Below are 46,575 nucleotides of genomic sequence, written 5' to 3' on the forward strand. Positions count from 1 at the left end.
CCGCTATGTCGACAGCCACTTCCAGATGGACCTGAGCGCCCGCTATCGCATCACGCCAAAGCTCCGCGTGTTTGCCGAATGGATCAACGTCACCAACGAACCCTATTTCGCCTATCAAAATTATGCGGGCGGCAAGCGGGTTCTCCAGTTTGAGGAATATAATTGGACCGCCAAATTCGGCGTGACGGCGAACTTCTGATGAAGCGCGTTACTCTCACCCTCCCGCTGATTTCTCTGGCCGCCTGCGCCGCTGGTGAAGTCGAAGTGCCGATCGCCGTGCGCATCGCCAACGCCACCCCGGCGGTGTCGGTGACCGCGCGGGGCGAAACGACGCCGGTCGGCACGACCAATGCCGATGCGGCCGATGATCCGGCGATCTGGCGCAATGCCGCCGACCCCGCCGCCAGCCTGATCGTGGGCACCGACAAGAAGGCGGGCGTCTATGTCTATGGTTTGGACGGCAGGGTGCGAGACTTCCTCGACGCCGGCCGGGTCAATAATGTCGATCTGAAGGATGGCGTAACGATTAATGGCGGCACGGGCATTCTGGTTGTTGCGTCAGATCGCAATGACATTGCACGAGCGAAGCTGGCATTGTTTCAACTGGACCCGGTCACAGCAAAGTTAAAAGCGCTGGGCATTGTCGATGGCGGTTCTGGCGAAGCTTATGGCGTATGTATGGGATCGGACACCGCCGGTCTCTATGCCTTCATCGTGCTCAAGGACGGGACGATCAATCAGGTCGCACTCGATGCGTCGGGTACGACACCGACTGGCCGCATTGTGCGAACGATGAAACTCGACACCCAGTCAGAGGGCTGCGCGGTCGATGACCGCACCGGCACGCTTTATGTGGCGGAAGAGGATGTCGGCCTGTGGCGCTTCGACGCGCGGGCCAGCGGCAGCACGACACCCACCAAGATCGCAGCCGCAGACGGCAAGAATATCGTCGCCGATGCCGAAGGCGTCGCCATCGCCCCGATCGGAGAGAAAGACGGTTATGTCATTGTCTCAAGCCAGGGGGACAATGCCTATACGCTCTATCGCATCAGCGACGACAGCTATGTCGGTCGTTTTCGTATTGTCGATGGAGCGATTGGCGGGACGGAGGAAACCGACGGCATCGAGGTGATGCTCGGCGATTTTGGTCCTCAATATCCCGGTGGTCTGTTCATCGCACAGGATGGCCAGAATGGCGCGGCGGCGCAGAATTTCAAGCTTGTCGCCTGGGCCGATATCGTCAAGGCCTTGGGACTGCCGCAATAAGGCTTCGGGCCGGGACGACCTAAACTGTCCCGGCCCGGCGACTGCCCCCTTGGTCTTGGCCGGGGCTTCCTCTATGGCGGCAAACGTCTTGCCACTAAGGAAGCCGATTTGATCCTGGACCTTGCCGCCGCCGCTTCGAGCGCCATCCGTTTCGAGGATCTGGGGCTTAGTCCCATTGCCCTCGACCTCGGATTTTTCACGCTGAAATGGTATAGCCTTGCTTATCTGGCGGGCATCTTGATCGGCTATTGGTATCTGTTGCGGCTGATCGCGCAGCCTGGATCGCCGATGGCCCGGCGGCATGCCGACGACATGATCTTCTATGCGACGCTGGGCATCATCATCGGCGGACGGCTCGCTTATGTGATATTCTACCAGCCGGAAATCCTGCAAAATCCGCTCGATATCCTCAAGCTCTGGAATGGTGGCATGTCCTTCCACGGCGGCGCGGCGGGCGTGTCGCTCGGCATCCTCTACATGGCGCGCAAGGAGAAGCTGTCCTGGTTGCGCATTCACGATTATGTCGCCTGCTGCGTGCCCTTTGGCCTGCTCTTCGGTCGCCTTGCCAATTTCGTGAATGGCGAATTGTGGGGCAAGGAAACCGATGTGCCATGGGGCATTATCTTCCCCACCGGCGGGCCGTTCGCGCGCCACCCCAGCCAACTCTATGAAGCCGCGCTGGAGGGGGCTGTGCTGTTCGCCATCCTCGCCTTCGCCTTCTGGCGCACCCGCGCCCGATATCAGCCGGGGATGCTCGTGGGCATCTTCCTGCTCGGCTATGGCTGCTTCCGCTTCGGCGTCGAATATGTGCGGGAGGCTGACGCGCAGTTGATGGAGTTCGCCGCGCGCACCGGCCTGCATATGGGCCAATGGCTGTGCTTGCCGATGATCCTGGGTGGGCTCTACCTCATCTTCACGGCCAAGGGCCGCCGCGTGCGGGTGGAGCCGATCGCGGGCAGCGCGAGTGTCAGTTGAGCCGCTTTCCCTGGCGGAACGACTGACGCGGCAGATTGCGGCGGGCGGGCCGATCTCGGTCGCCCATTATATGGCCGAATCGAACCAGCATTATTATGCGACCCGCGATCCGCTGGGGCTGGAAGGCGACTTCACCACTGCGCCGGAAATCAGCCAGATGTTCGGCGAACTGGTGGGCCTGTGCCTGGCCGATGTCTGGATGCGGTCGGGGCGGCGGCCCGGCGCGCTCTATGCCGAACTGGGGCCGGGGCGCGGCACGCTGGCGGCCGATGCGCTGCGGGCGATGGAGCGCGCGGCGCTCGCCCCGCGTGTCCATTGTGTCGAGACCAGCCCCGTCCTGCGCGACCGGCAACGGGGCCTGATCCCCCATGTCACCCATCATGACAGTATCGACAGCTTGCCGCATGAAGGGCCGCTGCTGGTCGTCGCCAATGAATTTTTCGATGCGCTGCCCGTCCGCCAATGCATCCGCGTCGGCGACGAATGGCGGGAGCGGGTGGTGATCCGGCGCGAGGCGGAAGCCGCTTTTCTGCCCGTGCCCGGCTATCGCCGCATCGAATCAGGCCTGCCGCCGATCGCGGCGCAGGCGCAGGATGGCGCGATCATCGAAACACCGATCGTCGGCGCTGGCATCGCCTATGCCCTGGCGCAGCGCATCGCCAAGCAGGGCGGGGCGGCGATCATCATCGACTATGGCTATGAAGGACCGCTGCTGGGCGACACGCTACAGGCGGTCAGGGCGCACCAGTTTGCCGACCCCTTTGCCGAACCGGGCGAGGTGGACCTGACCACCCATGTCGATTTCAGTGTCATCGGCAATATGGCGCGGCAGGCGGGGCTGCGGGTCCATGGCACGGTGGGGCAGGGCGATTTCCTGCGCCAGTTGGGGATTGATCCGCGCGCCGAGCAACTGGCCCGCGCAACGCCCGCGCGCGCGGCGGAGATCGAGGCGGCACGGATGCGGCTGACCGATGAAGAGGCAATGGGCACGTTGTTCCGGGTGATGGCCTGGACCCATCCCGACTGGGCCGATCCGGCGGGATTTACGGCCTGATCTTAATCGTCCTGGTGATAGCGGCCCAGGCGACGGATGAAGCCGATCAGGCCGGTCTGGCGGCTGCGCTTCATGCGTTCGGCATGCAGGATGGTCTGCACCCGGCTGAAACAATCATCGGCATCGACATTGCACAGCACATAATCATAGCCGTCCCAATGCGCGATTTCGCCTGCCGCGCGGGCCATGCGGCCTTCGATCACGGCATTGCTGTCAGTCCCGCGCCCGCGCAGGCGGCGTTCCAGCTCCTCCATCGAGGGCGGCAGGATGAAGATGCGGACGACATCGCCCCCGGCGATCTGATGCAATTGCTGCGCGCCCTGCCAGTCGATGTCGAACAGCACGTCCTTGCCGGACTTGAGCATCGCTTCCACCGGCGCGCGGGGCGTGCCGTAGCGCTGGCCAAAGACATGCGCCCATTCGAGAAATTCATGGTCCGCCGTCATCTGGCGAAAGGCTTCCAGATCGACGAAATGATAATCCTTGCCATCGACCTCGCCCGGCCGCATCGGCCGGGTGGTGGCGGAAACGGACATGGACAGATCCGGTTCGGCGGCGAGCAGCTTGCGCGCGATCGTGGACTTGCCCGCACCCGAAGGGGACGACAGAACGAAGAGAACGCCGCGGCGCTGGAAATCGGGCGTTTCGATCGGGATATGCTCGGCCATGGCCGCTAGTGACGCTTGCGACGCATTTTGGCAAGAGGCGGGATCACCAAGCGACCGGATAGGAAAAGCCGGGTCGGCAGCGCTTAGCCCTCGCGTGCCTTGCGCGCAGTTTCGATCGGGATCGGTTCGGCGCTGAGGTCGGGCAGCAATTTGGTCGCGCGCTTGCGATCCGCTTCGCATTTCGCCTCATAGAGTTTGCCCGCCATATAAGCCCCGGTCACAAACAGGGCACCAGCAGGGTAACGCATGATGACCCGCTTGGCCCCCATGCCGGCCACGAGACCGAAAATGCCTTTCTTGCCGGTGGCGGCGGCGACACGGGCGGCCACGACCGTCGCACCGACACGCGCAACCTTGCGCAATATGCCCCGACCCTTGGGCGTGCGGACAGTGGCGAGCGGGGCGGAGGGGGTGCGCGGCTTCTTCATAAGGGGTTAATGTATCGGACGCCCGCCGGTTCCACCAGTGCCATGTCGATCACACCATATTTTCCGGGCGCACCAGCGCGTCAAACGTCGCCTCGTCCACCAGACCCAGTTCCAGCCCGGCTTCTTTCAGCGTCTGGCCCGTCTTGTGGGCATGTTTGGCGATCGCCGCCGCCTGATCATAGCCGATCGCCGGGGCGAGCGCGGTGACGAGCATCAGCGACCGATCAACCAGTTCCGCGATCCGCGCCTCATTCGCCTCCAGCCCCTCGACACAACGTTCGGCGAAACTGTCCATGCCGACGGCAAGCAGATGGATCGAGCGCAGCACCGCCGCGCCGATCACCGGCTTGAACACATTGAGTTCCAGATGCCCCTGCATGCCCCCCACGGTCACCGCTTGATGATTGCCGATCACCTGCGCGGCCACCATCGTCAGCATTTCGCACTGGGTCGGGTTGACCTTGCCAGGCATGATCGAACTGCCAGGCTCATTGGCGGGCAAGTCCAGCTCACCAAGGCCGGAGCGCGGGCCGGAGCCGAGCAGGCGGATATCGTTGGCGATCTTGGTCAGCGCGACGGCCAGCGTGGCGAGGGTGGAGGAAAGGTGAACCAGCGGATCGTTGGAGGCCAGCGCCTCAAATTTGTTGTCGGCGGTGCGGAACGGCAGGCCAGTGATCGCCGCAATCTCCGCCGCGACCGCGACGTCGAAGCCCTTGGGCGCATTGAGGCCCGTGCCGACCGCCGTACCGCCCTGCGCCAGCGCCATCATGCCGTGCATCGCCGCCGGTTCGATCCGCTTTTTGGCGCGATACAGTTGATGCGCATAGCCCGAAAATTCCTGTCCCAGCGTTAGCGGGGTCGCATCCTGCAAATGGGTGCGGCCGATCTTGACGATGCTCGCCCACGCCTGCGCCTTGGCATCGAGCGCGGCGTGCAGCCGGTCGAGCGCGGGGAACAGCGCCTTTACGACCGCCAAGGCCGCCGCGATATGCAGCGCGGTGGGGAAGCTGTCGTTGGACGATTGCCCGAAGTTCACACCGTCGTTGGGATGCACCGGCACCTTGCCGCCACGGGTGCCGGTGAGCGCTTCATTGGCGATCCCCGCGATCACTTCGTTGACGTTCATATTGGTCTGGGTGCCACTGCCGGTCTGCCAGATGACGAGCGGAAACTGATCGTCATAGTCGCCCGCCGCCACCGCTGCCGCCGCCGCCTCGATCGCATCGGCTTGTATGGCGTCCAGCCCGTGATGGCGGTTCACCCTGGCCGCCGCTTGCTTCACGATCGCCATGGCATGGATGATGCCGATCGGCATGCGTTCGGTGTCGCCAAAGGGGAAATTCTCGATGCTCCGCTGCGTCTGCGCCCCCCAATAGGCGTCGGCAGGAACGTCGATCGGGCCGATACTGTCGGTTTCGGTGCGGGTGGCGGGCATGGTGGATGCCTTTCGGTTGGGGCGCGGGAGAGTGGTGGCCGATGTGGGGCGGGGGTCGAGGAATCCAAGGGCGGGTCGCAGGATAGCGGGTCGGCCGGATGTAGGACAGCGGCCATTGCCGCCCGACGCGGGCGGATGGTCGTTGCAAATATGATACTATGTGCTATAGTTCATGATGTCACAGGGGCGGTGTCGTGCGGATATTCAAAACCAGATGGGTCGCGCGCTTCGCCCGACGGGAGCGGATCAATGACGCCAGCCTGAAGGACGCGATCGCCAGAGCGGAGCGGGGCATTATCGACGCCGATCTGGGCAGCGGCCTCATCAAGCAGCGTGTGGCGCGACCTGGACAGGGGCGATCAGGCGGGTTCCGCATGATCGTCGCCTATCGAACCGCAAACAGGGCATTTTTTCTCTACGGCTTCGCCAAAAATGAGCGCGAGAATATCGACGAGGATGAATTGCAGACCCTCAAGGACATTGCCGCAGAATTTTTGGATCATGACGACACCAGCCTTGATGACGCCGTGCGCAAGGGCAAGCTACAGGAAATCGACGATGGCGAAGGAACTTAGCAATCTGACCATGGCCTTGCTGGAAACGGTGGAGGACATGCATGATGCGGGCCTGATGGACGACGACACGCATCGCAAGATCACCGTCCGCCATCTGGGGCCGGATGCACCGCCCACGGCCACGCCCATTACACCGGAAGACATCCGCAGTCTGCGCGAACGGGCGCATCTGAGCCAGGCCGCGCTTGCCAAATATCTGAACCTGACGACAGGCTATGTCTCGCAACTGGAACGCGGCACTAAGCAAGCCAAGGGGCCAGCGCTCGCCTTGCTGAATGTCATTCGGCGGAAGGGTATAGAGGCGCTGATGTAGATTTATGCGATGGTAGGAAATGCGGTGGCATATGGTCGCGGTGTGTCTGACAGATCAATATATGTGTGTGGGATGAGATGTAGGTCTTCGTTAGGCATTGGTATAGAGCGTTTTGCGCCAATGCCGGTCGTTCCACACCGCGGCCATTGATCTCGTAAACGACCGTCCGTTGAAGGTCGAAGATCGCGCCCAATTGCGTTTCCGAGATTGGATGGCCTTTTGTGGAAAGATAAGTCTTGGTGTATTGCGGTATGATCGGTTTGGACTGATCGTATCTGCTAAGGATCTTTTGCGCTCAGTGTAGCACTTGTCGGGAGCAAAACATGAAACCTGCTGCACGTCGACGTGTGGAGCGCGAGATCAGAGAGATCATGCGCGAGGATGGAGAACATTGCTCTATTTGTCGTGCGCTGTTCGAACATAATAGCCGAACCTATGGCGGAACCACCAAGGTCGGGAAGTCTGTTCTGGCCGGCGAATGCTGCAAGATCAAGGTCGCGAACGTAGTGCTCTGCGGACTCTATTTCGACACTCGTATGGACGATCTCGTCGGCCGCCTTTCGCTAAACAAGGACTCAGGCGCGAAGGCCGAGTCAGTGGATGTTGAGCGCGCGGTCAACGCCCTCCATGAAATATTTGCGCAGCGGCAAAGCGAAGGTGAAGTGGTAGCTCGGAAAGCGGGGCTGAAAGATGGTAAGGCGAAGCTATTCACGCAGAATACGCAGTGGAAATCGGATGACGCGGCTTGGTTTGAATCGCACCCCGACCGTTCTCATAGGCTACGCCCGTTGATCGGTGACGAAGCGCAGATTTCCGGCTTCTCAAATAATTTCGCAATGCCGGACCGGCATGTGATGCAAATCTTGGTTCGACAAGTCGAGCCGGGCAAGCGCATGCGCTTACCCTTCGGTCGAAATTTGGATGAGTCGATTCCCGACGATGAAACCGTGTTGCATGCGCTATTCGACATCGTCAGCGGAGATGCGCAAGAGGGTAGCGTCATCTCAACCGAAATGATGCGTGCGGCCATTGATCGTTACCAAGCTGCCGGGGCTCCGGGATCCAAGCAATAGCGGTAAGATATTGAAACTGTAGTTTTTAGTAGAACTTGGATGCGCGGCATAAATTGACTAGCGAATTGAAGTCGGTGGGCGCTAGATATGGAGGTAGGAACTTTCTGGCTTTGGAGCGTAGTATAGGGCAACTATATCACTGCAGAATCCTAAAGCCTACCATTCTGGAATTGGCCAATCGTGAGGGCGAGCGCTCTACCTGCACCGGCTCCTCGCAACAATACCGAACCCCGGATCAGGTCTGGAGGGACGTTGTGGAGGATGGTCACGAAAGCTCGGACGGGCGCGACGATCCCGCCGCCCGCCCTTACTTCTTCTTCCCGAAATCCACGCTGACGACGTTGGAGCCGTCTTCGTTGGTAATCACCGGGCTGTCATTTTCGGCTTCGTCATGCGGTTCGGGCAGGGCGTCGGTCTGCACCTGGAATTGCAGGGCGAAGTTGACGGCGGGGTCCACGAAGGCGGTGATCGCGGCGAAGGGGATGTAGAGATGGGCGGCGACCTGGTTGAAGGTCAGGCTCACCTCGACATGCTGGTCGCTGACCTTCAAATCCCAATATTTATTCTGCAGGACGATGGTCATTTCGTCCGGGAAGCGCTCGATCAGCCGCTTGGGGATGTCGACGCCGGGTGCCTGCGTCTTGAAGGTGATGTAGAAATGATGGGCGCCGGGCAGCCCGCCGCTGCGTTCCACCTCGCCCAGCACGCGGCCGACCACGGCGCGCAGCGCTTCCTGCACGATCTCGTCATAGGGAATCAGGCTGTCGGGCAGGTCATCGCTCATGGCCCAATGTCCTAACGGCGCGAATCATGCGGTCAACCCCCGCACGCGCAGATTGCATGGCGCGCACCACACGCTATAGGGCAGCCATGCGCACGGCCGAGATTCACCGCAACACAGCGGAAACCCAGATCGACGTGACCGTCAACCTTGACGGCACTGGCCTCTATTCGGTGTCGACCGGCATTGGTTTCCTCGACCATATGATCGAACAATTGTCGCGGCATTCGCTGATCGACATGACCGTCAAGACGGTCGGCGACCTGCATGTCGACCAGCATCACACGACCGAGGATACCGGCATCGCCATCGGCGAAGCGGTGGCGCGGGCGCTGGGCGACAAGCGGGGCATCAGCCGCTATGGCAGCGTCTATTCGCCGATGGACGAGACGCTGAGCCGCGTGGCGCTCGATATTTCGGGCCGCCCGTGGCTGGTGTGCAAACTGCCCTTCACGGTGCAGAAGATCGGCGAGTGGGATGCCGAGATGGTGGAGCATTTCTTCCACAGCTTCGCCCAGGCCGCCGGGATCACGCTGCATGTCGAATTGCTTTATGGGGCGAACAACCATCATATCGTCGAAAGCGCGTTCAAGGGGCTTGCCCGTGCGCTGCGCCAGGCGGTCGAGATCGACCCGCGCAAGGCGGACGCGATTCCCTCGACCAAGGGCATGTTGTGAGTTCGTCTTCGCTCTTTTCTGTTGATCATCCTCCCCTTGCAGGGGAGGTGGCTGGCGTAGCCAGACGGAGGGGTGTCACCCTCTCGATAGCGGGACACCCCTCCACCACTTCGTGGTCCCCCTCTCCTTGCAGGGGAGGATGGATGATGGCCGATAAGCGGGTGGAGACATCGGGCCGATGACCATTGCCCTGATCGACTATGGCGCGGGCAATCTCCATTCGGTGCATAATGCCCTGCGCAAGGCAGGCGCGCAGGATGTCGTCATTACCGCCGACGCCGATCTGGTCCACCGGGCTGATCGCATCGTCCTGCCCGGCGTAGGCGCATTTCGTGCCTGTCGCGACGCGCTGGTGGCGATCCCCGGCATGGTCGAAGCGATGGGCGAGGCGGTGGGCAGCCGCGCGGTGCCGTTCCTGGGCGTATGCGTCGGGATGCAGTTGCTCGCCGACGCGGGCGAGGAATTCGGGCGGCATGACGGGCTGGGCTGGATACCGGGCACAGTGCGGCTGATCGAACCGGCCGAGCCCGGCATCAAGGTGCCGCATATGGGCTGGAACGATGTGATCCTGCAGGGGACGCCGCCGTTGCTGGAGCCGGGCGAGGCCTATTTTCTGCATAGCTATCATTTCGAAGCGACCGACCCCGCGCATGTCGCGGCGGTCACCAGCCATGGCGGCCCGCTGGTCGCGGCGGTGGCGCGCGACACGATCATCGGCTGCCAGTTCCACCCGGAAAAGAGCCAATCCTACGGCCTTTCCTTTCTTTCGCGCTTTCTGGAGTGGTGTCCTTGAGCCTTATCGTCTTTCCCGCCATCGACCTGAAAAATGGCCAGGTCGTCCGCCTGGCCGAGGGCGATATGGACCGTGCCACCGTCTATGGCGACGATCCCGCTGCGCAGGCGATGCTGTTCGCGCAGGCGGGTGCGCAGCATATCCATGTCGTGGATCTGGATGGCAGCTTTGCGGGGCGCGCGGTCAATGCTGATGCGGTCGAGAAGATCGTGGAAACCTTCCCCGGCCATGTCCAGTTGGGCGGCGGCATCCGCAACCGCGAGGCGGTAGAGCGCTGGTTCGACCTTGGCGTCTCGCGGATCGTGATCGGCACGGCGGCGCTCAAAGACCCAATGTTCGTGAAGATGGCCGCGCGTGATTTTCCCGGCGGTATCGTGGTGGCGGTCGATGCGCGCGACGGCTTCGTCGCGACCGACGGCTGGGCCGAAAAGTCCGACATGCCGGTGATCGATCTTGCCCGCCGGTTCGAGGATGCGGGCGTCGCCAGCCTGCTCTTCACTGATGTCGGCCGCGACGGGATGCTCAAGGGCTGCAACATCGACGCCACCGTTGAACTGGCGCGGGCGACTGACATTCCGGTGATCGCCAGCGGCGGCGTGGCGGGCATCGCTGACATTCGCATATTAAGCCTGCATGCGGACGACGGGATCGAAGGCGTGATCACGGGCCGCGCGCTCTATGACGGGCGACTGGACCTGAAGGCCGCGATGGCGGTGGCGCGGGCGGCGGCGTGACCGTCCGCACGCGGGTCATCCCCTGTCTCGACGTTGCCAATGGGCGCGTGGTCAAGGGCGTCAATTTCGTTGATTTGAAGGATGCGGGCGATCCGGTCGAGCAGGCGCGACTCTATGATGCGGCCGGGGCGGACGAACTATGCTTTCTGGATATCACCGCGACGCATGAAGCGCGCGGGACCATCCTTGATGTCGTGCGGCGCACGGCGGAAGTCTGCTTCATGCCGGTGACGGTCGGCGGCGGGGTGCGCAGTGCCGAGGATGCGCGCGCGCTGCTACTGGCGGGGGCGGACAAGGTGGCGGTCAACAGCGCCGCGGTGGTGCGGCCCGAACTAGTGGCCGACATCGCCGATCGCTTCGGCAGCCAGTGCATCGTCGGATCGGTCGATGCGCGCCAGGTCGCGGAAGGCCGCTGGGAAATTTTCACCCATGGCGGGCGTCAGCCGACCGGGATCGACGCGCTGGCGCATGCGCTGCGGCTGGCGGAACTGGGCGCGGGTGAGTTGCTCGTCACCTCGATGGATGGCGATGGCACGCGCAAAGGCTATGACCTGGCGCTGACCCGCGCGATTGCCGATGCGGTATCGGTGCCGGTGATCGCCAGCGGGGGCGTCGGCACGCTCGATCATCTGGTGGAGGGCGTCACATTGGGGCATGCCAGCGCCGTGCTGGCGGCGTCGATCTTCCATTTTGGCCAACATACGATTGGCGAGGCGCATCGGGCGTTGGCGGCGGCGGGCGTGCCGGTGCGCGGCTGAACAGATCGAAAGCGTCGATTTACCTTACAGTAACCATATCCGCCAAAAAGCCGTTAACCGAGATTTTTGTCTGAAATACGTGGCTTTGGTCATTTGGCACACGGCCTGCATTACCTCCTTTCGCGAGCGTCGACCAATGGGGGTCGAGCGCAGGGAGGGTAAAAGCGATGAAATTGAACAACATGCTTCTGGCGGCTGGGGCCGCTGCACTGATGGGCGTCGCGGTGCCTGCACCGGCGTCTGCCACATTCTGGTGCTTGTTTGGCAAGTGCAACACCGGCTCGTCGGGCGGCAGCAGCACGGGCGGCACGAGCACGGGTGGATCGTCGGGTGGTACGCCGACGCCGGTGCCTGAACCCGAACAGATGGCGCTGTTCGCCATGGGTGCGGCAGTTCTGGTCGGCCGCGTCGTGGTGGGTCGGCGCAAGCGCAAGTAATTTTCGATTGACGGGTTGCGCGCGGACCGCTTGATGCGCGACATGCGCGCAACCCTTCATACCCTTGAGCAGACGATCCGCCAGCGGCGGACGGCTGATCCATCCACTTCCTATGTCGCCAAGCTGACGGCCCGTGGGCGCGGCACCATGGCGCAGAAGGTCGGGGAGGAAGCGGTCGAAACCGTCATCGCTGCGATGACGGGGGACCGAATGGCCGCGATTGGCGAAAGCGCCGACCTGTTATTTCACCTCATCGTGCTGCTGACAGATCTCGATATCAGCCTGGACGATGTGATGGACGAACTCGACCGCCGCGAAGGCGTATCAGGCATCGCCGAAAAGGCCGCGCGTCCAACCGACTAACTCTTTTCCATCGGATAGATGTTGCGCGCCAAGCGTTTGGGCGTCAGCTTACTATCCTTGAGGGGGAGATTGTCATGGTTCGTACTGTTATTGGCGGCTTGGTCGGCGGGTTCGCCTTGTTCATTACCGGCTTCATCTTCTGGGGCACGCCGCTCAGCGCACTGGCGCTCAGCCGCACCGACGAGCAAGCGAGCGCCAATTTGCAGGCCGCGATGGCCCAGGCGCTGACGCCCACCGGCACCGGCGTCTATACCATTCCCGACCCCTCCTCGGCGCAGGGCACCGTGCTATACGGCAAGGGGCCAGTCGCGCAGATCTTCTATAATGAGGGCGGCTTTCCAGTGATGGACAGCGGCGCGCTGATCGGCGGATTGATTCTGGCGCTGATCGTCGGCGTGATCATCGCCATGGCGTTGCGCTTTATCGCGACCAATTTTGGCGATCGGATGCGCGTGGCGATCCTGTTCCCGCTGGCTGCCGTGTTGTGGATGCATGTCGGCCAGGCCGTGTTCAATCATGCACCCTGGGGTTACATTCTCTATCTGGCGTTTAGCGACTTTGTCGGTGTCGCACTGGCGGGCGTCATCGCTGCCAAGCTGATGGAGACCAAGGCCGAATTATTGGGCACTGACCCCGTTCACTGAGCCGCTTCTTGCGCCAGGCGGATCATGCAGGCGGCGTGGCGGCGGGCGACCAGCATCCGGTCCTCGCCATAGCCGCCGCCCATGGTGCTGGCGAGCGGGATGCCCCGCGCTTTGGCCTGGCGCATCACATAGCGGTCGCGCGCATCCAGCCCGGCATCGCTTAGCGCCAGTCGCCCCAGCCGGTCGTCGGCGTGCGGATCGACGCCAGCCTGGTAAAGAATGAGGTCGGGCGCGAAGTCGTCGAGAATGGGTGGCAGCGTGTCGGCGAGGATCGCCGCATAAGCCGTATCCTCCACCCCGTCGGGCAGAGCGATGTCGAGCGTCGAGCGCGCCTTGCGCACCGGGAAATTCTTGTCGGCATGGATCGACAGGGTGAAGATGTCGCCCCGCCCCGCCATCAGGGACGCAGTGCCGTCGCCCTGATGCACGTCGAGATCGAGGATCAGAATACGCGCAGCGTCCCCTTCCGCGATCAGCCGATGGGCGGCAATGGCGAGGTCATTGAATACGCAATAGCCCGCGCCACTATCGGCTAGTGCATGATGGCTGCCGCCTGCTGCATTGGCGCCATAGCCATGCGCCAGCGCCAGCCGCGCCGCCGCCCAGGTGCCGCCGGGCGACAGCAGTGATCGACGCATCACCCGTTCCGTGACGGCAAAGCCGATCCGCCGTTCCTTGTCGGGCGGGACGGACAGGGTCACGACCTGCTCGACATAGGCAGGATCATGCACCGCCTCGATCCAGATGCGCGGCATCGGGTCGGGCTGATGTAGGGTAAAGGGCGCGCCGGATTCGCGCAGCGCTTCCATCACCAGCCCATATTTATCGAAACGGAAACGGCTGCCGGGTGTTGCTGGGGAGACATAGGCGGAATGGTGAACAACGTGCAGCATGATCTTTTCCGCTATGGTCGTTTGAACGATGGCCGCTTTGCGCTATCTGGTCCAGCATGAACCGCTCCCCCCTGATCCGTATCCCGTTGCTGGCCTTGCTTGGTGCCAGTACCCTTTCCTTGGCTACACCAAGCGTCGCTGCACCGCCCGTCGTAGCACCGACCCTGCCCACGCCAGCGCAACCCGCGCCGACTTCGCCCGCGCCCGGCATGGTGCAGGCGATTCCGGCCGCGCCCTTGCCCGCACCGATCCCGCCCTTGTCGGCGGCGCAGGAGGCGTGGGCCAATGACTGGTTGAAGCAGGGGGCGGCGCAGGGGCTGATGGCGCGACAGAAGGCAAGCGGGCCATTGTCTGGCGAAGCGCTGGTGCGCGCTGTGCTGGACCGGGCCAAGGCGCTGTCCACCGGGCGCGTCGATACCGCCGATTTCCTGGAAGTCTGGGCGCTGCGCCCCGCGCCCTTTGATCCGCGTCCTTCGCTCGCCCGCGCTGTGGCCGAGGATCGGCTGGCGCAATGGGCAAATAGCCTGACCCCGCCCTATGCGGGCTATGACGGGCTGCGCAAGGGGCTGGTCCGCTATGAAGCGATTCGCGATCAAGGCGGCTGGCCGACCTTGACCGCGCAGTCCGCGCCCGATGTGGTGCGCGCGCGCATCGCGATCGAGGATAGCGCGGTGACGCCGGGCGAGAAGCTGAGCGACATATTGCAGCGCGCGCAGCGCCGCTATGGCCTCAACCCCACCGGCCTGCTCGACACGCGCACGCTGGCGGCGCTCAACGTCAGCATGGATGACCGGATCGCGGCAATCATGGCGAATATGGAGCGGTGGCGCTGGATGCCGCGCAACCTGCCGGTCAACCGGGTGCAGGTGAATATCGCGGCGGCCGTGCTGACCATGTTCGAAGGCGACCAGCCGATCAGTTCGATGCGCGCCGTCACGGGCAGCCCCGACAATGCAACGCCGATGCTGATGTCGAACATCCATTCGATCGTGGTCAATCCGCCGTGGAACGTGCCCATGTCGATCGCTCGGCGCGAGTTGTTCCCCAAGGGGCGGGCGACGCTGATCAAGCAGGGCTACAAGATCGTCAAGACGCCCGAAGGCGGCGAGCGGATCGTCCAGCCCGCCGGACCCAACAGCGCGCTTGGCCGGTTGAAGTTCGACTTCGCCAATCCGTTCGCGGTGTACCTGCACGACACGCCCTCACGCGGAAAATTTTCGAGCTATGACCGGCTCGCCAGCCATGGCTGCATCCGCCTCGAAAAGCCGGTGTCGCTGGCCGAACTGATGGTGGCGAGCGATCCCGAATTAAATGGCCAGATCCAGAGCCTGATCGACGAAGGCAAGACCCAGCGCGTGTCCTTGCCCAAGGAAGTGGCGGTCTATCTGCTCTACTGGACCGCTTTTGCCAGCAACAATGGCACGATGAGTTTTCGTGCCGACCCCTATGGCTGGGACAAGCTGCTTGCGAACAAGATCGAAGCGTCGAGCCGGCGCGTCGATCCCACCGCCGCCCCCGCCGCTACCATAGCTTTGAAGGATTGATCCCCCATGCGTAAAATTGCTTTTGTCGCGCTCATCGGTGCCCTCGCCTTGTCGGCCTGCGGCAAGAAGGAAGAGGAAGCGTCCGTCGTCAATAATCTGGTCGAACCGCCGGTCGAAAATGTGATCATCGAAGAGCCGGATACGGCCCTGCCGATGCCGTCGAACAATGCCGTCGCGCCGACGCCCGCAGCGCCGCCATCGGTGTCGGAGCAGCAGCAGATTCTCGACGACGCCGATGCGACCGGCATGACCGCGCGCCTGCCCGATATGCGCGATGACGCGCAGCCAGCGGACGAGGCGAGCGGTACGGAGGAATGAAGCGCATCGCCCCGGTCTTGGACCGGGGCGTTCCCTTTGCTATAGGATGCGGATGGATCGCCGCAATTTCACGAAATTCGCCTTAAGCGGATTCGCCCTGACATTTATGCCCGACACGATGGGCAAGGCTGCGCTGCCAACGGCGCCCCAACCCTTACCCGTCCCTGCGATGCCGCGCGCCGCGCCGCTGCCCCCCTATGCGGGACTGCTCGCGCGGGCGAAGGCGGCACTGGACCGCCATGCCGGTGCTGTCCTGTTGCGGGACCGGGTGGCGATTGCCGATTTCGATGCGCCGTCGAAGGATTTGCGCTTTCACGTCGTTGATCTGATGAACGGCCAGTCCAGCAGCTATCTCGTTGCGCATGGTCGCGGGTCGGACCCCGCCCATTCCGGCTGGCTCCAGAGCTTCTCCAACGAACCCAATTCGCTGGCCAGCTCGTCGGGCGCATTTCGGACGGGTGAAATGTATGTCGGGCAGCATGGGCAGGCGATGCGGCTCGCGGGCCTGGACCCGCAGAATAATAATGCGGAGCCACGCGCCATCGTCCTGCACGGCGCGGATTATGTGGGCGAGGATCATATCGCCGCGTGGGGCAAATGCGGCCGGAGCGAGGGCTGTTTCGCGGTGGCGCCGCATATGCTGCCGCACTTGCTGGGGCTGCTCGGCACGGGCCGGCTGCTCTATGCCGACAAGATCGGAGCGGGTTGAAGGGGCTTTACCGCCCCTTCAACCCTACATCTCTTAGCCAGCCTGGGGCGCGCCGGTCAGCGCCTGCGCCGAAGGCTTGTTGGTCGCATCAACACTGCCGTCAGCCAGCATCTTCTTGGACATTTCCACCGCTTCAGCCTGAAGCGCGGTGTCGCTGGTCGACTGGCTTGCACCGATCAGGGCGGACAGCAGGATATTCTTGCTGATATTGTCGCTGGCATTTTCCGCGACCGACTTGCGGGCCAGCGTCAGCGCTTCGCTATAGAGCGGTGCCGATCCAGCCTTGTCCTGCGCGCCCAGCTTCTGGTTGCCCATCTGGATCAGGATGCCCGCCAGGATGTTGCGGCTGGCCGCGTCCGTCGGCTTGGCTTCCACCACCTTGCGCCAATGGGGCAGCGATTCGCCATAGAGGGCGATCGTCTTGTCCAACTGGCCCATCGCGCCATAGGCAGCGGCATTGGCGTACAGCGCGTTGGCAAGGAAGTTTACATTGTCCATCTTGGACGGGTCGGATTCGACCGCCGTTTTGATGGCGGGGATGGCCGCTTCATATTTGGCAACGGCCGTGGCGTTGTCGCCGCTCTGCTGCGCGCTCTGGCCCGCCGTGAAATCGGTAACGGCCGTGTTGAACGCTGCGATCTGTTCCGGCGTCATTTCGGTCGCGGCGGGAGCGGCCTCTGCGGGCGCAGCGGGGGTCGTGGCGGCTGGAGCGGCGGGCGCTTCCTGCGCGAAGGCAGAGGCGGTCATCGCTGTCGAAAGGGTCAGAAAGGCGATCAGTGCGGACTTTGGCAACGTCAGGGTCTCCTTGTTCGTCATCTGGAAATATTGGTCGGGCATCATTGCTGCCCCGCAACATCTTTAATGAACGAAGGAACGATCGAGTTCCCACCCCGTCAAACTCAGCTCATCGCGCAAAAGGCTCCGGCCATGGAAAATTCGCTTTTGCGCCGTCCGCTGCGGGCTTTGGCTTCGGCATCCTCGCCCCATTGTTCGGCCTGCCAGGCCTCGTCTATCTCGGCTGCCTGCCATATTGCTTCAGCACTATGACTATTTTCCGTGACCGCAAGACCACAGACCAGCGATCCGCTAAGCGTCACCAATGTGGACAGACCCGCCAGCCTGAACGGATCATGCCTGGCAACCGCTGCGTGCAACCGGGCGAGCGTCGCTTCGGGCTGGGCGACCGGCAGGATGCCCTGCGTCACCACGAATGCCACATCATAGCGGGCGCGCGCCCAGTCGAGCAGCGGGTCCCAGGCAGCAGCCTGTCGCGCGACCAGCGTTTCGGGCGCGTGGGCGCGATAGCAGAGCAGGTCGCTCTCCCCATAGCGCGCAATCCCGGCGGCAAATTGCACGCGATTGGGTACGATATGGTCGATCGCCGCATTGGCGAGGCCGGTGAACGGCATGGACGCCGGATCGACCGTCTCCCCCTGCGCCCGCCATTCCTCGGCCACCGCCTGCGCTAGCGCCAATGTGGGCAGCGTCAGCAGCGCGCGGGCAGGGGTGCGGACCGGACGACCGTCGAGGCGAATGGCATGGCCATCGCCCTCGGCCACGATCGTCACATCCTTGTAGAAGCGTTTCATGATCCGGTCCGCTTGAACAGGGCCAGCATCAGGCGCGGCACCACCAGGAACTGGAACAGGCCGACGACGACCATGATCGCGCCGAATGCCTTGGCCTTGTCACCCTGAACCCAGGAAAAACGCTGCATGATGGCGAGGAAGCCGATCATCACGACGAACGCGCCCGACAGGCGGAACAGGCCGATGGCGAAGTGACGCTGACGCGCAATCTTTTCGCGATCGATGGGCGGAATTGGGGGCATATCGGTCATGGCGCGCCGATATGGCTGCGCAAAGCCGCGCTGTCCATCGCCACGGCTTGCGCGCCCGATGCAAGCAGTTCGGCGGGTGGGTGATAGCCCCAGGCGACGCCGATGCTGCGCACACCCGCGGCTACGCCCATGTCGATGTCGAAACTGGTGTCGCCGATCATGACCGTCGTGTCGGGCGCGGCTCCGGCTTCGGCCATAGCGGTCAGCAGCATGGACGGATGTGGCTTGGACGGGTGGCGGTCGGCGGTCTGGAGTGTGACGAAACGGTCGATCAGGCCATGATGGGTGAGGCACAGCGCCAGCCCGCGATCGGATTTCCCGGTCGCGACACCCAGCAGCCAGCCCGCCGCATCCAGTTCCACCACCAGATCGGCAATGCCGGGATAGAGCGGTTCGCACACGCCCTCTTCCCGACGCATCGCCTGGAACGCCAGCTTGTAGCGGTCGGAGAGATGATCGTGGAAATCCGCTTCCGCGTCCGGCAACAGCCGCGCGATGGCGAGCGGCAGCGACAGGCCGACGACCGAGAGGATGGCGGGCCGGTCGGGCGGGGCCAGCTTGGCTTCCTCGAACGTGCGGGTCATGGCGGTGCAGATGCTATGCTGGCTATCGACCAGCGTCCCGTCGCAATCGAACACGACAAGCGGATTGCTCATGCCAATGTCCCCCGCATCAGCGACGCCAGCGCGCCTCCGCCCACCGCGTCGAGCGCGTCGGCGACCCCGCTGCGCGCCGCTTCGGGCTTGTCCTGCCCCAGCTTGGCGGTGCCGTGCATAGCCTCGACCTGCATCGCAAAGCCGACCAGCCCGGTCATCGTCTTGTCGAACAGGCCATCGCTCATCTTGTCGCGCGTCCATAGCGGCTTGGGTGCGAGCCGCCGCTCCTGCTCGTGGCTCAGCGCGTCGATCTGCGCGATGGTTTCGGCTTTGTCCAATCGCGCTATCGGCCCGCGCAGTTCGGCCGCGACATAGTTCCAGGTCGGCACCTTGTCGGGCAGGCCATACCAGTCGGGGCTGATATAGGCCTGATCGCCGGTAACGACGATCAGCGCGTCCTGCCCGTCGAGATGCGGCACGATCGGGTTGGCGCGATGGAGGTGCAGGCCGATCCGCCGCTCGTCCAGCCAGATGAGCGGCAAATGGACGACATGCATCCGATCGGAGGCAGCGACGCAGAGCAGGCCGAAGCCCGTCTGTGTCACGAAATCACGGATCGCGGCCTGATCGGTCCAGCGATAGGGCGCGCCCGGCGTCATTCGTCGCGAGAACCTCCGCGCGACCGGCGTTCGCCCTTGCGGTCCTTGCGGACCTGCTTGGCATGCTGGCGCGCGAACTTCTTTTCATCCTCGCGGGTTGGGGTCCGGTCGATCTCATCGTCGAGCAGCATGTCGCCAAGGCTGAGGTCGAAGCCCATGTCGGCAAGGCTCGCGGCGAAATGCGTCGGCGGCTCGGCCATCACGTCGACGCGGCCGCCATCAGGATGATCGACGCGGATGCGGCGCGCGTGAAGATGCATCTTGCGGCTGATCGAGCCAGTCAGGAAACTGTCCTTGCCGCCATATTTGCCGTCGCCCACGATCGGATGGCCGATCGCCGCCAGATGCACGCGCAACTGGTGGGTGCGGCCGGTATAGGGTTGCAGCTCTACCCAGCAGGCGCGGTTGCCCGCGCGCTCGATGATGCGATAGCGGGTGCGGGCGGGCAGGCCCTCTTCCTCATCGACATGCATCTTCTCGCCGCCGGTGCCCGGCTGCTTGGCGAGCGGCAGTTCGATCATCCCGTCCGAGATGGACGGCACGCCGATTACCAGCGCCCAATAGACCTTGCGCGCGGTACGGCTGGAAAAGGCCTTGGCGAAATGCGCGGCGGCGCGGCTCGTGCGGGCGATGAGGAGCGCGCCCGACGTGTCCTTGTCCAGCCGGTGGACCAGCTTGGGGCGCGATTCGGAATCGAACATCAGGCCGTCGAGCAGCTTGTCGACATGCTCGTCGGTCCTTGTGCCGCCCTGCGTCGAAAGGCCGGGCGGCTTGTTGATGACGATCGCCTGCGCGTCGCGATGGATCACCATCTCCTGGACGAAAGCGATCTCATCCTCGGTCAGGTCGATGACGCGCTCGCGCTTGGGGCGTTCGGCGGCGGGTGCCTTGGCCTCGGCGGGCGGCACGCGGATCATCTGCCCTTCGGCAACGCGGTCGCCCGGCGCGGCACGCGCGCCGTCGATGCGCAACTGACCCGTGCGCGACCAGCGCGACACGATGTTGAAGCCGACATCGGGCAAATGCCGCTGGAACCAGCGGTCGAGGCGGATGCCGTCATCGTCGGGCTGCACCCGATATTGCCGCACGTCGAGAGAGACGCCCTTGGCCACGCTGGGCTTTGCAGGCGTGGATGGTACGGTGGCGACTTTCGCCACCGCCGCTTTGGCGGCTGGCTTGCCCGCTGGCTTTGCGCCGGATTTGAAGGGGGCCTTGAAGGCGGGCTTGCCGCCTTCGCCCTTGCGTGCGGTTGCCGCCTTGGCCCCGCCACGGGCGCGACCGGGCGCACCCGATGGCTTGGAAAAGGATCTGGCACCGCCGCCGGGCTTGCCATCAGCGGCCTTGCCGAACCCTGCCTTGCTCCCAGCGGGCTTGCCGCCCGTGGATTTGCCGGGTGCGGCAGGCTTGCGACCGCGCGGGGCGTCGCTCTTGGGTGGGGGACGGCCCTTCATGCCACGACACTCCGCATCACGCTAAGGCCAAGCGCCAACGCCACGACCGCGCCGATCACCGATGCCAGCGCATAGCCCAGCGCGACGATCATCTGGCCGCGTTCGAACATCAGCAGCGTTTCCAGGCTGAAGGCGGAAAAGGTGGTGAAGCCGCCGAGCAGGCCGACGCCAAGCAGCAGCCGGATCGGTTCGCCCGCCACCGCGCTGCCGCGCGCCAGCCATCCGGCGAGCAGCCCCATGGCGAAGCCGCCGATCAGATTGGCGGCAAAGGTGCCCCAGGGCCAGGTCGCGCCGGGGGTCAAATGCCCGGCGAAGCGGCCAAGCTGGTAGCGCAGCGCCGCGCCAATCGCGCCGCCGCCCATTACAAGAAAGATATTGGTCATGACTATCGCCCTATAGCGATTCCGCCAAAGGGGAAAGGTCGATGGTGAAACAGTCTTCCTGCGCCTCAAGCGCAGGAAGCGGACGCCCGTTACTTTCCGTTGTCGGCGATGATGTCCACGCCGGTCTTGCCGCCGGGCGCATCGGTGAAGAGGATGAAATAGGCGCTGCCATCGGCCTTGCGCGTGCCGCCCAGCACATGGTCGCCGCCCAATATCTTATGCTCGCCGTCGTAACCCGCGCGGCGGGCCACGGTATAATAATAGTCCATCACGCCCTGGCGTGGGGCGGGGGTAACGAAACTGGCCGCGCGCAGGGTGCAGCCGTCGGTCTCCGCGCCTGCCGCTTCGGTCAGCTGCGCGCCGGGATAAAGGGCGAAGGGGTCGGGCAGGCGCTGCGCCCATTCCATGCCATAAGCGAGTTTCTTCGAGCAATTGGCCGTGCCGCCGCGCCGCGTCGCCTGTTCGCGCGCGACGGCACCCAGCGTGACGCTCGACGCCATGGCGGTGCCTTCGCTGGCGGCAGGCGCAGGGAGCAGCTTGCCGCCCGCCTGCTTGACCGCTTGCGCCTGGGCCGCACCGGCATCGCCCGACAGCACCGGCACTGCGCCATTGGCGGGCTGGTCGGCGGGGCGCACGGCGTTGCGGTTGGACTGGCCCACCAGTTGCGGATCGACCACGATCGGGTCGGCCAGCGCGCCCTTGAGCGCCGGGTCGACCGCATTGTTGGTGAGTTGCGCGTCGAGCGCGGCGAGATTGGCGTCCTTGTCGCCCTTGCCGCAGGCGGCCAGGCCAACCATAAGCGTGAGCAGGGAAACAGACCGGAAAAACGCCATTCTTCACTCCTTCGTAAACAAGCCATGAAGAACGGAGGTTAATTTTTCGTTAGGACTTTTGGTGAATCCCGAAAAATTCCCCTATCGCAAGGCCAGTTTCTGCGCATTGGCCCTGTCGACCGACTTGTTCGCGCGCGGCGAAAGGATCATCTGACCATCATGCTCAATATCTTGTCCGGCTTTATCGGCCTTGTCACCCTTATCATGATGATCCCGGCGGTCTTTCCGTTTCTGGGCGCGCTCAACTGGATCTTCGTGCCCATGGCGCTGTTCGGCGCCTTTATCGGCATGTTCTCCTCGAAAAATGGTGGCCGCAATTTCTGCCTGATCGTCGCGGCGTTCGGCGCGTTGCGGCTGTTCATGGGCGGGGGGCTTATCTGACCGACGCGGACGCCAGTACACGCCGGGGATTGCTCGCGGCGCTGGGCGCTTATGGGCTTTGGGGGCTGCTGCCGATCTTCTTCCGGCTGCTGCACCATGTCGATCCGGTCGAAATCGTTACCCAGCGCATCCTCTGGTCGCTGCTGCTGATCCTGACCCTGCTGGCGCTGCGTAACGGCATCGGCCCGATGATCGCCGTGCTGCGCGACCGTCGCCTGCTGCTGGCGCTGGCTGGATCGGCGGTGATGATCGCGATCAACTGGCTGGTCTATGTCTGGGCGGTCAATGACGGCCATGTCGTGGCGACCAGCCTTGGTTATTTCCTCAACCCGCTGGTCAATGTGGCGCTGGGCGTGCTAGTGCTGAAGGAACGGCTGCGGCGCGGGCAGATGCTGGCGATTGGCTTTGCCGCAGTGGGGGTCGCCATATTGGCGGCGTCCGCGATCACGACCCTGTGGATCAGCCTGACGCTCGCCTTCAGCTTCGCCTTCTACGCGCTGATCCGCAAGATGACGCCGGTAGCACCGATGACGGGGCTGGGGGTAGAAACCTTGCTCCTCGCGCCGCTGGCGGTCGCCTATCTCGTCTGGGAAGCGAGCCGTGGCCCCATCGGCTTTGGACAGGACATGTCCATCACCGCCTTGCTCATCATCGCAGGCGTAGTGACCACCGTGCCGCTGGTGCTGTTCGCCACGGCCGCGCGCAGCCTGCCCATGGCGACGCTGGGCGTGCTGCAATATCTCGCACCCACGCTGCAATTTATCTGCGGTGTCGTGCTGTTCGGCGAGACGCTGAGCTTAGGTCAAATGCTGAGCTTCGGCCTGATCTGGGTCGGCCTCATCCTGTTCGCGACGGACAGCGTGAAGGCCGCCCGCCGCAATCGGGTCGTGACGGCTTAGGAAAATTCGGTCGCCTCGAACCGCACCGGTTCGCCCACGGCAGCGTCGGCCAGCGCATCTCCCCACATCACGCGATGGCCGCGGATGATGGTGCCGACCGCCTTGCCGGTCAGGTCCATCCCCTCGAACGGCGACCAGTCGCAGCGCGAGGCAAGCCAGTCCTTGCCCACGGTCCAGCGCTTCTTGAGGTCCACCACGGTAAAATCGGCATCATAGCCAAGCGCGATGCGGCCCTTGCCGACCAGTCCGAACACCCGCTGCGGTCCCGACGAGGTGAGTTCGATGAAGCGGCGCAGCGTCAGCCGCCCCTCTGCCACATGGTTGAGCAACAGCGGCACGAGCGTCTGCACCCCCGGCATGCCGCTGGGGCTTGCGGGATAAGTCTTGCCCTTTTCCTCGATCGTGTGCGGCGCATGGTCGCTGCCCAGCACGTCGGGCACGCCCTGATTAAGCCACTGCCACAGCCCGTCGCGATGCGCGGCGCTGCGGATCGGCGGGTTCATCTGCGCATAGCTGCCAAGGCGCGGATAGGCATCCTCCCCCGCCAGCGTCAGATGCTGCGGCGTCACTTCGCAGGTGGCGATATCCTTGTTCTGGCCGATATATTCCAGCTCGGCCGGCGTCGTGATGTGCAGGATATGGATGCGCCGCCGCGCGGCGCGGGCGAGCGCGATGATCCGCTTGGTCGCGAGCATCGCGCTTTCATCGTCGCGCCAGACCGGATGAGACGATGGGTCGCCTTGCACCCGATAGTCTTTGCGCGCGTTCATCCGCGCTTCGTCCTCGGCATGGATGGCGACGCGGCGGGTGCCGCTGGCGAGCACGCGCGACAGCGCATCATCATCATCGACCAGCAGGCTGCCGGTCGAGGCACCCATGAAGATCTTGACCCCCGCCGTGCCGGGGATGCGTTCCAGCTCGCGCAACTGTTCGGCATTGTCCGCCGTCGCGCCGACATAAAAGGCATGGTCGCACCACATGCGATGCCGGGCGCGGACCAGCTTGTCATGGACGCGCGCGGCGGTGTCGGTGTTGGGATTGGTGTTGGGCATTTCGAACACGGCGGTCACCCCGCCCAGCACCGCCGCGCGGCTGCCTGATTCCAGGTCTTCCTTATGTTCCAGGCCCGGTTCGCGGAAATGCACCTGGCTGTCGATGCAGCCGGGCAGCACGTCCAGCCCGCTACAGTCGATCACCTCGCCCGCATCACCCAGGCCGGAACCGATCGCGACGATCTTTCCCCCGCGCACGCCCACGTCCGTCTGCTCCGCGCCACCCGGTGTATGGACGGTGCCGTTCTTGAGGATCAGGTCGAAAGTCTGGGTCATGGCGTGGTTCCGCTTGTCAAAACCCGCTCGGCCCGAACGGGTTGGTTATTCAGCGCGACTGTCCTACCTAAAGCCGATGACCGGCACCACCCTCACCGACCGCGCGCTCCTCAGAATTTCAGGCGAGGAGGCCAAGCCCTTCCTGCAAGGGCTGCTGACCCGCGACGTCCTGACGCTCAAGCCGGGGGAGGCGCGCTGGACCGGGCTGTTGACGCCGCAGGGCAAGGCGCTGTTCGACTTCCTGCTATGGGGAGACGGCGAGGATGTGCTGATCGACTGCGAGGCGGCGCAAGCCGAGGCGCTGGCCAAGCGCCTCACCCTCTATCGCCTGCGCCGCAAGGTCGTGATCGCGCGGGACGATGCGCTGGCGGTGCATTGGTCACCAGAAGCCCTAGACAGGCCGCTTGACCCGCGCCTGCCAGCACTCGGCCATCGCTGGATCGCGCCAGCGGGGGAGGGGGATGCCTCTGCCGCCTTCCGCGCGCATCGGCTGGCGATCGGCGTGTTCGAAGGGGTGGGGGAACTGGGGCAGGACCAGACGCTCTGGCTCGAAACCAATGCCGGGGAGCTGCATGGCGTCGATTATGACAAGGGCTGCTATGTCGGTCAGGAAAATACCGCGCGGATGCATTATCGCGCCAAGGTGAACCGGCGGCTGGTCGCGGTGCCGCTGGCGCAGGCCGAGGAGAAGCGCCAGCGGGCCGCCTTGCCCGACCTTGGCCTGTCGATCGAATTGCGGCGGGTGGAGGATCTGGACCCCGCGCGGCTGCCGGACTGGCTGGCCCAGGCGATCGCGGCACAGGTGGCGGAATGAGCTACCGGCCCCTGTGGCGGACGCTTCTTGTTGCGGTGCTTGCCCTCATCGTCACGCCAGCCATGGCCGACACGTCCTGGACGCTGGTCAAAACCTACCCGCATGACAGGACGGCCTTTACCCAGGGCCTCTTCTTCCACGACGGTGCGCTGTATGAAAGCACGGGGCTGGAGGGCCGGTCGGACATTCGCAAGGTCGCGCTCAAGACCGGGAAAATCCTCCAGCGCCGCGTGATCGAACCGCCCTATTTCGGTGAGGGCATGGTCAACTGGAACGACCGGATCGTCAGCCTGACCTGGCGGCACCGGCGCGGTTTCGTCTGGCGGCTCGACGATTTCGCGCCGATCGCCGACTTCCGCTATGAAGGCGAAGGCTGGGGCCTGACTCAGGACGGTAAGAGCCTGATCATGAGCGATGGCACCGCGCAACTGCGCTTCCTCGACCCCGACACGCTGACCGAGCAGCGCCGTATTACCGTAAGCTGGAACGGCCGGACGGTCGATCGACTGAACGAACTGGAATATGTCCGCGGCGAAATCTGGGCCAATATCTGGTATGACACGAAGATTGCCCGGATCGACCCAAGCAATGGCGCGGTGATCGACTGGCTCGATATCGCCGCGCTGCGTAAAGCGGCCGGGGTGACGAACAGCGAGGCGGTGGCCAACGGCATCGCCTGGGACAGTAAAAGGGACCGGCTGTTCGTGACCGGAAAGAACTGGCCCAAACTCTTCGAGATCAAGGTTGCCCGCCCTGCCGAATAGAGTGTCATGCGGTTGACAGGAAGCGACCGAATCGCTAGTGGCGACCGATCCCGACACGCAGGTGACCGGCAGTGCTTTGTGCACTGACCGTCTTTTTTGCGTCTCGGAGGATAGTATGGATCGCGCTTTTCCGCCAGGAAAACCGGCCTTTGACGCTTTGAGATGGGGTGACGCCAATCGCCCCGTGGAGCAGGAGATTTAAGTACCATGGCACGTATTGCGGGTGTTAACATCCCGACCAACAAGCGCGTAATCATCGCGCTCACCTACATTCACGGCATTGGTCGCAAGACCGCCGTTGATATCGCCACCAAGCTCGGCATCGACCAGAGCCGTCGTATTCAGGATCTTTCGGACGCCGAAGTGCTCCAGATCCGTGAAACCATCGACGCCGACCTGACGGTCGAGGGCGATCTGCGTCGCAACACCGCGATGAACATCAAGCGCCTGATGGATCTGGCCTGCTATCGCGGCCTGCGTCATCGTAAGGGTCTGCCGGTTCGTGGCCAGCGCACGCACACCAATGCGCGCACCCGCAAGGGCAAGGCAAAGGCGATTGCCGGTAAGAAGAAGTAATCGTTGAGGGTCTCAAGCCTTTTGGCCTGACCCTCCGGCGACTTCTCCTTTTAAACGATTTCAGTAGGATAGAGCAAAATGGCACGCGAACCCCAGCGCATTAAGCGCCGTGAGCGCAAGAATATCTCGGCCGGCGTCGCGCACGTCAACGCCAGCTTCAACAACACCATGGTGACCATCACCGACGCCCAGGGCAATGCGATTTCCTGGTCCTCGGCCGGCATGATGGGGTTCAAGGGCAGCCGCAAGTCGACCCCGTACGCCGCTCAGGTGTGCGCCGAAGACGCGGGCCGCAAGGCCGCCGAACATGGCGTTCGTACCCTGGAAGTCGAAGTAAAGGGCCCCGGTTCGGGTCGTGAATCGGCTCTGCGCGCGCTGCAGGCCGTCGGCTTCCACATCACCTCGATACGCGACGTGACGCCGATCCCGCACAATGGCGTGCGTCCGTCCAAGCGCCGCCGCGTCTAACCACGGCTGAGCGATATGGCGGGCGGCGGACGCGCCGCCCGTTACCCGTCTGCATCGGCCGCAACGTCCTGTCGGGTCCAGGATCATAAGCGTTTCGGCCACATCCCCAGGGGAATTACATGACTGTCAACATGAAGAACTGGCAGGAATTGAAGAAGCCCAACGCGCTGGAAATCAAGCCAACCAGCGACGGCAAGCGTAAGGCGACCTTCGTCGCCGAGCCACTAGAGCGCGGTTTCGGCCTGACGCTTGGCAACGCGCTACGCCGGGTTCTTCTTTCCTCGCTCCAGGGCGCGGCGGTCACCTCGATCAAGATCGAGAACGTCCTGCACGAATTTTCGTCGCTCGCTGGCGTGCGTGAGGACGTGACCGATATCGTCCTCAACATCAAGCAGGTTGCGCTGCGGATGGAAGGCGACGGGCCAAAGCGCCTGCAGCTTTCCGCCACTGGCCCCGCCGTGGTCAAGGCAGGCGACATCAGCGTCGTCGGCGATATCGAGGTGATGAACCCCGATCTGGTCATCTGCCATCTCGACCAGGGCGCCACGCTTAATATGGAACTGACGGCTGACATCGGCAAGGGCTATGTCCCCGCCGTTGCCAACCGCCCGGCCGACGCGCCGATCGGCCTCATCCCGATCGACGCGCTCTATTCGCCGGTCCGTCAGGTCGCCTATAAGGTGGATAACACCCGCGTTGGCCAGGAACTGGACTATGACAAGCTGTCGCTGACCGTCGAAACCGACGGCACCGTCACGCCGGAAGACGCGGTGGCCTTCGCCGCCCGTATCCTGCAGGACCAGCTCCAGCTGTTCGTCCACTTCGAAGATGCACTGCCGACCGCAGCGCCGTCGCAGGGCGGCCATGCCGTCGCATCGACCTCGGACAGCGAAGGCGACACCAACCAGATCAACCGCTATCTTCTCAAGAAGGTGGACGAACTGGAATTGTCGGTCCGCTCGGCCAACTGCCTCAAGAACGACAACATCATCTATATCGGCGATCTGGTCCAGAAGACTGAAGCCGAGATGCTGCGCACTCCCAATTTCGGTCGCAAATCGCTGAACGAAATCAAGGAAGTGCTGTCGTCCATGGGCCTGCGCCTGGGCATGGATATCCCCGGCTGGCCGCCTGAGAATATCGAGGAAATGGCCAAGAAGCTCGAACAAGAGCTGCTGGGCTGAGGAAAACTCCTCCCCGGCACGGGGAGGGGGACCAGCCAAAGGCTGGTGGAGGGGGCAGGCCGCAGGCGCTTCGCTTTGGGAACGCCCCCTCCGTCAGCCCTTCGGGCTGCCACCGCCCCGTACCGGGGAGGAAGGGGTTGTCGGCGGTGGCCCTTATCACCGCCAGGTCTGGGGTACCTCGAACGGCCCCTTAACGAACGAAGGAAGAGACTATGCGTCATAAAATGGGTCAGCGTAAGCTGCAACGCGCCACCGGCCATCGTAACGCGCTGCTGCGCAACCTCGCCGCCTCGCTCATCAAGCATGAGCAGATCATGACCGGCACGGTCAAGGCGAAGGCCCTGCGTCCCTATGTCGAAAAGCTGATCACGCTGGCGAAGAAGGGTGGTCTGTCCAACCGTCGTCTCGCCCATGCGCGGCTGCAGGACGACACGCAGCTGATCAAGCTGTTCGAGACGCTGGCCGAGCGCTACAAGGATCGCAACGGCGGCTATACCCGCGTGATCAAGGCTGGCTTCCGCGCGTCGGACGCTGCGCCGATGGCGATCATCGAGCTGGTCGATCGCGACGTCAGCGCCAAGGGTCAGGATTCCGGCCCGCTGCAGAATGAAGACGAAGACGAGCTGGAAGCAGCCTGATCCTTCAAGTCCGATCGTCAGCATGACCTGACAGTCGACGCTTTATGCTTTATCAACAGGCCGCGGCTCTCAAGGGAGCTGCGGCCTGTTGGCGTTGAAAAAGACTGTGAGAGGATGCGCGCGTGTTTCGCCTGACCCTGCTGCCGCTGCTGCTGCTGGCGGCGACACCTGCGCTGGCCGAACCAAATGCCGCCGTCATTGATGCGGGCGCGCAGGATACTGGCCTGCGCTACCCCGCCGCGCGACGGCTCGATTTGGTCGAGGATCATTTCGGCGTGAAGGTCGCCGACCCCTATCGCTGGCTCGAAAACGACCTGCGCGCCGATCCGGCCGTGCGCGATTGGGTGCGCGAAGAAAATGCCCTGACCCGCCGCTATATCGACGCACTGCCGGGCCGCAACGCGCTCAAGGCCAGGATGCAGGCGCTCTTCTCGCATGGTCGCTACTCCGTGCCCCGCAAAGCAGGAGGACGCTATTTCTACGGCTATAATAAGGGGTTACAGAACCATACCCCCTTATATGTCCGCGACGGGCTGGCGGGCGCTCAACGTCTGCTGCTCGATCCCAATATCTGGGCCGGGGATGGAACAAGCGCGCTTGCGGAATGGGCACCATCGCCCGATGGCCGTTACCTCGCTTATGCAATGCAGGAGGCGGGCAGCGACTGGCGGACCCTGCGCGTGCTGGAGGTCGATAGCGGGCGGACGCTGGACGAGACGATCGAATGGGTCAAATTTTCGCAGATCGCCTGGGATGCGGGTGGGCAGGGATTTTTCTACTCGCGCTATCCCGCCCCCGCAGAGGGCGAGACATTTCGCTCGGCCAATGAAGGGCAGCAGCTTTTCTATCATCGGGTCGGCACGGATCAGGCGCAGGACCAACTCATCTATGGCACACCCGACCGACCTAAGCTCAGCCATCAGGCGCAGGTGACGAGCGATGGGCGCTGGTTGGTCATCAACAGTTTTGAAGGCATCGACACCCGCCGCGAAGTCCATGTTGCGACGCTCGATGGCGGTCCGGTCACGCCGCGTTTGCTGGTAAGGGGGCCGACGCATGACTGGCGCCTGATCGGCAGCCGGGGAACAACGCTCTATTTCATCACCAACAAATCGGCCACGCGATCGCGGCTGGTAACGCTGGACGCCGCGCGGCCGCGCCGTGGGGCCAAGTTGGTGGTGGCGGAGCGGGCGGAGATGCTGGCGGGTGGTTCCCTGGTCGGCAATCGGTTGGTTTTGGCTTATGTCAGCGAGGCGGACATGGTTGCCGAACTGGTCGAGCTGGATGGGCGCAAGGTAGCCGATGTCCCGTTGCCGGGCATGGGCACCGCTGCGGGCTTTGGTGGGCGCGATGGCGACCCGGAGACATTTTTCAGCTTTTCAGGATTTGTGACGCCGCCCAGCATTTATCGGTTCGACACCGCGACCATGGAAAGCAGCGTATTTGCGCAGCCCGACCTGCCCTTCAATCCCGATGATTTCGGCATCGAACAACGACTCTACCCGTCCAAGGATGGTACGCCGATCCCGATCACCATCATCCGCAAAAAGGCATTGGCCGACCGAGCGATTGCTGCGCCGACCATACTATACGGTTATGGCGGCTTCAATATCAGCCTGACGCCCGGCTACTCGGCACCGCGCCTCGCCTGGCTCGAGCAGGGCGGGGTCTATGCGGTCGCCAATCTGCGCGGTGGCGGGGAGTTCGGCAAAGCGTGGCATGAGGCCGGGCGCGGCGCGAACAAGCAGAATGTGTTCGATGATTTCATCGCGGCGGGCGAGTGGCTCAAGAGCAATGGTTATACGCCCAAGGACGGCCTGGCGATCGAGGGACGTTCCAATGGCGGACTGCTGGTCGGTGCCGTGGTCAATCAGCGGCCCGACCTGTTTGCCGCTGCCCTGCCCGCCGTGGGGGTGATGGATATGCTGCGGTTCGACCGCTTCACCGCCGGGCGCTATTGGGTGGATGATTATGGCTCACCTGGTGAAGCCAAGGATTTTCCGCTGCTCTACGGCTATTCGCCCTATCACAATATATCCGACGGCCGGGATTATCCCGCCATATTGGTCACGACCGCCGATACCGATGACCGGGTCGTGCCCGCCCACAGCTTCAAATATGCGGCCGCGCTTCAGGCTGCTCAGGTCGGTGACCGGCCCCGGTTATTGCGGGTAGAGAATCGCGCTGGCCATGGGGCGGGAAAACCCATTGATAAGCTCATCGACGAATATGCCGACAGCTATAGCTTTCTTGCGCACTTCACGGGACTGACAATCCAGCAGAAGCCCCAATAGTGCGCCCTCAATAATCCTTGGAATAGCGCAGGTTGGCCGACGATCCGGCATTGGTGCCGGTGCGCGACAAAAGGCTGAGCGCTTTTGACAGCGCGATTTCGAGCTGCGTCGCGGTAAAGCCGCGCGAGTCGGTGATGATCTCCACATAGATATCATTGGAAATACGCTGCCCGACCGCGAGTGAAGTGCCGCGCCCGGTTCGTTCATCGCCACCGACGATGCCGATCCGGTCGATCCCGGTGGCACCTTGTAACTTGCCCATGGGGTTGAGGCCACCACCCCCACCGCGAAGGCCGTTCAAAGCCGCCGCCAACTGGATAGCCTGCGTCGCGGAGAGATTGGCGACATTATCGCCGAACAGGATGCGCGAGAGGATTTCGTCTTGCGGTAAGCTGGGCGTCGAAATGAAGGCGATGTCGGGCTGTTGCGCGCTGCCTGTGACCCGAAGGCCTGCCGTGATGGTATCGATCCTCGTTTGGGCCTGGATCGCCAGCGTCGGGTTCATCATCGGCCCGTTGAAGGTGATGACGCCCTGTTCCAACTCGAACTGCTTGCCGGAGAAGCTGTAGCGGCCCCTTAATACTTCCAGCTTGCCGACGACGCGCGGATTGGCGGTGGTGCCGGTGACACGCATGTCCGTCTTCCATTCGGAATCAAGCCCCATGCCGGTGACGTAAATTTCATTGTCGGCCCGTACCCGAATGTCGAGCTTCCAGTCGGTCGGTTGCGCTGTAACCTGCCGAGCGGCTATACGCTGGTCGAGTATGTCGGCGCTTTCGCCCTTGCGACGCACACCTTGGAGCTGACGGATTTCCGTACCGCCTTGCCAGGCGACCATATAGCGGGTTTCGGGCAGGTTCAGGTCACCCTTTATGAGGCCACCATTCGCGGCACTGTTGGTGATGGCAAGCGTTCCGCTCACGACGCTGGTGATCGCTTCGCTGCGCGCGAGGCGGGCGCGGTCGAGCTTGACCGCGATGTTCATCGGGAAACCGCTCTCGGCGGCCAACCCGACCGTGCCGGATGCCTGCACGGTACCGTCGCCAGCGCGCCCTGAAAAGTCGCGGATGTCGAGCCGATCGTTGGTGAAGCGGCCGTCGAGCTTCATCTGGGTGACGCGCGTGCCGAATGTCTCATTTTCATAGGTCAGCGCATTGGCGCGCGCGACACCGTTGATGCGCGGATTGCTCAGTCGTCCGCTAAAGTCCGCGGCAAGGGCGAGACCACCCCTCAACTGCTGGTCGGCGAGGCCTGCAAAAGAGAAGAGGACATCGGCAGGGCCGGAATAGCGGATGCCGCCGCCCAGTGGGGCCGATTGGAGTTGTTCGCTCCAGCTTGCGCCGGGACCAGGGGGAGCGAGGGTCGCGACGAAGCGGCCGAGCGTGCTATTGCCTTCGCGGATCAGGCCACGCAGGTCGCCGCCTGCCGACGACAGCTTGCCTTCCATGCTCATCGACACCGGATCGGATACGGCTGACAGGCTGGAGCGGCGGAAATCGGCTATGGCGAGGCGCGTGGTCGCGGTCGGGAAGGCGCTGCCCTCCTGCACATAATCCAGCATGCCGGTCATTCGCCCGCCAATGCCCAGTCCCGGCGCGGCCATGTTGGTGATGGCCAGGTCGAAATCCTTGAATCGCGCCTGCATCGCGGTCGTGTCGCCAAAACGCCCGGCCAGATCGACCTTGCCTTGTGGCAGCACGAGGCTCGCTGGTTCGAGGCGATAGCCGCCCGGTTCAGCGCGGATAATGGCTGGCTGGGCCAAGCGGAAGGCTATGTTGGCGGCCTTGCCCTGCACCGCCACGGCGTAGAGATCAGGGCGCAGCGCGGCGTTCGCGGCGATTGAGAAGGGGACTCCGCTGGACCCGTCCGCAACCAACTGGGCCTTGCCGCGCCCACCCTGATAATCGAGCTTCGCCCGCGCCTTGCGCACGATATAGTCGCCATAGGCGGCGTTGGCGATCTGGGCATCGGCGATGATGCGCGGTTGATCGGTCAGCACCATCGACGCCGTGACGATCGCGCGGCCGATCAGGATTTCCGCATCACCGGGCAATTTGGCGTTGCTGGCGGTCGCATTGACGTTCACGCCCTGCGCTTTGCCGACCGCGGCGAGGCGGATCGCGCCGGTGATGCCGGAGCCGTTCATCGCCAGCTGGCCGGTAAAGGGACCAGCGGCGCTTTGCTGGATGCGTCCGTTCATGTCCACACCGGCGAAACGCGCGCGCGTGACGTCGATGGTGAGTGGCCCTTGGGCGGTACGAATCAGCACATTGGCGAAGAAAGGCCCATAGGGCGACCCGCCCGTGGCTTCCAGGCGATAGCCCGCCGCTTCACCATTCAGTTTCGCAACGACGTCGGACAGTTGCACGCCGACATTGGGGCGCGATGCGCGCAGCACGGCTTGCGGCCGCTCCATCGTCCCGCGCACGGTCAGCGCGAGCGGGCCATATTGGCGCGAGGAGGCGGTCGCGTCGAAGGCTATCGCGCCATCCGTATCATAGCTGCCCGATCCCGATTGAATCGTGAAATTGGGGGCCGCACCCTTGAGGCCTGCCAGCGTGAATTTGCCCTCCGGCGTCATGCCGATGCGGCCGCTGGCCACGGCATTGCCGCCCAGGAAGTCGCGGACGGAGGCGTTCTCCCATCGCGCCGTGCGCACGCCGAAGCGGCCCGACAGGCCAAAGCCGCCCTTGGGGCCGGGGACCAGTTCGACATCGGTATTGAGATTGACGATGCCGACCCCGTCGACCTTATAGTCGTTGACCCTACCTTTAAGCGCGCCGCGATAGAGGGCGTTGTCGAGATCGGCGAGGATGATCGCGGTGGCGTCGATCCGGTCGCTGTCGATCTTCAGATTGTCGCTGATCAGCTTGCCGCCCGCATAGGCGAAGTCGCCCTTGACGCGCAGATTGTTCATCAGGCCGCCTGCCGCGGCATTCAGGCCGGTCACGCGGCTCGCCGTGGCGCTTACGGGAATGCGGATGCGGTCGGTGTCGATCACCGCGCGGCCACTGGCCTTCAGATTCTCGATGCCGGTCGCATCGAAGGCGATACTCTTTGCGGTAATGTCATAGTCGATGAACGGCGTCGCCATCGGCCCATCGAGGATGATCGAGCCGCGCACGTCGCGGCCTTTGACATTCTCCATGATCGCGCCGGGGGTGAGCAGCGCGGCATTGATCCGCAACGCGCTGAAACGGCTTGCGGCTAAGTCGATGACGCCTTGCGCATCGGCGGACAACGCAGGGGAGCGCAATGTCCCTTTCAGGTTGACGCGGCGTTCGTTGAGGCCCGCGAACAGATCGACATCCAGTTGGGGTGCCGTCAGGCGATCGACGGTGCCTGCCATGACCAGGCCGGGACGAACCGGGCCTTTGGCGGTGAAATTGCCATCGCGCGCGGCGATGGCGACGTTGGCCAGTTCGCCCTTGGGGCTGGTGGCGACGATGCGCCCGTCCCAGGCCTGCCATGTGCCTTTGCCATCCAGGGTTGCGGTCATGCCATCGGTTAGGCCCGACATGGCGGCGATGACGCCACCCTTAGGCGCAGTCACCGTGCCGCTCATGGCGAGACGGTTTTGCGACGGCACGGCATCCAGTTTGGCCTGTAAACGATCGCCGCTATCGACGATGGCATCGGCAGACAGGATCGCGCGGCCATCGGCGATGTGCGTGACGCCATCAATGGCGATCTCGCGCTTCTGGCCGATGACGGGCTGGGCGAGGATGAACTTGCCGATTTTCATCCGATCAACGTCAATGTCGAGGTCGGGCAGGATAGGAGCGTTGGGGTCAGTCGGGGTCTGGTTGAATTCCGGGCTGCGGGCCAGCACGACCAACGGTGATTCGAGCAGGCTGACCGAGATATGGTTGTTGATGTAGCGGAATGGCTTCCACACCACATGCACGCGCGGGCTGACCGCGAACACGCCTTTGGGATCGCGCAGGATCAGATCGTGGATGACCATGTCGCTATAGATCGACCCTTCGATCCGCCCGACCTCAATCTCCATCCCCGATTCCATCTGGAATGCGGCGATCTGCTGGATCAGGAATTTCTTGCCCGGCTGGGTGTTGAGGCCAAGCAGCAAAACGCCCGCCAGCACGACGATCGCGACGATGAAGCCGACGATGCCGATCGCGATCTTTTGCCACAAGGGGCGACCCTGACGCACAGTGTCGATCCGGTCGGGGGTAAGGGTGTCGTCCTGCGTCATCAGAAAGCCTGCCCGATCCCGATATAGACGGCGAATTTGGATTCGCCCGGTTGCCGGTTGATCGGCATGGCGATGTCGGCGCGGAACGGGCCGAAATTGGTATAGAAGCGACCACCCAGACCCACGCCATAGCGCATGTCGGAAAATTCGGGGATCTGGCTTTCATACACCTGCCCCGCATCGACAAAGGCGACTACGCCATAATTGCCGAAGCGATAGCGGCCCTCGACCGCAAATTCATTGACGGAGCGCCCCCCGATCGGATCGACATTCACGTCCTTTGGTCCCAATTCCTGGAACCCGAAGCCACGCACCGATCCGCCGCCGCCTGCATAGATACGGCGTGATGGCGCGACATCATCGCGGGCCACGCCGTTGATGGTGCCAAGGCGCGTGCGCGCGGCGATGACCAGGCTGTCCGACACCGGGAAATAACCGCTCAAGTCGAAGGTGCTGCGGACATAGGGTGAAAGATTGCCCTGCAACGAGGCTTCCGGCGACACGCGCAGATTGGCGCGAAAGCCACTGGTGGGGTTGAGCAGATCGTTCGAGCGATCATAGCCGACCTGCACCGGCACCGCCCCGATGAAATAGGTCAGGCGCCTATTCTCGCCGGTGGCGGCATCGACCGTGGTCTGTTCGTTCGACAGCAGGATTTCCGCGCCATAGCTATAGGTCCAGCGTTTCTGGAAGATCGGCGTCGACTGGCGCGCCCAGGTGATGTTGAGACCAGCGGTAAAGGCTTCGTAGGCATCATATTTCTGATGGTTGAGCAGCGCCCCTGCCTGGAACGTGCGGTCGCGCTTGCCTGCATTTGACCGGCGGAACGTGCCCGACACGCCCTGTTCCTGCGTCCCCGCGACGACGCTGCCGATCAGCGCGCCTTCGGGTCGGAAAAGGTTGCGGTGAGTCCAGGTTGCTTCCGCGCGGAATCCCTGGCCGGTGCCATAGCCGCCCTCGCCCGCCAGCGTGCGCGGTGGTCCCGCCTCTTGTTCGACATGCAGATCGACATATTCGGTCCCATCGGGTCCGGCTTCATTGGTTCGCACCGGATCGACGCCTACACTGGCGAAAAGGCCCGTCGCGACCAGGGCCTTGCGCAGATCGTCCACCTGACGGCTGTCATAGAGTTGGCCGGGTTTGTAGCGACGGATGACTTCCATATGGTCTGCACCGAACGCCTGTTTATCGCCGCTGGTGGTAATATTGCGGAATGTGCCGCGCGGGCCGGTTTCGACCGGCAGCGTATAATCGCCCGTCGCGGTCGCCGGATCGAGCAGGATGTCGCGCTCTCCCACCTTGGCAAAGGCATAACCATTTTCGGGCAATCGCAGCGCGACATTGGCTTCTGCGCCCTCGACCTTGGTGGCGATGATATAGTCGCCGGTCTGGAGCGGCAGGCTTTCACGCACCAATCCCGGCGGCACGGTAGGTCCGGTGGTGACGACGATCTCCCCCAATTTGTAACGCTTGCCCGGCGTCACCGAAATGATGGCTTTCAGCGTCCCATCATCGCTCTGATCCAGGCTCGCGAGTGCCGTCGCATCATAATAGCCTTCGGAATAGAGTAGCCGCACGGCAAGCTTTTCGTCTTCCTGCGCGCGTGCCTGGACCATGGCAGCGGTTTCCGCCCGGCCTTTGCCGTCGATCAGGGTCGACGCATCCTTGAAAGCATCATCGAGGCCGCTATTGCCGAACCCTTCAATGCTGGTGGTGTAGCGGATGTCGGGCTGCTTCGCATCGGGATCATCGTCTGACGCGGCATTGGCAGGCACCGTGACGCTATCAAGGGCCGGCAAGGGCTGAGCAAGTTCCACCTCCGGCATCGGCTCTGTCGCCGGGGGAAGCTGGGTCGGCGCATCCGCCTGTAGCGGCATTTGCTGATCGACCCAGCTTTCAATCGAGGGCAGCGGTGCGGCGGGATCGGCATTTTCAACCTGAGGCAGTCGGGCCTCGAACTGATCATCAGGCAGTATCGGTTCTTCGTTGACGCTGGCATCATAAGGCAGCGCCGTCACAGACGCATCGTCATTGATGGTCTGCGCTATCGAGGGCAATGGCGAAGCGGTGACGAGAATGAGGCCCAACATGCGCCGGACATGATGTGCCTGCCGTCTGATCATGAATTATGATGCCCCTTCATCGCCAGCGCCATATTTTGCCGCCGAACTTGTAATACGCTCAACGGGTTGCGCCGGTTCCGACCAGGCGACGATTAGCCGCGACGGGGGCGCTTCCCACCGGCCCAAGGCCCGTCTAGAGCAAGCGCATGACATTTGCGCTCAATATTTCGCGATCCCTGATGGGCCAGCCCTGGCGTTGGCGAGGGGAGGGCGCGGACGCGCGCGACCCTGGCTATCTGCCCGACGATCTGGTGACGCAATTGCTGATGGCGCGCGGCTGCCCGCGCGAGGCGTTGGAGGCGCATCGCAACCCGACGATCCGCGCCTTCATGCCCGATCCCAGCTTGTTTCGTGACATGGACGCGGCGGCCGAGCGGCTGGCCGATGCGGTGCAGCGTGGCGAAGATGTGCGGATATTCGGCGATTATGATGTGGATGGCGCGACCAGCGCGGCGCTGCTGATCCGGCTGCTGCGCGATCTGGGGCTGGAGGCCAAACCCTATATCCCCGATCGCCTGATGGAGGGCTATGGCCCATCGGGTGAGGCGCTGGTGCGCCTGGCGGGCGAGGGGGCGACCCTGATCGTCACCGTCGATTGCGGTGCGCAGGCGTTTGAGGCGCTGGCGATGGCGAAGGCCACCGGGGTCGATGTCGTGGTGGTCGATCACCACAAATGCAGCGCCGCGCTGCCCGAAGCCCTGGCGCTGGTAAACCCCAACCGGCTCGACGAGGGGGAGGAAGCGGCAACGCACGGCCATCTCGCCGCCGTCGGTGTCGCTTTCTTGCTGGGTGCGGCGCTGGTGCGCCTGCTGCGCGGGCGTGGCTGGTTCGCGACGCGGGCGGAACCCGCGCTGATGGAATTGCTCGATATCGTCGCGCTCGGCACGGTGGCGGACGTGGCGCAACTGCGCGGCCTCAACCGCGCGTTCGTGGCGCAGGGGCTCAAGGTGATGGCCAAGCGGCGCAATATCGGCCTAGCCGCGCTGATCGACGCCAGCCGCCTGACCCGCGCGCCGCTGTGCCATGATCTGGGCTTTGCGCTGGGGCCGCGCATTAATGCGGGCGGGCGCGTGGGGCAGGCGGATCTCGGCGTGCGGCTGCTCACGACGCTGGACCCGGCGGAGGCGGCGCGGATCGCGGGGCAACTCGACCATTATAATGAGGAACGCCGCGCGATCGAATCGACGGTGCAGGAACAGGCCGAAGCGCTGCTCGACGCGCAGGGTAATCGCGCTGTCGCGGTGATTGCCGGGCTGGGCTGGCATCCGGGCGTTATCGGCATCGTTGCGGGACGGATCAAGGAAAAGGCCGGGCGACCCGCCATCGTCATCGCGCTGGACGAGGATGGTGTGGGCAAGGGGTCGGGCCGGTCGATCTCTGGCGTGGACCTGGGCGCGGCGGTGATGGCGGCCAAGGATAGCGGCCTTTTGGTCGCGGGCGGCGGCCATGCCATGGCCGCGGGGCTGACCGTCGCCGCGGACAAGGTCGACGCGCTCGCCGATTTCCTCGACGATCGGCTCGCGAGCGCGGTGGCGCGGGCGCGCGATGACCGGGCGCTGCTGATCGACGCGGTGTTGGCCCCGGCCGGGGTGAACCCGGAATTTGTCGCTGCGATCGAGCAGGGCGGCCCTTATGGCGCAGGTTGGCCCGCACCCCGCATCGCGGCTGGCCCCATGCGCGTGGTCAAGGCCGACGTGGTCGGCAACGGCCATCTGCGCGCCATCATGGCGGGCGCGGACGGCCGGTCGATCAAGACCATCGCCTTTCGCCAGGCCGAAAGCGATATGGGCCAGGCGATCTTAGGCGCGTCCTACGACCGGCGGCTGTGGGTCGCGGGACGGGCGAAGATCGACGACTGGGGCAGCCGCCCCGCCGCCGAACTCCATCTGGACGACGCCGCCTGGGCCGACTGATCAGCTTGGGCTTTTTTGCCCGCAAAAGGGGTTGACCGCTGCGCCGTCTCCTCCTAATGCCCGCTTCGCTTTGCAGCGCCGCCCAACGGGCAGTGCCGCCAGTGGCCCCTTCGTCTAGCGGTTAGGACGCGGCCCTTTCACGGCTGAAACACGGGTTCGATTCCCGTAGGGGTCACCAATAAAGCGGTTAGCCGCGGTGGCTTTTCTCAAAAATATTGATTTCCGGCATTTGGCAAAGCGCCAAGTCTTTTCTCGCACTATAAAGTAAGATGTGAAATCACTTATCTGGTGTGCGATAAGGGGTGAAATCACCCAGTGCGCAGGCACCGCTGGCCATGCCGGTCAAAAGATTGGCTGTCATGGTCATGTCACCCCGGCAAAGTTGAGAACCGAAACTGCGCACGATCATGGTGTCGCCATAGGTCAAACCGTTGCAACTGCCGATCAATTCTGTCTTGTAGATTAGCCGCTTATTCACGCGATATAGCAGAACATTATTACTGATAACGGTCAAATTGGTGTGCCGTTCGCGGTTGATGCAGGCTATCTTTTCACCGGCGACCTTGCCCTCCAAGGCCTTTTCCAGCTTCGCTGCCTGTTTTTCGGTCAACGGCGTGGGCGTGTAGCTGCCCGTGCAAGCTGTCAACAGGAGCGGAGTTATCCCTATCCATGCACGCATCGCAACTCTCCTTGTCGATATCTATTGTAAGGACGGCACGACCGCGTCCAGACCGTCAAGCGGCGTCCTTGGCCGCCCGACGTTCGGCCAGTTGCGCGACATCGCGCGCGCGCATGAAGATGTTGGTGTCGCGTTCCAGGCCAATGGTTGTCGGCACCGTCGCTTCTCCCCGCGCGCGCAGCATCTCGACCTCCGCGACGCGCCGTATCAGCGCTGCATTGTCCGGCTCCACCGTCAGCGCAAACCGGCCATTGGAGAGCGTATATTCATGCGCGCAATAGACGGCAGTGACCTCCGGTAGCGTCGCAAGGCGTTGCATATTGGCGAACATCTGCGCTGCTGTTCCTTCGAACAATCGCCCACAGCCCATGGCGAACAACGTATCGCCCACGAACGCCATCTGCGCGTCGGCCAGATGATAGGCGATATGCCCCGCCGTATGCGCGGGAACCGCCATCACGGTCGCGACATGATCGCCGATCCGCACTGTATCGCCTTCACCGATCAGACGGTCGAGCGTCGCGATCTTGTCCGCCTCGGCTGCGGGGCCGGTGATGATGCAGCCAGTCGCCGCCTTGATCGCCGCATTGCCGCCGACATGGTCGCCATGCCAATGGGTGTTCCAGATCTGACCGATGCTCCACCCTCGTGCGGCAGCGGCTTTGAGCACCGGCTCTGCGACGGCCGGGTCGATCGCGACCGTCTCGCCACTCTGCGGATCATGCAGCAGCCAGACATAATTGTCGGAGAGCACGGGAATGCGGACCACCTCCAGCATCGGACTCACCATTGTCCGACATTGGGCATGGATGCCCACGGTTCGGCCGGGTCGAGCCGTCCATCCTGCAGCAATTCGACCGAAATGCCATCAGGCGTGCGGACGAAGGCCATATGCCCGTCACGCGGGGGGCGGTTGATGGTCACGCCCGCATCCAACAAGCGCTGGCACGTCTCATAGATATTCTCGACCCGATAGGCGATATGGCCAAAATTGCGCCCGCCCGCATAGATTTCGGCCGGGCTGCCATCTTCCGGGGGCCAATTATAGGTCAGTTCGACCTGCGCATCCTCATCTCCCGGTGCGGCGAGATAGACGAGCGTGAAGCGCCCCTGTTCGCTGTCGAACCGCTTGACCTCTTTCAATCCTAGCAGGTCGAAAAAGGCGATGGTCTTTTCGACGTCACTGACGCGGATCATGCTATGCAGGAACTTGGGCAAGTCTTTCTCCATTCGTCGCTATAAAGCAACGGTTCATCTGGGGGAGGGCAAGGATGCTCTCAAGATAAGGTCGCGCATCAACGCAGGGAAGAGGCAAGCATATGACATGGGACATGCGTGACAAGATAATGTTGGGCAGCGCCGCGCTGCTGGCGTTGGGGGTCGTTAGCGGCGGCTATTTGTTAGGCGACGGGTTGAAGCGCGCCAAGGCGGCCGATCGATCGGTCACTGTGCGCGGCCTTGCGGAAAAGGATGTGACGGCGGACTTGGCCACCTGGTCGATCAGCTATTCGGCGACCGGCTTCGACATGCCGACCGTCCGCGCGGAAATCGACAATAATACCAAGGAATTGCAGGCCTATTTCACTGGTCTCGGTTTCAAGCCTGCCGAACTGACCCCGACCGGCGCCGGAGTGAACCAATATCTCAACAATGGCGTCAACAATATCACCGTTACGCAGCGGATGTTGTTGCGCACGACCGACATCGCCCGCGCCCAGCGCGCCGTCGCGCAGCAGTTCGATCTCGTCCGGCGTGGCGTCACGCTGCAGGAAGGGTCTGGCATGCGCTACAGCTTCACCAAGCTGAACGACGTCAAGCCGCAAATGGTGGCTGCCGCCACAAAGGATGCCCGTGCCGCCGCCGAACAATTCGCCAAGGATGCCGGGTCGGGCGTTGGCGGCATAAAGAGCGCCACGCAGGGCTATTTTTCGATCGACGCGCGCGATGGCGAAGGTGGCGACGGGTCGAGCGACACGCCCTATAAGAAAGTGCGCGTCGTCACGACCGTCGATTTTTATCTGAAGTAGTAAGAAGGAATTAGTCGCGGCGCTCGTCACCGATCACGGCGCCCGCCGCGCCGCCGATCACGGCACCTTCCGTCGTGCCGAGCCCGGTTGCGCTACCTACTATCGCGCCGCCGGTCCCGCCGATCAGGCCACCGCGCGTAGCACCGCGCGAACAGGCCGTCGTCGCCATCGCGCCAGCCAGCAACAGGCTTATCATCGCGACATTCTTCACCTTGGGGGTCATCGTCTCATCTCCGTTTCACAGGTCCCGCTACGCCAAGGCGAACGGACCGAACCGGAAAGCGGTTCCGTAACAAAGTCTTGCTGACCGGCCCCTAACCCGCAGGTGTTGCTGGCGGCAGGCGGGACAGATTGTCCGCCGCAGCCTTGCCGGCCGCAGCTTCGGGGGCCAGCCGCGCCGCGCGCTGCCACGCAGACCGGGCGATATCCTCATGATCGGTGAGGATCGCGATATTGCCTTCTTCCAATGCGACGGACGCATCGTCGGGCGATAGCTGAACCGCGCGAGCGATATGCGCCTTGGCCAGGCTCATTTCGCCGGATCGTCGCGCGAGCGTTGCCGATAGCAGCCAGCCCAGCGGATCCCTGGGCGCTTGCGCCAGCGCTATGTCGATCGAATCGCGCGCAGCCTCCGTCTCGCCCAGCGCGACCAAGGCCCGCGCCCGATCGAGATGCACCTCGCCCTTTTCCAGCCCGTCGGGCAGCCCGCGTGCCAGTGCCGCGTCGAAATCGCCCCGTGCCTTGGCGGCATCGCCGCTGGCAAGCGCGGCATTGCCTGCCTGCGCCCACAGCCGCGCGCTCTGCGCCATCTCGCCGCTGCGCTCGGCCTCTTCGGCAGCCTGCTGAAAGGCGATAATCGCAGGCGACCAGCGTTCGGCGCGCGCAAAGGCAAAGCCCATGCAGTGACGCGCATAGAAGCTCCCGCCGTCGATCCGCCACTTTTCGGCAAAGGCGACCCCGGCCGAGGGATCTTCAAGCGCTTGGTCGAGACAGGCCTGGAAAGGCACCGCAAATTTCGCAGGCACGGGAATCTGGCCGTCGTCCCGTGCGGGCCTGTTCGCCGCAGGAGCAGCGGCTGCGCCGGCGGCAGCCGCCTCCTGTTTCTCCCGGCGGCTACGGTTCATTACCGCTTCGATCTCAGGATCATAAGCCTGGGCCAGAAGCATCAGGGGCAGAAAAAACGGCATCAATGGCTGTCCAACAGGCTGGCGACGGTGCGGATCAGCAAAGCGATGTCGCCGTCGCGGGAAAGGCGATGGTCGCCATCCTTAATCAGAAGCGTCTGCACATCGGATGAACGCAGCTGTGCGGCCGTTTGCACCGCGATGGCCCAGGGCACGTCGGCATCGGCCTGCCCATGCAGCAGCCGCACAGGGCGATCAATCGCGATCTCGCCCTCCAGCATCCGCAACGCCTGACCCGACTGCCAGAAGGCCAGCGTCGTGACATAAGGATCGTCGCTATAGGCAGACGGCTCCTCGATCCGCCCTTCGGTCGCCAGTAACGCCTTGTCAGCGTCGGTAAAGCCCCATTCCGTAAAATCGGGTGCGGCTGCAATGCCGACAATTCCAACAACCCGGTCGGGCCGGGCGAGGGCGACCAGCAGCGCAAGCCATCCGCCCATTGATGATCCCACGAGCAGCACTGGCCCCTCGATCAACGCATCCACCACCAGCAGCACATCGTCCCGCCAACTGGCCAATGTTCCATCGGCGAAGCGCCCCTCGCTCGATCCGTTGCCCGAATAGTCTATCCGTATCATGGCGCGCCCCTGCCTCGCTGCCCATTGGTCGAGCGCGACGGCCTTGCTGCCCTCCATGTCGGACATATAGCCGGGAAGGAAGAGGATCGTCGGCCCTTCGCCAGGGCGCGGACGGCAGGCCAGGCGCAGGCCGTCCGGGCGAGCGAGAAGGGTGATTGGCGGGGAATCAGGCATCATCATAGGACCGTCATCCCCTTCGGCCGCGCGACCGTCCACCCCTAGGACCGCATTTTGCGAAGGCGAACGAAATAATCCGCAACATGCGTTGACAGCCCCAAAGGCAGCGGCTAGTTGCGCGCTCCTACCCCGTGCCCAGATGGCGGAATTGGTAGACGCACCAGCTTCAGGTGCTGGCGATCGCAAGGTCGTGGAGGTTCGAGTCCTCTTCTGGGCACCATTTGTTCTCTAAGCATTGAAAATGCACGGGGATCGTCAACAAGACGGTCCCCAGAGAGCCTCTGCTACACAAAACTGTTACACAAAGGCCTATCCGGACTGATTATCCGGCAGGGTAGATATTATCTGCGACGCAGGGTTCCTCGTGATCTTCGAGAGGCGATAGGACGGGCGGAGATATGGCGATCGTTGAACACGGACAGCCTTCAGATCGCACGCCGACGATTGCCAGCAGCGGCCGCCCGACTAGAACTGATGTTCGAGGATACCCGGTCGAAAGAAGGGAAGGATGTCGGCCTGACGCTCCTCAAACCGCTCGATGACGATCTTCACAATCCCGGTCCGCCCACCATCACTGCCCCAAAGAGCGAAGAGGCTCCCTGTCCCGGCGTGACGCTTGGAGAGGCTTATGAACGATATCTCTCCGATCCGACGCATCATTGGCCGGCGCGAACGCGAAAAACCTACGACACGGTCCGCAAACTCACGGTTTCCGTGATTGGGGCGGAAACCAAAATCCGAAGCCTCTCTCGCAGTCACATGCGTCATCTGATGGAGGTTTTGCGCTACCTGCCTCGGAACGCGACGAAGCTCTTCCCCGATCTCTCGCCCGAACAGGCGTCAGCCCGGCTGAAGGAGACCGGGAAGGGCGAGCCCATCAGTGTCGTGAACGCCAATGTCTATCTCAGCAGCCTGTCGAGCTTTCTCAACTGGGCGGTCGATGAAGAACTGGCCGAGCGGAACCCTGTGAGAGGCCTCCGCTTCGCCGACAGCACGGCCAAGAAGGACAAGCGCAATCCATTCTCGCCAGATCAGTTGCGTCTCATCTTCCATGCTCCTCTCTATAAGGGATGCAAAGATGGCGACCGGGGCTAGGCGACGCCCGGTCATGAGCGCCCTCAAAATGCGCGCTATTGGGTTCCGCTGATCGCCTTGCACAGCGGGATGCGATTGAACGAGATATGCCAGTTGGACACGACGGATGTGCGGATGATCGATGGTGTGCCCTGTATAGTGATCACGACAGAGTCACTGGTAGGCACCATGGATAAGCAGCTGAAGACGGATGCGAGTGAACGGCTGATCCCTATCCATCAGCGCCTTCTTGATCTCGGCCTGATGACATACGTCGCACAGAAACGGCGAGCGGGGGAGGAGGAGCTCTTTGCTGAGTCGGTCCCGGCACCAAGGGCGTCAGGGCCGTCGCGTTCAGCAAATAGTGCACCCAGTTTCTCGGCAACACCGGCGCGCGGCGCGAGAAGACCTGCTTTCATTCGCTGAGGCACTGTTTCCGGGATGAACTGAGGCATGCCCGAATCGAGCACGACATTGCTATGGCCCTTGGTGGATGGACGACGGGCTCTTCCGCACAAAGGAAAGTTTCAGAGAATTATGGGCGGGGTTATCGGGTCGAGGTGCTGGCGGAAGCTGTGAACAGACTCACTTTCGCCGATGTTGACCTCTCTCATCTCGGACATTGATCGTGAAAATCCAGCCACGACCCCGCTTCCGGGCGAAGCCACAGGTTATCAGCAGTTCCTGTTATGTTCTCTTTGCTCTACAGAGGAGCACATCATGAGGACGTCTATGCATCAGGTATCCGGGTATCGCACGAGAAGGTTCAACCATGTCGGGTGAAATGATTCTCTACAACACCGAGGATGGCGTAACGGTCGTCCAACTGAGGGAGCGGGACGGATCGGTATGGCTCAGTCAGGCCCAGATTGCTGAGCTTTTCGAAGCGACGAAGCAGAATGTCAGCCTTCACATCCGGAATATCCTCGAAGTTGGGGAACTAGGCCGTGTTGACAAAAGGGATTCCCAAACGGGCCTCGTTCTGATTCAAGAGTGCTTTTTGGGGAGCAGTCATGGGTCGCGGGGACTTGTCGGACGCGGAGTGTGAGATGATTGGA

General features: G+C 63.2%; 51 protein-coding genes and 2 tRNA genes (1 of these 53 only partly in view). 31 read left to right on the top strand and 22 right to left on the bottom strand.

Translation table 11 applies throughout. From position 1 onward, the window contains the following. The 4 genes from J2W40_RS10220 to J2W40_RS10235 all read left to right on the top strand — a co-directional run. Positions 1–199 carry the 3' end of a TonB-dependent receptor gene (locus tag J2W40_RS10220; protein WP_310224322.1) on the top strand. The gene continues 2,588 nt to the left of window position 1, outside the view, so the window shows 199 of its 2,787 coding nt (coding positions 2,589–2,787); the start codon falls outside the window, past its left edge; the stop codon is at positions 197–199. Further along, positions 199–1,266, top strand: a complete 1,068-nt coding sequence (locus tag J2W40_RS10225; protein WP_310224324.1) for a phytase — start codon at positions 199–201, stop codon at positions 1,264–1,266. Before J2W40_RS10220 ends, J2W40_RS10225 begins: the two co-directional genes overlap by 1 nt. A gap of 108 nt (positions 1,267–1,374) precedes the next feature. Further along, positions 1,375–2,241, top strand: a complete 867-nt coding sequence (gene lgt, locus J2W40_RS10230) for a prolipoprotein diacylglyceryl transferase (protein ID WP_310224326.1) — start codon at positions 1,375–1,377, stop codon at positions 2,239–2,241. Beyond that, positions 2,231–3,295: a class I SAM-dependent methyltransferase gene (locus J2W40_RS10235; protein ID WP_310224328.1), complete on the top strand. Its 1,065-nt coding sequence runs from the start codon at positions 2,231–2,233 to the stop codon at positions 3,293–3,295. The genes lgt and J2W40_RS10235 overlap by 11 nt, the downstream gene beginning before the upstream one ends. Before the next feature lie 2 nt (positions 3,296–3,297). On the opposite strand, the gene gmk is transcribed toward J2W40_RS10235, so the two are convergent. From gmk to fumC, 3 genes are all read right to left on the bottom strand, one after another. After that, positions 3,298–3,963, bottom strand: coding sequence for a guanylate kinase (gene gmk, locus J2W40_RS10240; protein WP_069065420.1), 666 nt, complete (start codon positions 3,961–3,963; stop codon positions 3,298–3,300). Between the two features lie 83 nt (positions 3,964–4,046). Next, complete coding sequence (locus J2W40_RS10245) at positions 4,047–4,391, bottom strand: hypothetical protein (protein ID WP_310224330.1); 345 nt, start codon at positions 4,389–4,391, stop codon at positions 4,047–4,049. Positions 4,392–4,440: 49 nt separating this feature from the next. Further along, a complete protein-coding gene (fumC, locus tag J2W40_RS10250; protein ID WP_310224332.1) occupies positions 4,441–5,826 on the bottom strand; it encodes a class II fumarate hydratase in 1,386 nt (461 codons plus the stop codon). A 194-nt stretch (positions 5,827–6,020) separates the two neighbouring features. Here fumC and J2W40_RS10255 point away from each other — a divergent pair, with 194 nt between their 5' ends. From J2W40_RS10255 to J2W40_RS10265, 3 genes are all read left to right on the top strand, one after another. After that, positions 6,021–6,401 (top strand): type II toxin-antitoxin system RelE/ParE family toxin, encoded by a 381-nt coding sequence (locus J2W40_RS10255; RefSeq protein ID WP_310224334.1) that lies wholly within the window; start codon positions 6,021–6,023, stop codon positions 6,399–6,401. After that, entirely contained in the window at positions 6,385–6,714 is a 330-nt protein-coding gene (locus tag J2W40_RS10260) for a helix-turn-helix domain-containing protein (RefSeq protein WP_310224336.1), read from the top strand. Before J2W40_RS10255 ends, J2W40_RS10260 begins: the two co-directional genes overlap by 17 nt. 323 nt (positions 6,715–7,037) lie before the next feature. Next, entirely contained in the window at positions 7,038–7,787 is a 750-nt protein-coding gene (locus tag J2W40_RS10265; protein ID WP_310224340.1) for a hypothetical protein, read from the top strand. A gap of 307 nt (positions 7,788–8,094) precedes the next feature. Here J2W40_RS10265 and J2W40_RS10270 read toward each other — a convergent pair whose 3' ends face one another. Further along, complete coding sequence (locus J2W40_RS10270; RefSeq protein ID WP_310224342.1) at positions 8,095–8,571, bottom strand: SspB family protein; 477 nt, start codon at positions 8,569–8,571, stop codon at positions 8,095–8,097. A gap of 86 nt (positions 8,572–8,657) precedes the next feature. Between J2W40_RS10270 and hisB the strand changes: the two genes are divergently transcribed. The 7 genes from hisB to J2W40_RS10305 all read left to right on the top strand — a co-directional run bounded on the left by hisB (position 8,658) and on the right by J2W40_RS10305 (position 12,974). Continuing rightward, positions 8,658–9,245 carry an imidazoleglycerol-phosphate dehydratase HisB gene (gene hisB, locus J2W40_RS10275; protein WP_310224461.1) on the top strand — a complete coding sequence of 196 codons (588 nt, stop codon included), beginning with the start codon at positions 8,658–8,660 and terminating at the stop codon, positions 9,243–9,245. Between the two features lie 178 nt (positions 9,246–9,423). Then, the gene (gene hisH / locus J2W40_RS10280) at positions 9,424–10,038 is read left to right on the top strand and encodes an imidazole glycerol phosphate synthase subunit HisH (RefSeq protein ID WP_310224345.1); all 615 of its coding nucleotides are present in this window, start codon (positions 9,424–9,426) and stop codon (positions 10,036–10,038) included. Continuing rightward, positions 10,035–10,772, top strand: a complete 738-nt coding sequence (gene hisA / locus J2W40_RS10285; protein ID WP_310224347.1) for a 1-(5-phosphoribosyl)-5-[(5-phosphoribosylamino)methylideneamino]imidazole-4-carboxamide isomerase — start codon at positions 10,035–10,037, stop codon at positions 10,770–10,772. Before hisH ends, hisA begins: the two co-directional genes overlap by 4 nt. Continuing rightward, positions 10,769–11,530 (top strand): imidazole glycerol phosphate synthase subunit HisF, encoded by a 762-nt coding sequence (gene hisF, locus J2W40_RS10290; protein WP_310224348.1) that lies wholly within the window; start codon positions 10,769–10,771, stop codon positions 11,528–11,530. Before hisA ends, hisF begins: the two co-directional genes overlap by 4 nt. Before the next feature lie 167 nt (positions 11,531–11,697). Further along, entirely contained in the window at positions 11,698–11,967 is a 270-nt protein-coding gene (locus tag J2W40_RS10295) for a PEP-CTERM sorting domain-containing protein (RefSeq protein WP_310224350.1), read from the top strand. 42 nt (positions 11,968–12,009) lie between these two features. Further along, positions 12,010–12,330, top strand: coding sequence for a phosphoribosyl-ATP diphosphatase (locus tag J2W40_RS10300; protein WP_310224352.1), 321 nt, complete (start codon positions 12,010–12,012; stop codon positions 12,328–12,330). 74 nt (positions 12,331–12,404) lie between these two features. Next, positions 12,405–12,974, top strand: coding sequence for a hypothetical protein (locus J2W40_RS10305; protein WP_310224354.1), 570 nt, complete (start codon positions 12,405–12,407; stop codon positions 12,972–12,974). On the opposite strand, the gene J2W40_RS10310 is transcribed toward J2W40_RS10305, so the two are convergent. Further along, entirely contained in the window at positions 12,968–13,867 is a 900-nt protein-coding gene (locus J2W40_RS10310) for a histone deacetylase family protein (protein WP_310224356.1), read from the bottom strand. The genes J2W40_RS10305 and J2W40_RS10310 overlap by 7 nt on opposite strands. A 56-nt stretch (positions 13,868–13,923) precedes the next feature. Here J2W40_RS10310 and J2W40_RS10315 point away from each other — a divergent pair, with 56 nt between their 5' ends. The 3 genes from J2W40_RS10315 to J2W40_RS10325 are packed head-to-tail and all read left to right on the top strand — an operon-like array spanning position 13,924 to position 16,438. Continuing rightward, positions 13,924–15,411, top strand: a complete 1,488-nt coding sequence (locus tag J2W40_RS10315) for a L,D-transpeptidase family protein (protein WP_310224359.1) — start codon at positions 13,924–13,926, stop codon at positions 15,409–15,411. A 6-nt stretch (positions 15,412–15,417) separates the two neighbouring features. Then, complete coding sequence (locus J2W40_RS10320; RefSeq protein WP_310224361.1) at positions 15,418–15,729, top strand: hypothetical protein; 312 nt, start codon at positions 15,418–15,420, stop codon at positions 15,727–15,729. Positions 15,730–15,781: 52 nt separating this feature from the next. Next, on the top strand, positions 15,782–16,438 hold the full coding sequence (locus J2W40_RS10325; RefSeq protein ID WP_310224363.1) for a murein L,D-transpeptidase catalytic domain-containing protein: 657 nt from the start codon (positions 15,782–15,784) through the stop codon (positions 16,436–16,438). Positions 16,439–16,471: 33 nt separating this feature from the next. Here the strand turns inward: J2W40_RS10325 and J2W40_RS10330 are convergent, their stop codons facing one another. From J2W40_RS10330 to J2W40_RS10365, 8 genes are all read right to left on the bottom strand, one after another. Beyond that, positions 16,472–17,254 (bottom strand): hypothetical protein, encoded by a 783-nt coding sequence (locus tag J2W40_RS10330; RefSeq protein WP_310224365.1) that lies wholly within the window; start codon positions 17,252–17,254, stop codon positions 16,472–16,474. An 83-nt stretch (positions 17,255–17,337) separates the two neighbouring features. Next, complete coding sequence (locus tag J2W40_RS10335) at positions 17,338–18,027, bottom strand: ATP12 family chaperone protein (protein WP_310224367.1); 690 nt, start codon at positions 18,025–18,027, stop codon at positions 17,338–17,340. Further along, positions 18,024–18,278 (bottom strand): hypothetical protein, encoded by a 255-nt coding sequence (locus J2W40_RS10340; protein WP_310224369.1) that lies wholly within the window; start codon positions 18,276–18,278, stop codon positions 18,024–18,026. Before J2W40_RS10340 ends, J2W40_RS10335 begins: the two co-directional genes overlap by 4 nt. After that, on the bottom strand, positions 18,275–18,934 hold the full coding sequence (locus tag J2W40_RS10345; protein WP_310224371.1) for an HAD-IA family hydrolase: 660 nt from the start codon (positions 18,932–18,934) through the stop codon (positions 18,275–18,277). Before J2W40_RS10345 ends, J2W40_RS10340 begins: the two co-directional genes overlap by 4 nt. After that, complete coding sequence (locus tag J2W40_RS10350) at positions 18,931–19,533, bottom strand: FMN-binding negative transcriptional regulator (protein ID WP_310224373.1); 603 nt, start codon at positions 19,531–19,533, stop codon at positions 18,931–18,933. The genes J2W40_RS10345 and J2W40_RS10350 overlap by 4 nt, the downstream gene beginning before the upstream one ends. Further along, positions 19,530–20,984, bottom strand: a complete 1,455-nt coding sequence (locus tag J2W40_RS10355; protein ID WP_310224375.1) for an RluA family pseudouridine synthase — start codon at positions 20,982–20,984, stop codon at positions 19,530–19,532. The genes J2W40_RS10350 and J2W40_RS10355 overlap by 4 nt, the downstream gene beginning before the upstream one ends. Then, complete coding sequence (crcB, locus tag J2W40_RS10360; protein ID WP_310224377.1) at positions 20,981–21,367, bottom strand: fluoride efflux transporter CrcB; 387 nt, start codon at positions 21,365–21,367, stop codon at positions 20,981–20,983. The genes J2W40_RS10355 and crcB overlap by 4 nt, the downstream gene beginning before the upstream one ends. Before the next feature lie 89 nt (positions 21,368–21,456). After that, entirely contained in the window at positions 21,457–22,200 is a 744-nt protein-coding gene (locus J2W40_RS10365; protein WP_310224379.1) for a hypothetical protein, read from the bottom strand. Between the two features lie 159 nt (positions 22,201–22,359). Here J2W40_RS10365 and J2W40_RS10370 point away from each other — a divergent pair, with 159 nt between their 5' ends. Both J2W40_RS10370 and rarD read left to right on the top strand, forming a co-directional pair. Beyond that, positions 22,360–22,581 (top strand): hypothetical protein, encoded by a 222-nt coding sequence (locus J2W40_RS10370; protein WP_043150086.1) that lies wholly within the window; start codon positions 22,360–22,362, stop codon positions 22,579–22,581. 29 nt (positions 22,582–22,610) lie between these two features. After that, positions 22,611–23,480, top strand: a complete 870-nt coding sequence (rarD, locus tag J2W40_RS10375; RefSeq protein ID WP_310224382.1) for an EamA family transporter RarD — start codon at positions 22,611–22,613, stop codon at positions 23,478–23,480. Here the strand turns inward: rarD and J2W40_RS10380 are convergent. Then, positions 23,477–24,808, bottom strand: coding sequence for a dihydroorotase (locus tag J2W40_RS10380; protein ID WP_310224384.1), 1,332 nt, complete (start codon positions 24,806–24,808; stop codon positions 23,477–23,479). The genes rarD and J2W40_RS10380 overlap by 4 nt on opposite strands. A 76-nt stretch (positions 24,809–24,884) precedes the next feature. Between J2W40_RS10380 and ygfZ the strand changes: the two genes are divergently transcribed. From ygfZ to J2W40_RS10415, 7 genes are all read left to right on the top strand, one after another. Further along, complete coding sequence (ygfZ, locus tag J2W40_RS10385; protein WP_310224386.1) at positions 24,885–25,622, top strand: CAF17-like 4Fe-4S cluster assembly/insertion protein YgfZ; 738 nt, start codon at positions 24,885–24,887, stop codon at positions 25,620–25,622. Beyond that, positions 25,619–26,386 carry a glutaminyl-peptide cyclotransferase gene (locus J2W40_RS10390; RefSeq protein ID WP_310224388.1) on the top strand — a complete coding sequence of 256 codons (768 nt, stop codon included), beginning with the start codon at positions 25,619–25,621 and terminating at the stop codon, positions 26,384–26,386. The genes ygfZ and J2W40_RS10390 overlap by 4 nt, the downstream gene beginning before the upstream one ends. 207 nt (positions 26,387–26,593) lie before the next feature. Further along, entirely contained in the window at positions 26,594–26,962 is a 369-nt protein-coding gene (gene rpsM / locus J2W40_RS10395; RefSeq protein WP_037477457.1) for a 30S ribosomal protein S13, read from the top strand. Between the two features lie 78 nt (positions 26,963–27,040). Further along, a complete protein-coding gene (rpsK, locus tag J2W40_RS10400; RefSeq protein ID WP_004208752.1) occupies positions 27,041–27,430 on the top strand; it encodes a 30S ribosomal protein S11 in 390 nt (129 codons plus the stop codon). 119 nt (positions 27,431–27,549) lie between these two features. Next, complete coding sequence (locus tag J2W40_RS10405) at positions 27,550–28,614, top strand: DNA-directed RNA polymerase subunit alpha (protein ID WP_037477455.1); 1,065 nt, start codon at positions 27,550–27,552, stop codon at positions 28,612–28,614. Positions 28,615–28,826: 212 nt separating this feature from the next. Then, a complete protein-coding gene (rplQ, locus tag J2W40_RS10410; RefSeq protein ID WP_037477453.1) occupies positions 28,827–29,252 on the top strand; it encodes a 50S ribosomal protein L17 in 426 nt (141 codons plus the stop codon). A gap of 122 nt (positions 29,253–29,374) precedes the next feature. Then, a complete protein-coding gene (locus tag J2W40_RS10415) occupies positions 29,375–31,546 on the top strand; it encodes a prolyl oligopeptidase family serine peptidase (RefSeq protein WP_409050362.1) in 2,172 nt (723 codons plus the stop codon). A 7-nt stretch (positions 31,547–31,553) separates the two neighbouring features. Here J2W40_RS10415 and J2W40_RS10420 read toward each other — a convergent pair whose 3' ends face one another. After that, positions 31,554–35,762: a translocation/assembly module TamB domain-containing protein gene (locus J2W40_RS10420; protein ID WP_310224433.1), complete on the bottom strand. Its 4,209-nt coding sequence runs from the start codon at positions 35,760–35,762 to the stop codon at positions 31,554–31,556. After that, positions 35,762–37,885, bottom strand: a complete 2,124-nt coding sequence (locus J2W40_RS10425) for an autotransporter assembly complex protein TamA (protein WP_310224435.1) — start codon at positions 37,883–37,885, stop codon at positions 35,762–35,764. Before J2W40_RS10425 ends, J2W40_RS10420 begins: the two co-directional genes overlap by 1 nt. 146 nt (positions 37,886–38,031) lie before the next feature. Between J2W40_RS10425 and recJ the strand changes: the two genes are divergently transcribed. Both recJ and J2W40_RS10435 read left to right on the top strand, forming a co-directional pair. After that, a complete protein-coding gene (recJ, locus tag J2W40_RS10430) occupies positions 38,032–39,798 on the top strand; it encodes a single-stranded-DNA-specific exonuclease RecJ (RefSeq protein WP_310224437.1) in 1,767 nt (588 codons plus the stop codon). Between the two features lie 103 nt (positions 39,799–39,901). Then, positions 39,902–39,976, top strand: a tRNA-Glu gene (locus J2W40_RS10435). A gap of 99 nt (positions 39,977–40,075) precedes the next feature. Here the strand turns inward: J2W40_RS10435 and J2W40_RS10440 are convergent. The 3 genes from J2W40_RS10440 to J2W40_RS10450 are packed head-to-tail and all read right to left on the bottom strand — an operon-like array spanning position 40,076 to position 41,695. Beyond that, entirely contained in the window at positions 40,076–40,477 is a 402-nt protein-coding gene (locus J2W40_RS10440; protein WP_310224439.1) for a hypothetical protein, read from the bottom strand. A gap of 55 nt (positions 40,478–40,532) precedes the next feature. Next, positions 40,533–41,255: a hydroxyacylglutathione hydrolase gene (gene gloB, locus J2W40_RS10445; RefSeq protein ID WP_310224466.1), complete on the bottom strand. Its 723-nt coding sequence runs from the start codon at positions 41,253–41,255 to the stop codon at positions 40,533–40,535. A gap of 5 nt (positions 41,256–41,260) precedes the next feature. Next, positions 41,261–41,695: a VOC family protein gene (locus tag J2W40_RS10450; RefSeq protein ID WP_310224468.1), complete on the bottom strand. Its 435-nt coding sequence runs from the start codon at positions 41,693–41,695 to the stop codon at positions 41,261–41,263. Between the two features lie 101 nt (positions 41,696–41,796). Here J2W40_RS10450 and J2W40_RS10455 point away from each other — a divergent pair, with 101 nt between their 5' ends. Then, the gene (locus J2W40_RS10455; protein WP_310224441.1) at positions 41,797–42,504 is read left to right on the top strand and encodes an SIMPL domain-containing protein; all 708 of its coding nucleotides are present in this window, start codon (positions 41,797–41,799) and stop codon (positions 42,502–42,504) included. Positions 42,505–42,514: 10 nt separating this feature from the next. On the opposite strand, the gene J2W40_RS10460 is transcribed toward J2W40_RS10455, so the two are convergent. From J2W40_RS10460 to J2W40_RS10470, 3 genes are all read right to left on the bottom strand, one after another. Next, positions 42,515–42,727, bottom strand: coding sequence for a hypothetical protein (locus J2W40_RS10460; protein WP_310224443.1), 213 nt, complete (start codon positions 42,725–42,727; stop codon positions 42,515–42,517). A gap of 91 nt (positions 42,728–42,818) precedes the next feature. Further along, positions 42,819–43,691, bottom strand: a complete 873-nt coding sequence (locus J2W40_RS10465) for a tetratricopeptide repeat protein (protein ID WP_310224445.1) — start codon at positions 43,689–43,691, stop codon at positions 42,819–42,821. Next, the gene (locus J2W40_RS10470) at positions 43,691–44,446 is read right to left on the bottom strand and encodes an alpha/beta fold hydrolase (protein WP_310224447.1); all 756 of its coding nucleotides are present in this window, start codon (positions 44,444–44,446) and stop codon (positions 43,691–43,693) included. Before J2W40_RS10470 ends, J2W40_RS10465 begins: the two co-directional genes overlap by 1 nt. Before the next feature lie 130 nt (positions 44,447–44,576). Here J2W40_RS10470 and J2W40_RS10475 point away from each other — a divergent pair. Both J2W40_RS10475 and J2W40_RS10480 read left to right on the top strand, forming a co-directional pair. Beyond that, positions 44,577–44,663: transfer RNA gene (locus J2W40_RS10475), tRNA-Leu, on the top strand. 104 nt (positions 44,664–44,767) lie between these two features. Continuing rightward, entirely contained in the window at positions 44,768–45,538 is a 771-nt protein-coding gene (locus J2W40_RS10480) for a DUF6538 domain-containing protein (RefSeq protein WP_310224470.1), read from the top strand. Positions 45,539–46,575: the final 1,037 nt, after the last annotated feature.

Origin of the sequence: Sphingobium xenophagum, from assembly GCF_031457465.1 — a bacterium.
GTDB classification, from domain to species: domain Bacteria; phylum Pseudomonadota; class Alphaproteobacteria; order Sphingomonadales; family Sphingomonadaceae; genus Sphingobium; species Sphingobium xenophagum_A.

What these genes read in the sequence shown, in the direction of transcription:
- J2W40_RS10390 (WP_310224388.1), top strand. Translation starts at nt 25,619, where the DNA reads ATGAGCTACCGGCCCCTGTGGCGGACGCTTCTTGTTGCGGTGCTTGCC.
- J2W40_RS10320 (WP_310224361.1), top strand. Translation starts at nt 15,418, where the DNA reads ATGCGTAAAATTGCTTTTGTCGCGCTCATCGGTGCCCTCGCCTTGTCG.
- J2W40_RS10440 (WP_310224439.1), bottom strand. Translation starts at nt 40,477, where the DNA reads ATGCGTGCATGGATAGGGATAACTCCGCTCCTGTTGACAGCTTGCACG.
- recJ (WP_310224437.1), top strand. Translation starts at nt 38,032, where the DNA reads ATGACATTTGCGCTCAATATTTCGCGATCCCTGATGGGCCAGCCCTGG.
- rplQ (WP_037477453.1), top strand. Translation starts at nt 28,827, where the DNA reads ATGCGTCATAAAATGGGTCAGCGTAAGCTGCAACGCGCCACCGGCCAT.
- J2W40_RS10340 (WP_310224369.1), bottom strand. Translation starts at nt 18,278, where the DNA reads ATGACCGATATGCCCCCAATTCCGCCCATCGATCGCGAAAAGATTGCG.
- J2W40_RS10460 (WP_310224443.1), bottom strand. Translation starts at nt 42,727, where the DNA reads ATGACCCCCAAGGTGAAGAATGTCGCGATGATAAGCCTGTTGCTGGCT.
- J2W40_RS10265 (WP_310224340.1), top strand. Translation starts at nt 7,038, where the DNA reads ATGAAACCTGCTGCACGTCGACGTGTGGAGCGCGAGATCAGAGAGATC.
- J2W40_RS10305 (WP_310224354.1), top strand. Translation starts at nt 12,405, where the DNA reads ATGGTTCGTACTGTTATTGGCGGCTTGGTCGGCGGGTTCGCCTTGTTC.
- gloB (WP_310224466.1), bottom strand. Translation starts at nt 41,255, where the DNA reads ATGCTGGAGGTGGTCCGCATTCCCGTGCTCTCCGACAATTATGTCTGG.
- J2W40_RS10310 (WP_310224356.1), bottom strand. Translation starts at nt 13,867, where the DNA reads ATGCTGCACGTTGTTCACCATTCCGCCTATGTCTCCCCAGCAACACCC.
- J2W40_RS10470 (WP_310224447.1), bottom strand. Translation starts at nt 44,446, where the DNA reads ATGATGATGCCTGATTCCCCGCCAATCACCCTTCTCGCTCGCCCGGAC.
- gmk (WP_069065420.1), bottom strand. Translation starts at nt 3,963, where the DNA reads ATGGCCGAGCATATCCCGATCGAAACGCCCGATTTCCAGCGCCGCGGC.
- J2W40_RS10465 (WP_310224445.1), bottom strand. Translation starts at nt 43,691, where the DNA reads ATGCCGTTTTTTCTGCCCCTGATGCTTCTGGCCCAGGCTTATGATCCT.
- fumC (WP_310224332.1), bottom strand. Translation starts at nt 5,826, where the DNA reads ATGCCCGCCACCCGCACCGAAACCGACAGTATCGGCCCGATCGACGTT.
- J2W40_RS10270 (WP_310224342.1), bottom strand. Translation starts at nt 8,571, where the DNA reads ATGAGCGATGACCTGCCCGACAGCCTGATTCCCTATGACGAGATCGTG.
- J2W40_RS10350 (WP_310224373.1), bottom strand. Translation starts at nt 19,533, where the DNA reads ATGACGCCGGGCGCGCCCTATCGCTGGACCGATCAGGCCGCGATCCGT.
- J2W40_RS10355 (WP_310224375.1), bottom strand. Translation starts at nt 20,984, where the DNA reads ATGAAGGGCCGTCCCCCACCCAAGAGCGACGCCCCGCGCGGTCGCAAG.
- hisH (WP_310224345.1), top strand. Translation starts at nt 9,424, where the DNA reads ATGACCATTGCCCTGATCGACTATGGCGCGGGCAATCTCCATTCGGTG.
- J2W40_RS10405 (WP_037477455.1), top strand. Translation starts at nt 27,550, where the DNA reads ATGACTGTCAACATGAAGAACTGGCAGGAATTGAAGAAGCCCAACGCG.
- J2W40_RS10365 (WP_310224379.1), bottom strand. Translation starts at nt 22,200, where the DNA reads ATGGCGTTTTTCCGGTCTGTTTCCCTGCTCACGCTTATGGTTGGCCTG.
- J2W40_RS10455 (WP_310224441.1), top strand. Translation starts at nt 41,797, where the DNA reads ATGACATGGGACATGCGTGACAAGATAATGTTGGGCAGCGCCGCGCTG.
- crcB (WP_310224377.1), bottom strand. Translation starts at nt 21,367, where the DNA reads ATGACCAATATCTTTCTTGTAATGGGCGGCGGCGCGATTGGCGCGGCG.
- ygfZ (WP_310224386.1), top strand. Translation starts at nt 24,885, where the DNA reads ATGACCGGCACCACCCTCACCGACCGCGCGCTCCTCAGAATTTCAGGC.
- rpsK (WP_004208752.1), top strand. Translation starts at nt 27,041, where the DNA reads ATGGCACGCGAACCCCAGCGCATTAAGCGCCGTGAGCGCAAGAATATC.
- hisB (WP_310224461.1), top strand. Translation starts at nt 8,658, where the DNA reads ATGCGCACGGCCGAGATTCACCGCAACACAGCGGAAACCCAGATCGAC.
- J2W40_RS10370 (WP_043150086.1), top strand. Translation starts at nt 22,360, where the DNA reads ATGCTCAATATCTTGTCCGGCTTTATCGGCCTTGTCACCCTTATCATG.
- J2W40_RS10225 (WP_310224324.1), top strand. Translation starts at nt 199, where the DNA reads ATGAAGCGCGTTACTCTCACCCTCCCGCTGATTTCTCTGGCCGCCTGC.
- J2W40_RS10325 (WP_310224363.1), top strand. Translation starts at nt 15,782, where the DNA reads ATGGATCGCCGCAATTTCACGAAATTCGCCTTAAGCGGATTCGCCCTG.
- J2W40_RS10345 (WP_310224371.1), bottom strand. Translation starts at nt 18,934, where the DNA reads ATGAGCAATCCGCTTGTCGTGTTCGATTGCGACGGGACGCTGGTCGAT.
- J2W40_RS10330 (WP_310224365.1), bottom strand. Translation starts at nt 17,254, where the DNA reads ATGACGAACAAGGAGACCCTGACGTTGCCAAAGTCCGCACTGATCGCC.
- J2W40_RS10245 (WP_310224330.1), bottom strand. Translation starts at nt 4,391, where the DNA reads ATGAAGAAGCCGCGCACCCCCTCCGCCCCGCTCGCCACTGTCCGCACG.
- J2W40_RS10380 (WP_310224384.1), bottom strand. Translation starts at nt 24,808, where the DNA reads ATGACCCAGACTTTCGACCTGATCCTCAAGAACGGCACCGTCCATACA.
- J2W40_RS10335 (WP_310224367.1), bottom strand. Translation starts at nt 18,027, where the DNA reads ATGAAACGCTTCTACAAGGATGTGACGATCGTGGCCGAGGGCGATGGC.
- J2W40_RS10420 (WP_310224433.1), bottom strand. Translation starts at nt 35,762, where the DNA reads ATGACGCAGGACGACACCCTTACCCCCGACCGGATCGACACTGTGCGT.
- J2W40_RS10295 (WP_310224350.1), top strand. Translation starts at nt 11,698, where the DNA reads ATGAAATTGAACAACATGCTTCTGGCGGCTGGGGCCGCTGCACTGATG.
- rpsM (WP_037477457.1), top strand. Translation starts at nt 26,594, where the DNA reads ATGGCACGTATTGCGGGTGTTAACATCCCGACCAACAAGCGCGTAATC.
- J2W40_RS10300 (WP_310224352.1), top strand. Translation starts at nt 12,010, where the DNA reads ATGCGCGCAACCCTTCATACCCTTGAGCAGACGATCCGCCAGCGGCGG.
- J2W40_RS10315 (WP_310224359.1), top strand. Translation starts at nt 13,924, where the DNA reads ATGAACCGCTCCCCCCTGATCCGTATCCCGTTGCTGGCCTTGCTTGGT.
- J2W40_RS10260 (WP_310224336.1), top strand. Translation starts at nt 6,385, where the DNA reads ATGGCGAAGGAACTTAGCAATCTGACCATGGCCTTGCTGGAAACGGTG.
- J2W40_RS10425 (WP_310224435.1), bottom strand. Translation starts at nt 37,885, where the DNA reads ATGATCAGACGGCAGGCACATCATGTCCGGCGCATGTTGGGCCTCATT.